Raw genomic sequence first — 42892 nt, forward strand, 5'->3', positions numbered from 1 at the left:
GGCGTCCCCGCTCCGGACGCGCCCCGCGCGGCGACCCCCGCCCCCGGCACCGCCGCCGAGCACCTCGCCCGGCTCGCCGCCGAGGTGGCGCAGGTGCCCACGCAGCCCGGCTGCTATTTGTGGAAGGACGCCTCCGGCACGATCATCTACGTGGGGAAGGCCAAGAACCTGCGCGCCCGCATGCGCCAGTACGTGACGCTCGCCGACGAGCGCGCGAAGATTCCGCTCATGATGCAGCTCGTGGAGAGCTTCGACTACATCGTGGTCGACTCCGAGCACGAGGCGCTCGTCCTGGAGCGCGAGCTCATCGGCCAGTACCGCCCGTACTTCAACGTCGACTTCAAGGACGACAAGAGCTATCCCTTCATCGCCATCACGCGCGGCGACGTCTTCCCCGCCATCAAGTACACGCGCGAGAAGCACAAGCCCGGCACGCGCTACTTCGGCCCCTACACCGACAGTCGCGCCGCGCGCGACGTCATCGACACCATCCGCAAGGTCATTCCCATCTGCAGCGCGTCGTGCGCGGAGTGGAAGCGCACGCGCCGGCTCATCGAGGCGCACGCGGGCGACGAGGACATCATCGGCCTCATCTGCGCGCAGAAGGGCAGGCCCTGCTTCGACTACCACGTGGGGCGCGGCCCGGGGGCGTGCGTGGGCGCGGTGACGCCCGAGGAGTACGCCGGCTCCGTGCGCCGCGTGGAGCGGTTCCTCTCCGGCCGGCGCGGCGAGGTCGTGGACGAGCTCAAGGCCGAGATGGCCGAGGCCGCCGCGGACCTCGACTTCGAGCGCGCGGCGCGCGTGAAGCGCCGGCTCGAGGTGATCGACGGCCTGGACGACCGCCAGCAGGTCGTCTTCCCCTCGCGCGTGGACATCGACGTCGTGGGGTTCTTCCGCGAGGAGACGATCGCCGGCTCCTGCGTGTTCGCCGTGCGCGACGGCCGCATGCAGCGCAGCTGCGAGTTCATCCTCGACAAGGGGCTCGATGTGGGCGAGGAGGAGCTCGTGTCGGGCTTCATCAAGCGCTACTACGACGAGACCTCGGACATCCCCGCCGAGGTGGACGTGGCGGTGGAGCTCGAGGACGCCGAGCTTCTGGGCGAGTGGCTCACGGGGAAGCGCGGCCGCGTGTGCCGCCTACACCGCCCGCAGCGCGGCGAGAAGCGCCACCTGCTCGAGACCTGCGAGCGCAACGCGCGCCACGCCCTCATGCGCTACATGATGCGCACCGGCTACGCGGACGACCGCGCGAACCGGGCGCTGCTGGAGCTCGAGAGCGCGCTCGCCCTGCCCGCGCCGCCGCTGCGCATCGAGTGCTTCGACATCTCCACCATCCACGGCGCCTTCACGGTGGCCTCCATGGTCGTGTTCACGAACGGCCGGGCCGATAAGAGCCAGTACCGGCGCTTCCGGGTGCGGAGCATCACGGGCGAGGCGAACGACTTCCTCTCCATGCAGGAGGTGCTCGGGCGGCGCTACGCTCCCGAGCGCATGGCGGACGAGCGCTTCGGCAGCCGCCCCGACCTGCTCGTGGTCGACGGCGGCAAGCCCCAGCTCACGGCCGCGCTCACGCAGCTCGAGGCGCTCGGGCTCGACATCCCGGTCTGCGGCCTCGCGAAGGCGGACGAGGAGGTGTTCGTCCCCTGGGACGACGCCCCCGTCGTGCTGCCGAACGGCTCGGCCTCGCTCTACCTCATCAAGCAGGTGCGCGACGAGGCGCACCGCTTCGCCATCACCTTCCACCGCGAGCTGCGCGACAAGGCCATGACCGTGTCGATCCTCGACGAGGTGGAGGGCGTCGGCCCCACGCGCAAGAAGGCCATCATGCGGCATTTCGGCTCCATGAAGCGGCTGCGCGCGGCGAGCGCGGAGGACATCGCCGCCGTGAAGGGCGTGCCCGATCAGGTGGCGCAGGCCGTGTACGACACGCTGCGCGCGTGGGAGCGCGAGCTCGCGGGGGATGCCGAGGGCGCCGCGGGCGCGGAGAACGCTGCCGCGGGCGCGGAGCCTGCGGGCACAGAACCCGCTGCCGTGAGCGCGGAGCCCACGGGCGCGGGGGAGGCCGAGGGCGCGCGGGGATAGGCCCCGTTCGCGGTATACTGGAAGCGTCGTGTCCCGCGTGCAAGGAGGCCCCCATGGCAGACGTCAACCCCCAGGCGATCACCGCCGCCGAGCTCGCCGACCGCGTGCCCGACATCGTCGTCATCACGGGGATGAGCGGCTCGGGCCGTACGCAGGCCCTGCACGTCTTCGAGGACATGGGCTACTTCTGCATCGACAACCTCCCGCCGAGCCTCGTGCTCCAGCTCGCGCAGCTCGTGGGCATCAACACGGGCGTGGGGCGCCACCTCGCCGTCACATGCGACCTGCGCAGCCAGGGGCTCTTCGACGAGCTGCTCGACACCATCCAGAGCCTCCGCGACCACGAGATGAGTTGCAAGGTGGTGTTCCTCGACGCGTCGGACGAGGTGCTCATTCGTCGCTACAGCGAGAACCGCCGCCGGCATCCGCTCGCGAAGCCGGGCGAGACCACGGCCGACGCCATCCAGCGCGAGCGCACGCAGCTCGCCGCCGTGCGCGACCACGCGGACATGATCATCGACACGAGCCGCCTGCGCGTCGCGGCGCTGCGCTCGAAGCTCCGCCTCGCCTTCTCCGAGCTCACTGACCAGCAGCTCATGGATGTCCAGGTGTTCTCGTTCGGCTTCAAGCACGGCATGCCCGTCGAGGCCGACATAATGATCGACGTCCGCTTCCTGCCGAACCCCTTCTACGACCCCGCCATGCGCCGGCTCACGGGGCTCGACGAGAAGGTCTCGAGCTTCGTGCTCGACCACCCCAACACGCAGGCGTTCTGGAGGGCGTGGTGCCAGCTGCTCGACGCCGTCATGCCCGGGTACGTGGCCGAGGGCAAGCCGCAGCTCTCGATCGCCATCGGCTGCACGGGCGGCCAGCACCGCAGCGTCGCCATCGCCGAGGCCACGGCCCGCTACCTGGAGCGCCAGCAGTACCATGTGACGACCTCGCACCGCGACCTGGCGCGCGCGAACACGACCGCGTCGGGGGAGGCCCACTAGCGCGCCGGACGGCGCGGCCAGCCCGCCGTCCGCGCCGCGCGGGGCGCGAGGAGAAAGGTGATTCGATGTCCTTTACCGCCGAGGTGCGCGACGAGCTCTCTCGCCAGCCGCCCGTCTGCGAGTTCTGCGACCTGGCGACGCTCGCCGCGCTCGCGCGCGTGTGCGGCACGCTCTCCATCGCGGGCCCGGGGCGCTACCGGCTCACCGTCGCGACCGAGACGGGCGCGGTGGCGCGCACCATGATCGGGCTCACGCACAAGGTGCTCAAGCTCAAGACCGAGTTCACCGTGCGCCGTTCCGTCCTCCACAAGGTGCGCAACTACCTCATCTCCCTGCCCGACCAGCCCGGGCTCGACAAGGCGCTCGTGCTCCTGGGCGTGCTCGACCGTCGCGGCGGCCTGGTGGGGGGCATCCCGCGTCACGTGGTCGCGCGCCCGTGCTGCCGGCTCGCCTACATCCGCGGCGCGCTCATCGCCGGCGGCTTCGTGGCCGACCCACGCGGCGACTTCCACCTGGAGATCGCGGTGCAGGGCGAGGAGCTCGCGCAGGCGATCGCCGGGCTCATCGGCGAGATCGGCATCCATGCGCGGGTAAACCGGCGCAAGCTCAGCTACGCGGTGTACGTGAAGAGCGGCGACGACGTGCGTGATTTGCTCGAGGCCGTGGGGGCGACGCGCTCGGTGCGGGCGCTCGACGACGCGCGGGCCATGAAGTCGGTGAAGAACGAGGTGAACCGCAAGGTCAACGCCGAGCTCGCGAACCAGACGCGCAGCGCCGGCGCCGCGCAGCGCCAGCTCGAGCTCATCGCCGAGGCGGAGGCGCGCGGCCTGCGGGGAAGCCTGCCGCAGGCGCTCGAGGAGTTCTGCGACCTGCGCCTCGCGCACCCCGACCTGTCCCTGCGCGACCTGGGCGAGGTGTGCGACCCGCCGCTCTCGAAGTCGGCGCTCTACCACCGGGTGCTCCGCCTCGAGAAGCTCCTCAACCAGTGAGTCATTGGGGACGGGTTCATTTGACTCATCAAGGCTGAGGAGCCATTGGGGACGGGTTCAATTGACTCATCAAGACTGAGGAGTCATTGGGGACGGGTTCGTTTGACTCATCAAGCAAGGCGAAGCCGTTTTCATTGGTCTCTTGAGTCAATCGAGCCCGTCCCCATTGACTCACATTTGCCCCCTGAGTCAAATGAACCCGTCCCCAATGACTCACTGAGTCAAATGAACCCGTCCCCAATGACTCGCCGGACCCCGCGTCTGCAAGGGATTCGTCAAAAAGTCCGTATTTACGCGAATGGGCTTCAGAAAAACAGGTATATTTGGTGAGTGGTTTGTTTGTGGGTCTGAACGGTAGGCAAGGAGCCTGCCGGACCCTACGAAAGGAGACACACATGGCAGTAAAGGTTGCGATTAATGGCTTCGGCCGCATCGGTCGTCTCGCGTTCCGCCAGATGTTCGGTCACGAGGGCTCCGAGATCGTCGCCATCAACGACCTCACCTCTCCGGACATGCTCGCGTACCTGCTGAAGTACGACTCCACGCAGGGCAACTACAGCCGCGACCACGAGGTCACTGCTGGTGAGAACTCCATCACCGTTGACGGTAAGGAGATCACCATCTACAAGGAGCCCGACGCGCGTAACCTCCCCTGGGGCGAGCTCGGCGTCGACGTCGTGCTCGAGTGCACCGGCTTCTACACCTCCAAGGAGAAGGCGCAGGCCCACATCGACGCTGGCGCCAAGAAGGTCGTCATCTCCGCTCCCGCCGGCAACGACCTGCCCACCATCGTCTACAACGTGAACCATGAGCAGCTCACGGCCGACGACAACATCATCTCCGCCGCGTCCTGCACCACCAACTGCCTCGCCCCGATGGCCAAGGGTCTGAACGACTTCGCGCCCATCGTGTCCGGCATCATGACCACCATCCACGCCTACACCGGCGACCAGATGCCGCTCGACGGCCCGCAGCGCAAGGGCAACAAGCGCCGCAGCCGCACCTGCGCGCAGAACATCGTGCCGAACTCCACCGGTGCCGCCAAGGCCATCGGCCTCGTGCTCCCCGAGCTCAACGGCAAGCTCATCGGTGCCGCCCAGCGCGTTCCCACCCCGACCGGCTCCCTCACCAACCTCTACGCCGTGGTTGACAAGGTCGTGACGGTCGACGAGGTCAACGCCGCCATGAAGGCCTACGCCGAGACCATCCCGGAGACCTTCGCCTACAACACCGACGACATCGTCTCCACCGACATCATCGGCGAGACCCACGGCTCGATCTTCGACGCCACCCAGACCATGGTCCAGGATCTGGGCAACGGCCAGAGCCTCGTCCAGGTCACCTCTTGGTACGACAACGAGAACTCCTACACCTCCCAGATGGTCCGCACCATCAAGTACTTCGAGAAGTTCGTGGCGTAAGTCCATGGCTTCCGCTGTGCTCGCATAGGGTGTAGCGTCTCAGGGCGCGGCTTCGGGCGTGAGCCCAGGTCGCGCCCTTGCTTTGCGCGGGCTCCCCGGGGCCGTCGCGGGCCGGGTCGCGCCCGGCCGCATCCCCCTATCCATCTCTTCTGAAAGGCAGGATCACATGGCTTTCAACAAGAAGACCATCCGCGACATCGATGTCGACGGCAAGCGCGTGCTCGTGCGCGTGGACTTCAACGTGCCGGTGGCCGACGGTGTCGTGGGTGACACCACCCGCATCGAGGCCGCCATCCCCACCATCAAGTACCTCGTCGACCACAACGCCAAGGTCATCCTCATGAGCCACCTCGGCCGCCCGAAGGGCGACGGCCCGGAGCCGGCGCTCTCGCTCAAGCCGGTCGCCGAGAAGCTCGCCGAGCTCTCCGGCCTCGACGTGACCTTCGTCCCCGACACCTACGGTGACGAGGCCGCCGCTGCCGCCGCCGCGCTCGAGCCCGGCCAGGTGCTCGTCCTCGAGAACGTCCGCTTCGACAAGCGCGAGAAGAAGAACGACCCCGAGATCGCCAAGAAGCTCGCCGACCTCGCCGACATCTTCGTGCTCGACGCCTTCGGCACCGCGCACCGCGCGCAGGGCTCCGTCGTGGGCCCCGCCGAGTACCTGCCCGCCGTCGCCGGCTTCCTGCTCGAGAAGGAGGTCTCGACCCTCTCCGGCCTCTTCGGCGACCCCAAGCGCCCGTTCGTGGCCATCCTCGGCGGCTCCAAGGTTTCCGATAAGATCGGCGTCATCGACCGCCTGCTCGACTCCGCCGACACCGTCATCGTGGGCGGCGGCATGGCCTACACCTTCGCCAAGGCGCAGGGCGGCAAGATCGGCAACTCCCTGTGCGAGGACGACTGGTGCGACCGCGCGCTCGAGATGCTCGACAAGGCCAAGAAGAACGGCGTGACCTTCCTGCTCCCCGTCGACAACGTCGTCGCCGACGACTTCTCGAACGACGCCAACACCAAGATCGCCAAGACCGGCGAGATCGAGGACGGCTGGCAGGGCCTCGACATCGGCCCCGAGACCGAGAAGCTCTTCGCCGATGCCATCGCCGGCGCCAAGACCGTGTTCTGGAACGGCCCGTGCGGCGTGTTCGAGATGGACACGTTCGCCCATGGCACCAAGGCGATCGCCGAGGCCATCGCGGCCAACCAGGACTGCGACTCCGTGATCGGCGGCGGCGACTCCGTGGCGGCCGTGAACAAGTTCGGCCTGGCCGACAAGATGACGTTCATTTCTACGGGCGGTGGCGCCTCGATGCAGCTCGTCGAGGGCAAGCCGCTGCCGGGAGTGGAGGCTCTCGATGACGCAGAGTAAGCGCACCCGCCTCATTGCGGGCAACTGGAAGATGAACAACGACGTGGCCGAGGCCGCCAAGCTCGCCGACGAGCTGGCCGAGGCCCTGAACGAGGTTCCCGCGGGCGTCGAGGTCGTCGTCTGCCCGCCGACCATCGACATTACGACCGTGCACGACCGCATCCAGGCCGCGCCCGTGAAGCTCGGTGCCCAGAACGTCTACTGGGAGGAGAAGGGCGCCTACACCGGCGAGTCCTCCTGCGCGATGCTGAAGTCCGCCGGCTGCACCTACTGCATCATCGGCCACTCCGAGCGCCGCGACTACTTCAAGGAGACCGACGCGGACGAGAACAAGAAGGCCAAGGCGCTCATCGCCGCCGGCATCGTCCCGATCTTCTGCTGCGGCGAGAGCCTCGAGACCCGCGAGGCGGGCGAGCACGTCGCGTTCGTGACCGGCCAGATCAAGGCCGGCCTCGAGGGTGTGGAGATCAAGAGCGGCGACGAGCTCGTCATCGCCTACGAGCCCATCTGGGCCATCGGCACCGGCAAGACCGCCACGGCCGATGACGCCCAGGAGGTCTGCGGCGCCATCCGCGCCACGCTCGTCGAGATCTTCGGCCAGGAGATCGCCGACGGCATCCGCGTGCTCTACGGCGGCTCCGCCAAGCCCGAGAACATCGCCGGCTTCCTCGCCAAGGAGGACGTGGACGGCGCGCTCGTGGGCGGCGCCTCGCTCAAGGCCGATAGCTTCTCCGCGATGGTCGAGAAGGCGGGGGAGTAGGGATGGCTGAGCGTCACCTTCCTGCGCTCCTGGTGATCATGGACGGCTTCGGCCTCGCCCCCGCGGGCGACAACAACGCCGTCTACAAGGCCAACAAGCCCTTCCTGGACGAGCTCTGGGAGAAGTACCCGCACACGACGCTCGGCGCGTCGGGCGAGGACGTGGGCCTGCCGGCCGGCCAGATGGGTAACTCCGAGGTCGGCCACCTGAACATCGGTGCCGGCCGCATCGTGTTCCAGGAGCTCAGCCGCATCAACAACGCCATCATCGATGGCTCCATCGAGGAGAACCCCACGCTCGCGCACGCCATGTCCGACGTGGCGCGCATCGGCGGGACCGTGCACCTGCTCGGCCTCGTCTCGCCCGGCGGCGTGCACTCCATGCAGCGCCACGGCGAGGTCCTCTCGGTGCTCGCGGCCATGCACGGCGTGGAGCGCATCCGCTTCCACTGCTTCATGGACGGCCGCGACGTGGACCCGCACTCCGGTGCCGGCTACCTCAAGACGCTTCAGGAGAACCTCGAGGCGCTCTCCAAGTACACGGGTGTCGATGCACGCATCGCCACCGTGTCCGGCCGCTACTGGGCCATGGACCGCGACAACCGCTGGGAGCGCGTCGAGCGCGCCTACGACGTCATCACGCTGCCGAGCGACGCGGACGTCGACCCGGTCGAGGGTGTGCTCGCCTACTACGAGCGCGACCCGCGCGGCGACGAGTTCGTCGAGCCCTTCGCCTGCCATAACGAGGGCGTGCACGACGGCGACGCCATGGTGTTCTTCAACTTCCGTCCCGACCGCGCCCGTGAGATGACGCGCGCGTTCACCCAGGACGGGTTCGACGGCTTCGAGCGCAAGGTCGCCCCGAGGCTCTCGCACTTCATCACCATGACGGAGTACGACGACACGTTCAAGAACGTCGAGGTGGCCTTCCCCAAGACCTTCCCCGAGAACGTGCTCGCCGACGTCATTGCGCAGAACGGCCTGAAGCAGCTGCACACGGCCGAGACCGAGAAGTACGCGCACGTGACGTTCTTCCTGAACGGCGGCGTGGAGGAGCCCAAGGAGGGGGAGGAGCGCGTGCTCGTTCCCTCGCCGAAGGTCGCCACGTACGACCTGCAGCCCGAGATGTCGGAGCCCGAGGTCACCGAGAAGCTGCTCGCGGCCATCGAGTCCGACGCCGCGGACTTCTACATCGTGAACTACGCGAACTGCGACATGGTGGGTCACACCGGCGTGTTCGACGCCGCGGTGAAGGCCGTCGAGGCCGTGGACGATGGTCTGTCGAAGATCATCCCCGCGATTCTCGCGAAGGGCGGTTTCGCCCTCATCACGGCCGACCATGGCAACGCGGATCACATGTACGACGTGGACGACGAGGGCGTACAGCACCCGTTCACGGCGCACACCACCAACCGCGTGCCGCTCATCGTGGTCGATCCGAAGGCGAAGCTCACCGGCATCGAGGACGGGCGCCTGTCCGACATCGCGCCCACCCTGCTCTCGCTCGCCGGCCTTGAGCCGAGCGCCGAGATGACCGGCCGCATCCTCGCTACCGAGGAGTAGCTCGCCAAGGGGTTGGTTGGGGACGTGTTCCAACCAACCCCTTTTTTCGTTTGATGGGTTGATTGGGGACGTGTTCCTTTCAACCCCTTTTTTCGCTCGCGAATCCGTTCGCGCCATTTGCCGAAACCAGGGCTCTCTGCACGCTTTGATTCCCTAAACTCTATAAGCTCCTCAACTTGCTTGATGCTTCAAGCGCCGCGTCGTCGCGAGAGAGGAGCCGTCTATGCCAAGGCCACCCAGACAGTACTCGGAGTTCGGCTTGTACCACGTGATGCTCCGAGGCAATGGCAAGCAGATCATTTTTGAAGACGATTCCGATCGGCGAACCTTCTTGAAGCTGCTCAAGGAGAAGGCGGCGGCCGGGGACGTGAAGGTCATCGCATGGTGCCTCATGGGGAACCATGTTCACCTGCTGCTCGATGACCCGAAGCATGCACTCAGCCATTTCATGCACGCGCTCGCCACGGCATACGCGCGTCGTTTCAACGAGAAGACCGGCCATGTGGGCGCCGTGTTCCAAGGCCGCTTCGCCAGCGTTCCCATAGCGAGCGATGCCCAGCTGCTCCAAGCGGTTCGCTATATTCACGAGAATCCCGTCAAGGCGGGCATGGGTTCCATTGATGCGTATCCGTGGAGCAGCTATCGAGAGTATCTGGGTGAGGCGCGCGTCGTGGATACGACCATGGTGCTCGACATGGTCGGCGGCAGGGAGGGGTTCCTGCGCTTCTGCAGCGATGGACGGTTCGGGTCGTATTGTTTCAGGACAACGAGACGCGTGTCCGATGAGGACGCCCTCGAGGTGGCGCGCTGCGCATTGCGCGGCATCGAGCCCGCGGACGTGAAGAAGCTGCCGCGGGAGCGGCGGGACGAGGCGCTGCGGTCGCTTCGCGCGGCAGGCATCACGGTGAAGGAGCTGGAGCGGCTGACGGGGGTCGGCCATAACACCATTTCGCGCGTGACGAAGTGCATGAATTCATAGCGATAGGCTGAGAATGGGTTGGAAGGAACACGTCCCCAACCAACCCATGAGGAGGGGAAGATGATGCGGATCGTGTTCTTCGACATCGACGGGACGCTCACCCGGGGCGTGACCTCGGGGGCGTACCTGGCGGGCCTGCTCGGGCACGGGCGCGCGATGGAGGAGGCAGAGGCTGCCTACGCGCGCGGCGAGATCGACAACGACGAGGTGTGCCGCATCGACGCGGCGGGGTACGCCGGACGCAGCCGGGACGAGCTGTTCGGCCTGCTCGAGGACATGCCGCTCGTCGAGGGCGTGCGCCGCGCCGTCGAGGCCGTCCACGCGGCGGGCGCGGAGGCGCACATCGCCTCGCTTGCCTGGGGCGTCGTGGGGGAGTTCCTCTGCGCGCAGTATGGGTTCGACGGCTACGTGGGGTCCGAGCTCGAGGTCGCAGACGGCGTGTGCACGGGCGGGGTGGCGCGTGCGCTCGAGAGCGAGGGCAAGTGCGTCTATGCGCGTGAGCTTTGCGCCGCCCGCGGGATCGACCCTTGCGCCTGCATCGCGGTCGGGGACAGCCGATCGGATATACCGCTCTTCGAGCTCGTGGGGACATCCGTCGCCTTCAACGCGAGCGAGGAAGCTGAGCGCGCAGCCACGCACGCCTATCGGGGCGACGACATCGCCGAAGCGATCGCGGCCGTCCTGTAGCGCGCGCCGCGCCCTGCTGCCCCGCCGCTGCGCGCCGCCCCTCGAACGCGTAGATTTCTCCACGCCCACCCTGCCTCGCGAGCGCTCGCCAAGCCGATGTGGTACCATACCGTCCGTTACACCTAACGGCTATCAGCAGGAGCTTGAATCCATGGGTCCCTTCCAGATTCTCATCTTCATCGTGTGGGCGCTCTCCACGCTCGCTCTCATCGCGCTCGTCCTCATGCACTCCGGCAAGGGCACGGGCATCTCGGACATGATCGCGAGCAGCCTGTACAACTCCAACGCCGCCACGGGCATCATGGAGCGCAACCTCGACCGCCTGACGGTCATCGTCGCCATCGTCTTCGCCGTGTGCGTCGTGCTCTGCATGTTCTTCTTCCCGCAGGGCGGCATCGTGGGCGTGGACGTCATCTAGCGTTCCGACGCGGCTACAATCGAGCGCCGGCGGGGGCTGCCCTCCGTCGGGGAAAGGGCTGCGAGATGCTTGATCGCAGAACGTTCATCGGTGGGGCGCTCGGCGCGGCTGCGCTCGTGGCGCTCTCCGCTTGCGGGCGCATCACTGCTGAGGATCCCGGCAGCGGAGATGTCGCGGCGGATCAGCCGCTCTCGGTGTGCATCGCGCCGCCCCGTTCGATCGATCCCTGCGGCGCGACCGATGCGAGCTCGCTCGCCGTGGTCTGGCAGCTCTTCGATTCCCTCACCTCCTTCGACTTCGCCACGGGCGAGCTCACCTGCCTCGCGGCGGATCGCTACGAGGTGTCCGACGACGCGCGCACGTTCACGTTCCACCTGCGGCAGGCGACGTTCCACAACGGCGATACCGTGACCTCCGCCGACTTTAAGCGCGCCTGGGAGCGCATCGTGAATCCCGCGAGTGCGGCGTCGGAGGAGACCGAGCCCTCGGGCCTTGCGAGCATGCTCTCCGTGATCGAGGGCTACGCCGAGCTGCGCGCGGGCGCCGCGCGCGAGCTCACAGGCGTGAGCTGCCCGGATGATGCCACGTTGAGCATCGCGCTGCGCACGCCCTATGCGGATTTCCCCTATGTCCTCGCGCATCCCGCGCTGGGCCCCGTGCCCGTGCTCGCCGATGAGGACCCCGAGTCGTTCGCCGCCCAGCCGGTGGGAAACGGCCCCTTCCAGATGGCGGGCTCGTGGGAGCCGGGGACGGCGCAGATCGAGCTCGCGCGCTTCGACGCCTATGCCGGCGAGCCCGCGACGCTCGCCTCGGTGCGCCTCGAGATCGCCGAGGACGTCGAGCAGGCGTTCCAACGCTTCCAGACCGACGAGGTCGACGTGTGCCGCTGTCCGGTGCGCGACGCGCATGGCGCCGCCTCGAGCCTAGGGCGCGTGGAGGACGGTAGCGTCATGACGGGCGACGACCACTTCGTATGCTGCACCGGCTTGGCGACGAGCATGCTGGCCTGCAACGTGCAGGGGCAAGCGCTCGGCAACGCCGACGTGCGCCGTGCGCTCTCACTCGCCATCGATCGCGCGTACCTCGCCGACACCCTCTACCGCGAGACGCGCCGCGCCGCCGACGGCGTGGTCTCGCCCGCCATCGCGGGCTACCGTGAGGCTGCATGGCCGTACGCGGCTTACGACACCGCCCGCGCGGAAGAGCTGCTCGACGCCGTGTATCCCGTGCTCGAGGATGATGCGCGCGGCCTCACGGTGCGCCTGCTGTACAACGCGGACGGCGGGCATCGCGAGGTCATCGAAGCGGTCGTGGAGAACCTGGCGAAGGTGGGCGTGACCTGCGAACCCGAGGATGTGGACATCGAGACGCTGCGCGAGCGCGTCGCGGCGCGGGACTTCGACCTCGTGCGCATGGATTGGGCGACGGACGCGCCCGTGATGGACGGCGTGCTGTTCCCGCTCTTCTTCTCGGGAAACGCCTCCTCCACGAACGTCTCGGGATACCATGACGAGCGCGTGGACGAGCTGCTCGCCACGGCGCGTACCACGCTCGAGGAGGCGAACCGCATCGCGCTGCTCCAGGAGGCGGACGCCGCCATCGGTCGCGATTGCCCCGTCATCCCGCTCCTGTTCCAAGGCGCGCCCTACGTGGGCTCGGAACGCATCGAGGAGCTATCCATCGCGCCGCAGGGGCGCATCGATCTCGCGCGGGCCCAGCTGGGGGAGTAGCGGCGGTAGGGGCCGGCGCCGCGCGTCTCGCGCGAGCGGGCGGGTGTGCGGGCGCGCAGGCGGCGGGCGAGTCAATTGAACCCGTCCCCAATGACTCGCTGAGTCAATTGAACCCGTCCCCAATGACTCAAGGAATTTCTCAAAATTCCCCCTTGCGCATCGGGGGTGGGTTGGGTAATATACTCCTTGCTGCTTTTGTCGGAGTGGCGGAATTGGCAGACGCGCTAGCTTGAGGTGCTAGTGTCCTAACCACGGACATGCGGGTTCAAGTCCCGCCTCCGACACCATCGAATCCTCGAAGCCTCCTCGGAGGCTTTTTTCTTATCGGGGCACCGCGCCGCAGCCGCACGCGCCCCGAGGTCCGCGCGGACGAGGGGAGTGCCATGGAGTCTTCCGGTCGTGACGAGCTGGCCGAGCTCACGCGTGTCGCGGAGCTCACGAGCGATGCCGTCGTGGCGTGCGACCTCGACGGCTCCATCTTCCATGCGAACACCCGCTTCCTCGAGCTCGTGGGCATGCCGCGCGAGCGCGTCATCGACACCGACATCAAGGACCTGCTGTTCAGCGATTCCTTCGAGCGCGCCGACGGCCACCGGCTGCCCTTCTTGCTCGACGGCAGCGACTGCACGCTCATGCTCAAGCTCTCGGACGGCTCGTTCGTCCCCGTGCTCGTGCGCGCCATCCAAGTCGCGGGTTCCGCCACGTTCCGCCGGCGCCTGCTGAAGCGCCACGCGGCGCGCGGCTCCGCCCTCCTCACCGTTCACAGCCTCGAGGAGCGCTACGCCTACGACCGCCAGATGCGGCGCATGGTCTCCGAGCTCCAGGCGGCGAATAAGCGCCTTTCGGGCACGCTCTCGGTCATCATGTCCACCGTCGGCGCCGAGAGCCTTCCCGCGCTTCTGGACACCGTCCTCAACAAGCTCGCCGACGCGCTCGACGCGGACGGCGCGGAGGTCTACTTCTCCGAGGGCGGCGGGTTCAAGCTGCGCGCCATCTCCGAGAGCCTCGTGCACGACTACGTGCCCGAATTCATCCCCTTCGGCGTCGGCGTCCCCACGTACGTGCTCCGGAAGGGCTCGTCGTGCCGTCTGTCCATCGTGCGGCCGGGGGAGGACGCGCGGGAGGATACCGGATCCATCTACGACCTCGATATGCGCAAGAGCCGCAAGCTCAGGCCCCAGTACATGCCGCCGTACAAGACGCTCATCGCCGTGCCGCTGTTCTTCGGCACGCAGCTGCTCGGCGTCATGGAGCTCGGCTGGAAGCGCCCCACCACCTCGCGCAGCTACGACGTGAACGTGATCGAGGTCGTGTGCGACTACCTGTCCATCGAGCTCATGAGCCTTGTGACGAGCATGCGCGCGAGCCGCACCGCCGAGCTCGGGCGCTCGCTCAACCACGTGCGCGACGTCGTGTACGCGATGGGCGGCGACAAGGGCATCGCGTGGGCGGAGGCGGTCGCCGAGGTGCGGCGCGTCCTCGACTGCCATGTGTGCCCCATCGTCCACGACGACGAGCGGGCGGTCTTTGCGATCGACTTCGAGGGCGGGAACCGCGTGCCGCTGCCCGGCGACATCGACCAGCTCTTCTTCTCCACCACCGCACCCGCGGCGTTCGTGGGGCAATCCGTCCGCGACCCGTTCTCCCTCGGCCAGCACGGCCCGGAGAATGAGGGCGACCTCGAGGGGACGCGCATCACGCGCATCGAGCGGCTCTCGCGCGTGGGCAGGTGGCTCGCCAGCCACGGCCTGCCCGACCAGGGCGCCTTCGTCGAGGTGCGCGGCATCGACGGCTCGTCCAACCTTGCGGCGATGAAGGGCGACGAACCCGGCCTCGTTGCGCTCGGCAGTCCGGTGCCGGCTCGGTTCCTGCTGCTGCGCGACGACTCGCAGGAGCCCATCGACGACATCGAGTTCGACTACCTGACGCGCCTTGCCCACGAGTTCGAGCTCAGGGAGCGCGAGGAGAGCGAGCACACGGAGACGACGCGCATCGCCCAGACGCTCCAGGCGGGCATGAAGAGCGCGCTCGGCGAGGTGCCGGGCATCATCGGCGACGCGCTGTATTCGTCCGCCACGCGCCAGGCACTCGTGGGCGGCGACTTCTACACGCTCATGCGCCTGCCCGACGACCGCGCCGTCATGATCTTGGGCGACGTGTCGGGCAAGGGCGTCGAGGCGGCGTCGATGTCGGCGCTCGTGAAGACCGCGCTCACGGCGTATGCATGGGAGGGGCTGAGCCCCGTGGCGATGGTGCGCGCGCTCAACGCCATGCTCATGAGCTTCTCGCGCGTGGAGACGTTCGCCACCATGTTCGTCGCCCGGCTCGATTTGCGCCGCGGCGAGGCGGCTTACTGCTCGGCGGGCCACCCGCCCTCGATGCTTTTGCGCGAGGCGCACGGCGAGGATGGCAAGGGCGCCGCGCGCGAGGCGGAGCTGCTGAGCACGCAGTCCGGCGTGGTGGGCGCCTTCGAGAGCATGGCGTACCAGGGTGGGACATTCACCTTCTCGCCCGGCGACATCCTCTTCATGTACACGGACGGCGCCATCGAGGCGAGAAACGCCGAGGGCGAGTTCTTCGGCGAGCAGCGCCTGCGCGAGATCCTGCTCGAGCGGAGCGCGGACGGCGCACGGGGACTCTGCCAGGGCGTCCTCGACGAGCTCGATGCTTTCACCGACTCCGCGCTCGAGGACGACATCGCGCTCGTGGCGCTCGAGTTCGAGTAGCCGAGGGGCGCGCGCGGCCGGTTTACGGGCGCAGACCCCTTCGCGCGGCGTACCTCCGGGCTCGGTGGCCAATTATTCCAGTTTTGTGACGCGCATCCTGCAGAAATGGGGGTGCGGTTCGCGCATCGTGCTGGTAGCGGGGTCGCTTATGCCTGTTGTGGCGATAGGTCACCCGTGTTTTCGCAGGAAGTGCGTCACAAAACTGGAAATAATGGCCATCCGTCCGATCCGAGATCGGCCTCGCGCCATCCCGCGTCCGGCTCAAGGTCGACGCACGGCTCGGCCGGGCGATTTCCGTACGCCCCCTCGCATGGCGCGTCCGCCGTCCGCGTTGATTAGAAGCGCATGCGCCGGGGAATCATGGCCGTATGCGTGAATGGAACGACATAGCGGTCATCGCCCCGCCGCGCGATATCGATATCGCGTCGGTGCCGGCGCTGCGCGACGAGATGGACACCTATATCTCGTCCGGCGCGCGCCGCATCATCGTCAACTGCGAGCACGTGACGTTCATAGATTCCACGGGACTCGCGCTGCTGCTCACGTGCGCCCGCCGCCTCATGGCGGCCGACGGCCTGCTCTCCCTCGTGAACGCCTCGCCCGCTGTGGCGCGCTTCCTGCAGATCGCGCGGCTCATCGACATCCTCCATGTGAGCGGGGCAAAGCGCCCGCCCGTCCCGGCGCTGTCGCCGGGCGAGCTTCCGCAGTGGTCGAAGAGCATGCAGGTGCAGGAGGGCGTCGAGCACCTGGGCGCGTACCGCCACCGCGTGGTGGAGCTGCTCGAGGGGCTTCCCATGACGAACGAGGACCGCTACGACACCGCGCTCGCGGCAAGCGAGGCGCTCGGCAACGCGTACGACCACGCGTGCGCCGCCGGCTGCGTGCTCAACATGCGCGCCTACCGCGACCGCGTGGTGATCGAGGTGCTCGACTGCGGGTGCGGTTTCGAGCTCCCGGACGACGAGGTGCCTGCCGAGTCCGAGGAACGCGGCCGAGGCATCCGCCTCATGCGCCTGCTCGTCGACAGCGTCGAGGTGCGCCGTCGCACCGACGCCCGCGGCACCATGACGCGTCTCGTGAAGCTCCTCGACGCGTGAGGGCGGCGACGCTCATTCTGCTGTGTATAGAGGTTTGGCGGGGATGCGCGCCCTGGCATCGCGCTGCCGCGCACACCGGTTGACTTTCGGCGTGAAACGTCAACTAGCGCTCGCTTGTTTCCACTCGTGCTTGACCGCATACTGAAGGCAATGGCCGGCCGGCTCCCGTCCATCGCATCAGAGGGGTCATCATGAACGAAACGATCAACATCGGGCGCACGATCGCGCGCGAGCGGCGGCGCATGGGCGTCACGCAAGAGGCGCTCGCGGCGCATCTGGGCGTCTCGAAGGCGGCGGTCTCAAAATGGGAGCTCGGTCAGAGCCTGCCCGATGTGAGCCTGCTGCCCCGCATCGCCGCGTATTTCTCACTCACGCTGGACGAGCTCTTCGACTGGCGGGACGCGCTCACGGAGGAGGAATCCGCCGCGCTCTACGTCGAGGTCTATGCGCTGGGGGAGCGGGATCTGCGCGCTGCGCACGAGCGGCTGCGCGCGCTCGCGGCGGAGCACTATTCGGATGCGAACCTGCTCCTCATGCTGGCGTCGCTCCTCACGATGTGGGCGGCGGGCATGGCGACGCCGTTCACACCGGCGCAAGGGGAGGGCGAAGCCGAGGCCGAACCCATGGCGCTCATCGACGAGACCCTGACGCTGCTCGACCGGGTGCTCGAGGTTGCGACGGATCCCTCGACGATCTTTCTCGCGCAGCAGCAGAAGGCCGCGACGCTCTTCCAGGCGGGGCGCTACGGGGATGCCGCGGCGCTCCTGGAGCCGCTCGTGCACCGGCAGGACGCGGGCGCCCCGACGATGCTCCTCGCCTCCGCGTACCGCAAGCTCGGCCGTGGGGGCGAGGCGCGCGGGCTGCTGCAGGCGGAGCGGCTGCGCGCGGCGAACTTCGTGCTCTCGTCGCTCGCGCAGGAGGTCGCGACGCGGGACGACGCGGCGTTCGCGCATGCTGCCGGCAGCGCGGCGGAGGCGGTCTTCGAGGCGCTCGACATGGGCATGGTGAACCCGGCGTACGTGTCGACGATGGCCTTCGAGGTGGCCGAGGCGCTGCGGCGGGCGGGGGAACAGGAAGCTGCGCTTGCGGCGCTCGCCCATGCCGTGGAGGCCGCGGAGAGCGTCTCGGCGCGGCCGGATGCGTCGGGTTCCCCGCTCTGGGATTGCGTTGCCGAGCGATTCGACCCCGCCCGCTCCGGCGCGGCGTGGGCGGAGCATAAGGAGCGTCAGGCGGACGAGCTGCGCCGCGGCGTGCGCCGCATGGCCGCCGAGCTCACCCTCGCGCCCGCGTGGGGCGCGTTTGCCGGAGACGATGCCCGCTACCAGGAGATCGCCGGGGCGGCCGAGCGCCTACGGGATGAGGGGTAGGAGGCGGCGCAGCAGGAGAGCGTGCGCCATCGAGGGGCGGACCGATGGGGGAGGTTCTGCCATGTCCCCGGTGAGCCTCGTTACAGCACGGCGAGGACGTGCTTCCAGCCCGCGCGTTCCTCGGGGTGCGCGGCGACGCGCACCTTGAGGGTGGCGAGCATGTCCGGGTTGCGGCGGAACACGTCGATGTCGTTGGCCTTGCGGAGGCACCTGACGTGGTCGTCGATTTCCTCGGGGCTGTGGAACGCGCGCTCATCGGTCGGGTCGTACCAGTAGCCGAGGCGCTCCCTAGCGGTCGCCGGGCGCGCGTAGCCCAGCCAGTTCGAGCGCTCGACCTTTTCTCTGTCAAGGACTACCATGATCGGCTCCCTGCCTTGCTCGATTCCAGGGTCAAGGGAGAGCGTAGCGCGATGCGAAGCGTTTCGTTGAGTCGTCGCTAGTAGCGGTATCTCAGCACGGGAAGGGGCATCGGAGTATAGTAATTCATTTTGCTTCGATGCGAACGAACTCTGCATCAATGGGGCGGCGCTGGGGGCTCAGCGTGTATGAAACGCCTCCTTGGTAGCTCGATGCTTCCAAACCGCATAGACGGCCAGCGCGATGAGGGGGTAGGCGGCAACGAGGACGATCGCGGTGTTAGCGAGGGCGTTTCCAAACGTTGGCACCATCCTCAAGCTGTCGGCGATGAGCAACGGGAGAAACGGCGCAAAGACGTATTTGATAACGAGCCAGAATACCTTGATGAGCATGAGAACTATCATGAACGGGAGGCTCCCCCAAACTTCCCAATGCGTCTCGGTAGTATCGGGCGTCTCGTTCCCGTGCGTTGTTCGAAGGCTCCAAAGATAGATGATGTGATACCACGGCACCGCGAGCGCCCAAAACAAGAAGAACATGGCGATGAACATGCCTGGCTGAAGCGCATTGCCAGCGTCTGCTTCCGTCGCCTGCTGCAAGAGAAGCATCAGTAGCACCCATGCGCCCGCCCATACCGCCGCCGTTGCCATGGCTGCGAGTAGCAGGACGAACCAAGGAGGCCGCGTCGCGCTCACGCTCACGGATTTCATGAAGAGGTTGGGGAAGAAGTTTTTCAGGTGTGCCATCGCTTACCTCAACACCCTCAATTGATCGAACGCCGACATCGCTGTGCGTCGTCTTTCAGCGCTTCCGTTAATCGTTGAGTCCATTATTGGAGAGGAGCGCTTCCAGCTTTTGGATGCTCTCGTGTAAGCCTTTCACCTTTCCGATCTGCCGAACAAGGCAGAAAGGACCGATGAGAAAAGGGACGACGACGCCTAAGATGAGCAACGTGACCATGACGGCCGTGCCGCCCCAGATGAACCAGCGTGAGTTCTTGATCGCGCGCGCCATGGCCATCACGCCTGCAGGCGCACACGCCGCGAACAAACATAAGCCGACGAAAAGCACGCATTCGAAAACGATGCCGATGCTGAGCTCGATTCCGGTCAGCTGATTGGAGAGAGATTCGATGAGGGATGGAATCACCCCTGCGTATACGAACAGCACAGCCGTTGCCCCGCCGCACCAGGCTCCAAGCTTGAGCATGGTATCCCTCGTGTTTTTCTCGCTTACGTATGTTCTTTGGAGCGCGATGAGGCGCTCCTGCGCGCAGCGATAATCCGTCTCAGAGTATTGCCCTTGGTGAAGCTCCCAGGAGTTTACCGGTACCCCCATCGCACATTCCTTTCTGCGGCTGATTCGGACACGCGCGTGACGACAAGCCAGCTGGACGGTAGCGAGAGCCTAATCGGTCGCCTCGTCACGCGCCTGTTCCGTCGCGTAGAACGTGGAGCTGCTGATGGCGGCGGCATTTCCGCTATGCGGATCCTCTCCCGCAAAGACAAGCATCCGGGTGTCCCCGCTGCCCTCCATTTCAAGCGGAACGCTCGTGTAAGCTGCAGAAAGGACGATTGTTCCGCTGTCGGTTTCGCTCCAATCCCCATTAACGGAATACTTGCCGTTAAAGAGCCATGTTCCGTCCTCATCGATTTCCAGTGTTGACTCGTTGCCGCCGTCATCAACCCCGTACCACATGCCTACGGGTCCTTGCGTACCGCTCTGGCAGCCGCCCAAGGTGATAAGCACTGCGAAAACCACTGCGATCCCGCCGAAGAATCTTTTGATTGCGTTTCCCATGATTCCTCCTTACCGAACGACCGACGGATTCATTCTATCTCAAATTGTCACTTATATAGGGGTGACCTAAATAGGGTGAAGCAAAACCATGGTACCCAGGGAGGGGAGGGTACCGATGACGTTGCTCAACGCCCAGATGAGAATCGGGCTTCGCATCAAGGAGCTGCGCGCGGCGCTCGGTATGAGCCAGGAGGCGTTTGCGCACTCCATCGGTATGTCGCGCACCTACTTCGCCGAGGTCGAGATTGGCAAGCGAAACATCTCCATCGAGAACATCGATAAGATTGCGCGCGGGCTCGGTGTCTCGCTCCGGGATTTCTTCGATTCCGAGCTGTTTTCCGGGTAGTTCAGAAGGGCCAGCGCTTGCCTGCAAACATCCGTGCGTGAACGACACGTGAAGCGCCTGCATGGCGAAGTGTCGTTGTCATAGTGGGGCAGAATCGGGGCAGCTTTGGGGCACATACAAAACAGGCCAGAGACCGTAGCCTCCGACCTGTATCATTTGTGGTGGGCGTTACAAGATTTGAACTTGTGACCTCTTCCGTGTCAGGGAAGCGCTCTCCCCCTGAGCTAAACGCCCGTTCAGGGTGCGCCATCAGCGCAAGGGATAATATACCGAAGCCCGCCCGCCATGTAAAGCGGGAGTTTGAAAAAACTTGAATCCGCGTTCCCGCGCGGCGTGCACCGGCCACCCGCGCTACGCCATCCAAGCGCCTACGCGCCGTACGCCAGGTGCGCCTCGTCGATCCCGCGGAGCGTCCCCTCCAGGTAGCGTCGCGCCCACCATTGCGCCGCGGGGAGGTTCTGGTCGAGGTAGTTGCCGCACTCCGCCGCGGCGGCGCCGGGGATCTCGCCCTCGAAGCCGCAGACGAACTCGAAGAGCCGCGTCACGAGCGGCGCGATCTCGCGCGACGACACCTCGCCGAACACCACGAGGTAGAAGCCCGTGCGGCAGCCCATGGGGCCGAAGTAGACCACGCGGCTCGCCCACTCGGGGTCGTTGCGCAAAAACGTCGCGCCCAGGTGCTCGATGGTGTGCACCTCGGCGGTGTTCATCACGGGCTCGCGGTTGGGCGCGGTGAGGCGCAGGTCGAACGTCGTCACCACGGCGCCCGTGGCGGGGTCGCGGTCGACGCGCGAGACGTAGACGCCCGGCTCGAGCGTGAGGTGGTCGACGGTGAAGCTCGCTATCTTCTCCATGGTGCGTCCTTTCGGGTCACGAGGTGCGTTCGTGCAAAGCCTGTCTAAAGCCTGTCCCTAAACATAGCAAAATGTATCGTTTTGAACCCGTCCCTAAATGACTCATTGGGTGCGGGGGCGCTTGTCGCGGTCGAGGTTGATGTTCTCGAACGTATCGCTGATGAAGTCGTCGCCGAAGTGCCGGTCGATGTACTCCTCGAAGACGTTCTGCGGCGGGATGCCCTCCTGGCGCTTGCCCGCGCGGTAGAAGCACATGACCGTGATGCAGACGTCGAGCGCGATGAAGGCCGTGAGGAGCCCCGCCACCACCGCCTGCCGGCGTGTCGTGGGCTCGCCGATGCGGAAGAGCATCTCCGGCATGATGAGCTTGCACCACGCGAGCCCCAGCACGCCCCACATGATCAGGAAGCGCCACGCCACCCACTGCGTGATGTGGTCGGGGAAGTGCAGGTACGACCACGACCACGCGTGCATGACCGTCTCCATGCCCCAGCCGGCGATCTGCTCGAGGATGCCGCCGATGCCCGCCGAGATGACGAAGATCATCCAGGTGGGCTGGTTGCGCAGCGGCCAGAGCACCGCGGTGAGCAGCACTGCGCCAAACCCGTAGAGCGGCGAGAACGGCCCCCACACGAGGCCCACACGGCTCTCCACGACGCCGTAGAGGGCGTACATGTAGACCGTCTCGAGGATGAGCCCGAGCACCGAGGCGACGAGGAAGATGATGATGTATTGGTAGAACCCCGGGGCGTGGTCGTTCAGGAAGTCCTCGCGCAGCGCGCGCCGGGCCTCATGGATGACGCGCTGCTGCGCGGACGAGATCTTGGGACGGAGCTTGGTGCGGCCGAACGCGGAGCTCTCGGTCCATACCGCGTCGTCGTACACACCGGCGTCGATGCGGCCTTGCCGCAGCATCCGCTTGAAGGTCCTACCCGCGCCGCGCGCGTCGAGATAGCGTTGGGCGAGGTAGGAGATGCCGCGGACGATGAGGAAGAGCGCGACGATGAGCACGACGATGCGAAACACACGGTCTCCTTACGGACGTGGGCGGCCACGGAAGTTCGTTCTCGTACGAATTGCTTGCCGACCATTGTACCCGCTCGGGATGATGTTCAGGAAAAGCCCTCGTAACGGGCGCATCCAAAAAAAGTTGAAATTTATGCTTGCAAGACGGGGGGAACTTGCGTATAGTACTTTCTCGCAAGCGGACATGGCTCAGTTGGTAGAGCACAACCTTGCCAAGGTTGGGGTCGCGGGTTCGAGCCCCGTTGTCCGCTCCATTGTATGAGACGGGCCGGATGTTTTCATTCGGCCTTTTTCATCGGCGACGTGGCCAAGTGGTAAGGCAGAGGCCTGCAAAGCCTTTACCCCCAGTTCGAATCTGGGCGTCGCCTCCATAACAGCGCAGCCGGTGGCGGGTCGATCCGCTGCCGGCTTTTTGCTTGCGCGTGTTTCCCGCGGGCATCACCGCTCTAAAAAAATAAATACTCTTTCAAAGCCTGGTTTTAGCGTCTCTAATCTTCCTAAACTGAAGGCATTGATTACATCGAGTGTCGCAGGAAGGAGACGAAATGGGTCAGAGGGCAACGAGGTACTACCGCATCATCCTGGACGGCTTCGAGCACGAGGAACAGGCCATCGTCATGCGCATGGATTTTCCCGGCAGCATGTTCGGCACCGACCGCTTCGATTACCGCTCCGACGGGTGGGTCGACGACGGGGACCTGTACTTCTCGGTGTTCCTCCGCGGCAATGACGACTACGAGGAGATTTCGGAGGACGAGGCGCGTGCGCTCATCGCCCGCGGCCGCGAGATAGCGCGCGGGCTGTAGGGGCGCGTTCGCGGGGCGGGCGCGCCTGCCTTGATGCGCGTCGCCGTCCCGGGGTGCGCCCGGTGAGAAGCGCGGGGCTCGGGCTCCGCACGACGGACTTCGGAGGTACATGATGCACAAGACGATGGCACGGCTTTCAACGATGGCACTCATCGCGGGGATGGCGGCACCGAGCGCCTTGGCGCCGGCGACCGCGTTCGCCTGCACGGGGGCGGCAGGCGGCACGTGGGAGGGCGAGCCGTCCCGCACCGCCGGGGCGGCGACGGCGTTCTCCGAGGCGACGCAACGCCTCATCGCCGCCGCGAGCGGGCAGGCGGCGATGACCGCCGAGGAGGCGGCAGGCCTTCTCGCGCAGGTGCAGGCGGCAGCCGACGCCGCCCTGCAGGCGGCCGACGCATCCCGGGCGAACGTGGGCGCGACCAAGCAGGCTGCGGCCGACGCGTCCTCGGCGCTCTCGACCGCCCAGCAGCGGTCGTCCCAGTCGCTCGCCGATGAGACCCAGGCGCTCGTCAACGCGCTCGCCGCGGCGCGCGATGCCGCCCAGGAGGCGCAGCGTCAGCAAAAGGAGGCGGAAGGGCAGCTCGACGACCTGACGGGGCAGCTCGACGCCGCCAAGCAGGATGCCGAGGACAAGCAGGGGGCGCTCGACGACGCGCAGGAGAAGCTCGACGAGGCGCAGAGGGCGCTCGATGACCTCGGCGAGAACCCGACCGCCGACGAGCAGGCCGCCTACGACGCGGCGAAGCAGGCCTACGATGATGCCGTGGCGGACAAGGCGGCCAAGCAGCAGGCGGCGGACGAGGCGAAAGCCACCCTCGATGGGCTGCAGGCGCAGCTCGACGAGGCGCGCCGGCAGCGTTCCTCCGCCGAGGACGCGCTTGCGCAAAAGCAGCAGGCCTTGGCCGAGGCCGAAGGGGAGCTCGACGCCGCGCGGGGCGCGTATGCCTCGACCGTCGAGCAGGTGAAGGCGGGCATCCTCGGCGACGCCGGGGAGCGGCTCGATGCCGCCCAGGCCGTATACGACTCCGCGAAGGCGGCCTACGACGAGGCGTGCGCCGCCGCGGACGACCCCTCGGTCGTCGACCGCTCGGCGCTCACCGACGCCGAAGAGGAGCTTGATGCGGCACGTGCGAGCTATGACGAGGCCGTCGCGTCCGCCGAGAAGATCGCGCGGGACGAGGCGCAGTCCAAGGTCGATGCCGCCCAGAGCGCCTACGATGCCGCGCGGGCTGACTACGACGCCTGCCAGCAGGCCATCGACGGCGCTTCGGCGCGCATCGCTCAGCTCGACACCGAGATGGCCGCGGAGAACGCGCGCCTCGACGAGGCGAAGGCCGCCGCGGATGCAGCGGACGGCGTGGTGGACGCGGCCGAACGGGAGCTCGGGGATGCCCAGGCCGCGCTTGATGAGGTTGCCGCCGTCCAGAAGGCGTGGGACGAGCGGCACGATGCGCTGCAGACCGCGCTCGACGAGGCGACCGCGGCCGTTGAGAAGGCGACAGCCGACAAGGACGAGGCCGATGCGCAGGTCACCAAGCTGGGCGAGCAGGTCGCGGACGTCCAGAAGCGCATCGACGACCTCAAGGCGCAGCTCGGCCAGGAGACGACGCGCGCGGTCGAGACCATCTACGATTTCTACGACTACATCCTGCAGCAGAACCCCGGTGATGAGGGCGCACAGGCGGCGAAGGACGCCTTCGACGGCAAAATCGACTTCCGCCGGAACCACGATGTGAACGAGCTGCAGTCCTACACCCATATGGGCGAGGCGAACGACGCGACCCTCATCGAGAACGTCTACAACGCCCTCGACATCATCGAGCAGTGCAACGAGCTGCGCGCGCGAAGCGGTCTCGAGCCGCTCAAGGTGTCGAACTTCGCCATGGCGGTTTCGATCCTCAACGCGAACTGGACGGCCAACTGGGGTGGCGGCCTCGCGCACGCATCGACCGAGGGCTATGCGTCGTACTGGGGCGGCAGGGGGAGCGAGAACGCGAACCGCGGATACGCGCCCGACCGCGCGTTCAGCGGATGGTATTACCAGGAGCTCGCGAACTACGTGGCGCTGCACGGCGCCGAGGCGACCGAGCAAGCGTACGGCCTCAAGGACGGCGTCGACTACACCGTGGGCGCCGATGGAACCGTGACCGTCACCACCCCGACCGGAGTGACATACACCGGCAGCGCGGACGGCCAGACGGGGCATTTCGAGGGCATCCTGGACAGCGGGGTCTCGCTTACGGGCGCCGGCTACAACGGAAACAAATTCGCCGTCCAGCAATTCGGGGCGAGGGAGTATGTGAGCTGCGACGGCTACGGCAACCTCAGCGCCCGATCCTACACGGTCGAGGAGTACCGAGCGCTGCTCGATGAGGCGGTCAAGAACGGCATCACGGTCGAGACGCCGGAAGGGGAGGGCCTCAAGGGGCAGATCGCGGCGCTCGAGGCCGAGCTCGCCGAGCTGAACGCGCAGCTCGGAGACGCCCGGGCGACCCAGGCCGAGGCGTCCTCCGCGCTCGCCACGGCACAGGGAGCGCAGGCCGCCGCACAGCAGGAGCTCGATGCGATGGACGAGCGCCCGACCTCCGAGCGCCTGCAGCAGGCGGTCGACGAGGCGCAGCGGGCGCTCGACGCGGCGAAGGATGCGCAGCAGACGGCGGGAGCGCGGTATGAGAGCGTCAAGGGCTCGGTCGACGCCGCCCTCAAGGAGCTGGGAGCGCAGAAGGATGCGGCCAGCACGGCCCTCGCCGACGCGCAGGCGAGGCTGAGCGGCCTCGCCAGCGACCGTGACACGGCTCAGGCCGAGCTCACGGGCGCGAACGCGCTCCTCGCCTCCCTCAACGGGGCGGCCTTGGGGTACCACGCCGCGCTGGACGGGCGCGACGTGGCGGCGCGGTCGCTCGCCGACGCGCAGGGCGCCCTCGATACCCTCGCTGCCGAGGTCGAGCGGCTCGGTGGCGAAGTGGCCGACGCCACCGCCGACCACGAGGCGAAGCAGGGTGCCGCCGACGCCGCCGGCGCGACCGCCGAGCAAGAGCAAGCCGTCGCGCGCACGAAGGCTGCGCTCGATGCCGCCGAGCAGCAGTTCGGTGCGCTCACGGCCGCGCGGGATACCGCCCGGGACGGCGCGGCCGCGGCTCAAGGCGAGCTCGCTGCCGCCCAGGGGAGGCTCGACGCCCTCATCGAGGACGAGGCCGGCCTCGAGCGTCGCATCGCCGCGCTGGCGGATGTCGCGGCCGAGAACGGTGCCCGCGCCGCCGCGTGGGAGCGGCTGCTCGCGGCGCAGGAGCCCGGGGACATCGTCCTGAACGGCATCGATGACGGCGTGCTCGGCGACACGGGGGCAGAGGCCGCCGTCGCCGCGCAGGCGGCCGGTGCCCACGACCGCCACGCCGCGACGCTCGACGAGATCGCCCGGGCGCAGGCAGCGCTCGACGCGGCTCGGGGGGCGTATGACGCCGCTGTCGCCGACGACGCGGCGACGCAGCGGGAGCTCGTGGAGAAGCTCGCCGACCTCGCGATGGCGCAGGATGCCCACGACCGCCTCATCGCGCGGTTCGCGCCCGGGGATGGGGGCGCACCGGAGGCGGGTGCCGGCACCGTCCGGCAGGCGTCGATGGAGATGGCTGCGCCCGCAGGAGGGATGCCCCAGACCGGGGACGCGTCGCAGCTCGCCGCGCTCGGCTTCGCGGGCGCGGGCGTCGCGGTGCTCGCTGCGGGTGCCGTGGCGTCCCGCAAGCGCCGCGAGGCGTGAGCGCCGCCGCGCAGGCGATGACCCTAGAACAAGCGGGAACCCCGGCTGCCTCGTCGCGACCGGGGTTCCCCGTCTCTTATATCTGCGCGCGCAGCCGCCCGCCGCCGGGCACGCCCGCGCTAGCGTCCCACCTCGGTCTTGCCGATCATGATGTTCAAGATTTCCACGTCCGTGGGCTTCATGCCCACGCGGCCCACGTAGCCCATGCTCGCGATGGTCTCCTCGATGGTCTCCTGCACGAGGCCCTCGCCCGCGCGGAAGCTCCGGCCGGCCATCGCCATGTCGTGCCCGAGGATGGCCGCGTCCACCGCCGCCGAGATCTTCGCCGCGCAGCTCGACTTCGCGCCGTCGCACACGATGCCGCCCACGTTGCCCAGGGTGTTCACGATCGTGGCGCCCACCTGCTCGGGTGTGCCGCCGCTCATCCATGTGATGGCCGCGCCCGCGCCGCAGGCCGCGCACACCGCGCCGCAGAACGCCGAGAGCGCGCCGATGTAGCTCTTCACATGGATCGCGACGAGGTCGGAGAGGGCGAGCGCGCGCAGCAGCCGGTCGCCCTCCACCCCGAGGCGCTCGGCGTACTCCAGGACGGGCAGGCAGGCGGTGATGCCCTGGTTGCCCGAGCCGCACACGATCACGACGGGCATCGCGCAGCCGCTCATGCGCGCGTCCGACCCGGCCGCGGCGCGGGCGCGGGCGCGGCAGGGGGTGTCGGCCTCGCGGCTGTCGAGCAGGGTGCGGCCCACCTCGGCGCCCCAGGCGTGCTCGAGCCCCTCGCGCGAGATGGCGTCGTTCAGGGAGAGCTGGCGCTCGAGGGCGTCGCGCGCCGCCTCGATGCTCCCGTGCTCGGCGAACTCGATGATGGCCTCGAGGCTGAGGGCGGAGAGCACCTGGTCGTGCGCGTCCCGGGCGTCGCTCGCGACTGCCTCGGGCGAGTCGTAGGCGCCGTCGAGCTTCACGCCATCGAGCGCGCGGTAGACGACGTTCGTGTGGTGCTCGGCGATGATGACGTCCGCGACGTGGCCGGAGGCGTGGGCGCGCACGCGGATATAGAGGTTCGGCACGTCGACGGCGAGGGAAACGTCCGCGTAGCCCGCGCGCGCGAGCAGCTCGCGGGTGCGCGCCCGATCCGTATCGTCGACGTCCTCGAGCACCTCGAGCGCGCTCGCGGCGTTTCCGCCCACGGCGCCGAGGGTCGCGGCCGCCTCGAGCCCGGCGAGGCCGCCGGAGTTGGGCACGGTGACGCTCTTGACGTTCTTGATGATATTGCCGGAGCAATCGAGCTCGAGGCGCTCGGGCTCGCAGCCGAGGGTCTCGCGCGCCAGCGCGGCGGCATAGGCGACGGCGATGGGCTCCGTGCACCCGAGGGCGCAGACGAGCTCGCGGTTGAGGATGTCGCAGAATGTGCGGTCGCGTTCGGCGGGGGAGAGGGGTTCGGCCATCGTGTACTCCTTGGGATGCGATCGGCGGACAGAATGCCCCTCCATCATTGCAGCCCGCCCGCACGCCGTCAACGAGGCCCGCCCGCCTCCCGTTCGGCGCGCGCGTAGAACCGTTCCTCCACCTCATCGAAGTTCCGGGCGAAATCCTCCATGGACCCGCACCAGGTGGCGCGCGGCGGCGTGCCGCGGCCCACGTAGGCGGTCTGGATGCCGCAGTCGGGGAAGGGGATGTCGCGCTTGGGGTCGTTGCCCACCATGAGGACCTCATGCGGCTCGAGCCCGAGCTCCTCGAGGGATTCGAGGTAGTAGCGCGCGTCCGGCTTGCAGCGCGTGGAGTTCTCCATGGTGGTCACGAGCTCGAAGGGCATATCGAGCATGCCACCCCAGGCCATGCGGCACTCGATGCAGGCGCGGCTGAAGCTCGGGTTCGTGAGGAGCGCGATGCGCAAGCCCCGGCCCACGACCTCCTCGACCGCCTTGTGCGCGCCCGGACGCGGCCGCGCGGCGATGACCCCGTCGTTTCTGCGGGGAAGCACCTCGCGCTCATAGTATTCGAAGGCGTCGGCGATGACGGGATCGCCAAGCGGGATGCCCAGGCGGCGCTCGATCTCATCGTCGACGTAGGCGCGGTTCGTGCGCGCGTCGTCCTCGTCGCGGGCGTTGGCGTTCAGGTCGTGGAGCACGCCGCCCAAGCCGGCGAGGGCGGAAAGCGGGCTCTTGCGCCCGATGTCGGCGAGCAGCCGTGCCTCGTCGCGGGCGAAGACGGCGATGAAGGCGGTCAGGTTGATGCTGAGCAACGTATCGTCCATGTCGAAGGCCACCGCTTTGAGCATGTCGCTCTCCTCCTCCGTGCGCGCTGTCCGGCCGTGAACCTCGTTCTACCCAAAATGCTATAAAAACCGGTGTGAAACCTAGCGAAAAAACAGGTTACGCACGGAAAAAATCGCACGACATGCTTGAAAACGCGGGCGTTTCAACGTAACCTATTACTTCGTGAATCGATACGGTTCACGTTCGTATCTATCGGCCCCCGAGTGTACCAACGGTGGCGTGAGCGGATCTTCCGCATATGCGCGCATCAGCCGGTTCGAGCAATCGGGGCCCCGTACTTCGAAAGGGGTCCACCTTTGAGTGAGATTCAGAACCCGTCCATCTTCTCGCTGGATGACGACATCACCCCGGAGGAGATGAACAGCCTGTATGACGATTCGGTGATCGACTTCAACGAGGGCGACATCGTCAACGGCACCGTGGTCAAGATCGGGAAGGACGAGGTCCTCGTCGATATCGGATTCAAGTCCGAGGGCGTCATCCCGGTCCGTGAGCTGTCCATCCGCAAGGACGCCGACCCGGCGAGCATCGTCGAGATCGGCGACCCGATCGAAGCTCTCGTGCTCCAGAAGGAGGACAAGGAGGGTCGCCTCGTGCTCTCCAAGAAGCGTGCCGAGTACGAGCGCGCCTGGAACCGCATCGAGGAGAAGTTCCACTCCGGCGAGAACGTCGAGGGCGAGGTCATCGAGGTCGTCAAGGGCGGTCTCATCCTCGACATCGGCCTGCGCGGCTTCCTGCCCGCCTCCCTCGTCGACCTGCGCCGCGTGAAGGACCTCACGCAGTACCTGCACACCTCCATCGAGGCGCGCGTCATCGAGATGGATCGCAACCGCAACAACGTCGTGCTCTCCCGCCGCGTGGTGCTCGAGGAGTCCCGCAAGGCCGAGCGCCAGGAGATCCTCTCCAAGCTCAAGCCCGGCATGCGTCTGCGCGGCACCGTGTCCTCGATCGTCGACTTCGGCGCCTTCGTCGACCTCGGCGGCATCGACGGCCTCGTGCACATCTCCGAGCTCTCCTGGAACCACGTCAACCATCCCTCCGAGGTCGTCAAGGTCGGCCAGGAGATCGAGGTCGAGGTGCTCGACGTCGACCTCAACCGCGAGCGCATCTCCCTCGGCCTCAAGCAGACCACCGAGGATCCGTGGCACGCGCTCGTCAAGAAGTACCCGGTGGGTGCCATCGTCGAGGGTACCGTCACGAAGCTCGTGCCGTTCGGCGCGTTCGTCGACCTCGGTGAGGGCATCGAGGGCCTCGTGCACATCTCCGAGATGGCCAACAAGCACGTCGACCAGCCCAGCCAGGTCACCCATGTGGGCGCCAAGGTGCAGGTCAAGGTCATGGAGATCGAGCTCGATCGTCGCCGCATCTCGCTGTCGATGAAGTCCGCCGCCGAGACCCTCGGCGTGGAGATCGAGGTCGCCCCGCTCGACAAGCCCGAGGAGAAGGCCGAGGACGCCGAGTAGCGTCCGGGTCTGATCCCGTACATTGAGAGCCGAGCGCCCTGGTGCCGTGAGCATCAGGGCGCTTTTTTGTGCAGGAACGCTGTGGGAAGGGATGTGCGCGCATGGCGCAGGGAAGTGAGGGGCGCTTCGACCGTCCGGTCGTGCTGTTCGATTTCGATGGGACGCTCGCCGATACCGGCCCCGCGGTGAAGCGGGCGGCCGAGTACACGCTCCGGACGCATGGCTTCAGCCTCGATGCGGTGGGCGATTTGCAGCTGCTCATCGGGCCGCCGATCGTCGACGGCTTCATGGAGGTCGCGCACCTGACGCGGGAGGAGGCCGAAGGACTCGTCGAGACCTACCGCGCGGCCTTCGCGCAGATGACGCGGCCGGAGGACTACCCGGTTTTCCCGGGGATGGCGGAGCTCGTGGAGGCGCTCTCCGCCGCGGGGCGCACCGTGGGCGTCGCGACCTCGCGTTTGCAGGATTCAGCGGAGCAGATGATCTCGTCGCTGCCCCTGCCGCCCTTCGACGCCATCGTGGGGCGCATCGACGGCGTGCGCCACACCAAGGAGGCGTGCGTGCGGGCGTGCCTGGAGCGCCTCGGCGCCGCCCCCGGCGATGCCGTGCTCGTGGGCGACCGGCGTTTCGATGTCGAGGGGGCGCATGCGGTGGGGCTGCCGTGCATCGGCGTCTACCGCGACGAGGATGCCCGCGCTGAACTCGAGCGCGCGGGCGCGGATGCCCTGTGCACGGACGCCGCCGGGCTCGCCGCGCTGCTCGGCTGTGCGCTTACGGCGTAAGATAGGGAAGGAACGTTCGTTCAGGGAAACCGGAGGGACTGCGATGGATGCAGAGCTGACGGCGCGCGTCGACGCCTATATCGACGAGGTCTGGGAGAACGTGGTGGCGGACATCACCGAGCTGGTGAGCCATCCGTCCGTCGCGGACAGCGCGAAGGGGTCCGAGGGCGCGCCCTTCGGCCCGGAGGTGCGGGACGCCCTCGATTGCGGCCTCGCCATCGCGCGCCGCCTGGGGTACGAGACCGGCGAGGACGCGGGCTACCTCGGCTGGGGCGACATCCCCGGCGAGCAGGCGACGCAGGTCGCCACGATCGCGCACGTCGACGTCGTGCCGGCAGGCCCTGGCTGGGCGACCGACCCATTCCAGGTCGAGCGCCGCGAGGGCTGGCTGCTCGGCCGCGGCGTGAGCGACGACAAGGGCCCCGCGGTTCTCTCGCTGTACGCGGGCGCGTTCTTTCCGCACGAGGGCATCACCCCGCGCTACACCTTCCGCGCGCTGCTGGGCTGCGACGAGGAGGTGGGCATGACCGACGTCCACCACTACCTCGCCGGCCATGCCGCGCCCGCCTTCCTGTTCACGCCGGACGCCTCCTTCCCCGTGTGCAACGCCGAGAAGGGCTGCTTCAACGCGCGCTTCTCGAGCGCTGCCATCGAGGACGGGGTGATCCGCTCCTGGACCGCCGCGGAGGTGTCGAACGCGATCCCGGGCGAGTCCATCGTGGAGCTCTCGGTTGATGCTGAGGTGCTCGCGGTGCCCGCCGAGCTCGCCGACCGGCTCACCGTCGAGGCCGTCCGTCCCGGCGGCGCCCGCATCACGGCGCACGGCGTCGGCGGCCACGCCTCGACGCCCGAGGGGACGGTCAACGCCCTCAAGCTCGTTGTCTCCTTCCTGCGCGCGAACTCCGATCTGCTGAGCCCTGCAGAGCGCGATTTCGTCGAGCTCCTTGCCGTGCTCTCGGCCGATGCCTACGGCGAGGCAGCCGGCGTGGCCACCGCGAGCGAGGCGTTCGGCCCCCTCACCTCCAATGCCGGCAAGATCGTCATGCACGACGGCGTCATCACGCTCTCCCTCGACATCCGCTACCCCGACAGCACGACCTCCGAGGAGCTCGAGCAGCGCCTGGGCGCCCTCGCCGCGGAGCGGGGCGCGTCGTTCGAGGTGGCGTCCGTGAAGCCGCCGTTCTCCGTCTCCGCCGACCACCCGGCCGTGCAGGCGCTCCTCGACGTGTACCGCGAGGTCACCGGCGAGGAGGCCGAGCCGTTCTCGATGGGCGGCGGCACGTACGCGCGGAACTTCCCCTGCGCGGTCTCGTTCGGGCCGGAGGGCGACACCTCGGGCTTCCCGGAGTGGGTCGGCCCCATGCACGGCGCGAACGAGGGTGCGAACGAGGCTGAGCTGCGCCGGGCGCTCAAGATCTACATCCTCGCGCTCGTCCGGCTCATGGAACTCGACTTGTAGGACGTTGGGGGCGCGGCGCGGCGGCGGCGATGTGCTCGGGCGCCGTACCGCGCGTCGCGAGGGGAATCGCAGATGGATCAGATCGTGTACATCGCCATCATCGCGGCGGCGATGGTCTTCGGATGGTACCTGGCGCGCAAGCGGCAGGCGGAGCGGCAGGAGCAGGCGCGCGGCGGGGATACGGCGGCCACCGCCCGCAAGCGGAAGCCCCGCCCGCGCAAGAAGCGGTAGCGCGCACGCAGGAGCCCGCCGGCACATGCGACCTCGGTCGCGGTGCCGGCGGGTTCCGTTGCGTGAAGTATGGAGGTCGTGCCGCGTCCGGGGCGCGCTACCCCTCGAGCGCCTCCGATGCCTCGAGCCAGGAGGTCTCGAGCTCGTCGAGGTCGGCGCGCGCCTGCGAGATCTTCTCCTGCTGCGCCTCGAGCGCGAGGTAATCGGTCGGGGCGATATCGGCCATCTCGGCTTCGAGCCCCTCGATGCGCGAGCGCTGCGTGGCGATGCGCCGCTCGAGGGAGGCGACCTCCTTGCGCAGGCGCTGGCGCTCGGCGTTGGAGAGCTTGGGCGCGTCATCGGGAGCCTGCGCGGGCCCTGTGCCCTCCGCACCCTGAGCGCTGTTGCCGGGTGCGCCCGCATGCCGCTTGCCGCCCTCGTCCGCGTCCCGCGCGGCGGACTCCACGAGCCGCAGGTACTCGTCCACGCCGCCCGGCACGTGCCGCAGGTGCCCGTCGATGAGCGCGAACTGCTGGTCGGTGACGCGCTCCATGAGGTAGCGGTCGTGCGTCACGAGGATGAGCGTGCCCGGCCAGCCGTCGAGCAGGTCCTCCACGATGGCGAGCATGTCCGTGTCGAGGTCGTTGCCCGGCTCGTCGAGGATGAGCACGTTGGGCTCGTCGAGGATCGTGAGCAGGAGCATGAGGCGCCGCCGCTGGCCGCCGGACAGGTCGGCGATGCGGCTCCAGAGCTGCTGGGTGGTGAAGCCGAGGCGCTCGAGGAGCTTCTCGGGGCTCGTCTCCTTGCCGTCGATGACGTAGCGCTGCTTGTAGTGGGCGAGCACCTCGCGGATCGTGTCGTTCAGGTGGGGCGCGAGCTCGTCGAGCTGCTGCGAGAGCATGCCGAAGCGCGCCGTCTTGCCGATCTTCACGCGCCCCGCGCGCGGCTCGAGCTTGCCGCGCACCACATCGAGCAGGGTGGACTTGCCCGCGCCGTTCTCGCCGAGGAGGCCGAAGCGGTCGCCCGCGCCGATGAGCCAGGTCACGTCCTCGAGGACGGCGGGAGCAGGGGTGCCGGTGCCATCGGTGCCGGACGCGGTGTCGTCGTAGCCCGCCGTCACGTCGAGCACGTCGATGACCTGCTTGCCCAGACGCGCCACCGCGAGGCGCTTGAGCTCGAGCTCGTTGCGCAGGGGCGGCACGTCGGCGATGAGCTCGCGGGCGGCCTCGACGCGGAACTTCGGCTTCGTGCTGCGCGCCTGCGCCCCGCGCGAGAGCCAGGCGAGCTCCTTGCGCGCCATGTTGCGCCGCCGCTCCTCGGTCACCTGCGCCAGGCGGTCGCGCTCGACGCGCTGCAGGATGTAGGCGGAGTAGCCGCCCTCGAAGGGGTCGACCGTGCCGTCGTGCACCTCCCACATGGAGGTGCAGACCTCGTCGAGGAACCAGCGGTCGTGCGTGACCATGAGCAGCGCGCCCGCGCCGGCCTGCCAGCGGTTCTGCATGTGGTGCGCGAGCCAGTTGATGGTGCGCATGTCGAGGTGGTTCGTGGGCTCGTCGAGCATGAGCACGTCGTAGTCGCCGATGAGCAGCCGGGCGAGGTCGACGCGGCGGCGCTGCCCGCCCGAGAGCGCGCCCACGGCGCCGTCCCAGGGCACGTCGTGGATGAGGCCGGCGAGCACGTCGCGCACGCGCGGCGAGGAGGCCCACTCGTATTCGGGGGCATCGCCCACGACGGCGTGGCGCACGGTCTCGGCGTCGTCGAGCGCGTCGCGCTGGCCGAGCAGGCCGATGCGCAGGCCGCGCCGGTGCGTCACGCGGCCCTCATCCGGCTCGAGCGCGCCGGCCAAGAGGTTCAGAAGCGTGGATTTCCCATCGCCGTTGCGACCGACGATGCCGATGCGGTCGCCCTCGTTCACCCCGAGGGTCACGTGCGCGAGCACGCGCTTGGTGGGGAACTCGAGCGAGATGTCGTCGCAGCCGAGCAGGATCGCCATAACGTCCCTTCAAGATATGGATGATAGGTCGGTTTCGGAACCCATCTTAGCACCATGCGCCTGCGCCCCGCGCGGCGCCCGCATGCGGCTGTGCCCATCCCTCGGGGCGGGGCGGGGTCGCGCGCCCTAGCGCTCGCGCTCCTGCTTGAGGTTCGGGATGATGCGCTTCCAGATCCACCAGACCGCGACGATGACGACGATGCCGATGATGACGTACTTCACGATGTCGGACACCCACTCGGCCTGTTCGGTCACCGTCTCCCAGGCGCTGCCCGCCGCCGCGCCGAGCGAGCACAGCACGGTGTTCCACACCGCCGAGCCCAGCAGGGTGTAGAGGGCGAAGCGCACCATGTTCATGCGCGCCACGCCGGCGGGGATGGAGATGAGGCTGCGGACGATGGGCACGAAGCGGCAGATGAACACCGAGATCTGGCCGCGGCGGTCGAACCAGTCGATGGCCTTGGAGATGTCGTCGCCCTTGAAGCCCAGAAGGCGCATGGGGCGCGTCTCGAAGAAGCGCATGAGGCGGTCGCGGTTGAGCACCCAGCCGATGCCGTAGAGAATGAAGGCGCCGAGCACCGAGCCCATGGTCGCGGCGATGATGACGCCCGGGAGCGTCAAGTCCGTCGAGGTGGTGAAGAAACCGCCGAGCGGCAGGATGAGCTCGCTCGGGATGGGCGGGAAGACGTTCTCGATGAAGATGAGCGCGCCCACGGCGAAGTAGCCGAACTGGTCGATGAAGTTGAAGAAGAGCTCTTCCATGGATGTCCCCTCATGCAAGCGGCCCCGGGGCGGGGCCGTCGTTACGCTGGGGGAAAGTGTAGCCCATGCGCGCCGCGGTGGCGCGTTTTCCACGGTACCTACGTATGCGGCGGGGCGGGTGGCTGCGCGGTCGGGGCGCCTGCGCGCGTGGGGAAACGCGCATCCGGGGGTGTTACCGCTCGGACGCCTCGGGTGCTTTGGACGCCTTGGGCGCGGGGAGCCAGCGGACAGCCATGAAGCGCGCGAACGGCCGCTCGAAGCCGCGCCAAGCGCAGATCGCCGTGACGCCGCCGGACAGGGCGAGGATGATCGCCGTGCCCACGAGGGGGTCGAGGAGGACGGGCAGGTGGTAGAAGGGCGTCTGGAACGTGAGCCAGGCGCGGATGAGGCGGTGGAGCACGTAGATCTGGAGGGTGCGCTCGCCGAGGCGCGTGAGCGCGCCGCGCGCCGCCGGAACGAGCTTGAGAGCAGCGAGCGAGCAGACGACGGCGCATGCGATCGCGGTGAGCTTCGCGATCATGCCCGGCAGCACGCCGTGGGTGTAGGGGTTGTCGCCGTACACCATGGGGAAGAACCAGTCGAAGGCATGGGCGTCCACCGCGCGCGCGACGGCGAGGCCCGCGAACGCCGCGACCGCCGCCCAGGGCCAGCGGCTTCGCGCGATGCGCTCGACGCGGCTCGTGGCGCAGTAGTACCCCAGCGCGAAGGAGGGAAGGAAGGCGATGGAGCGGCTGATGGCGAGGAAGCCGTCGGACAGGTCGATGCAGCCCCCGATAAGCGCGACGGCCAGGCTTATCGCCACACCCGCCGGCGCGGGGACGCGCGCGAGTGCGGGCGTGGCCAGGTACCACCACACCATGCCGATGAGGTACCACGGCGCGGAGGTGAAGCGCAGGATGCGCGCCGGCACGAGCAGCCCGCTGATCGCCAGGTAGGCGACCTGGTAGGCGAGTCCCAGCAGCGCGAACGAGACCATGCGGTTCACGTTGAGCCGCCCGTCCCTGTAGGCGCCCTTGGCGAAGAGCCCCGACATGAACACGAAGAGCGGCATGTGGAAGAGGTAGATGAGGTCGAACAGGTAGCTCAGGACCGGGTTGTCGTTATGGATGGGATGCATGAAGTGCCCCGCCACCACGAGGATGATGAGCAGCCCCTTCACGTTGTCGAAGCGCGCGATGCGCCCGCGTGCCTCCGCCACGGCGCCTCCCCCCGTTGCCGATGCCATGGGTCGCGCGCCTCGCCCTCGCGGGGACGGCGGGCGCCCGACCCATGGTATCACGCGGCGCGGCGCGGCTACCGCTTCGAGACCTGCATCGCGCGCATGGCGTTCAGGATCGCGATCATGGCCACGCCCACGTCACCGAACACGGCGAGCCACATGTTGGCGATGCCGAAGGCGGCGAGCACGAGGATCACGACCTTCACGCCGATGGCGAACACGATGTTCTGCCAGACGATGCGCATGGTCTTGCGGGCGATGCGCATGGCGCTCGCGATCTTCGAGGGCTTGTCGTCCATGAGCACCACGTCGGCGGCCTCGATGGCGGCGTCCGATCCCATCGCGCCCATGGCGATGCCCACGTCCGCGCGCATGAGCACGGGCGCGTCGTTGATGCCGTCGCCCACGAAGGCGAGCTTGCCGTCGCCGCGCTCGAGGCTGAGCAGGTGCTCGACGGCCGCGACCTTGTCGGCGGGCAGGAGCTGCGCGCGCACCTCGTCGATGCCGAGCTGCGTCCCCACGGCCTCGGCAACGTCGCGCCGGTCGCCGGTGAGCATGACGCAGCGCTTCACGCCCGCCTCGTGCAGGTCGCGGATGGTCTGGGCGGCGTCGTCTTTCACCACGTCGGCGATGACGATGTGCCCGACGTATTCGCCGTCGACCGAGACGTGCAGGATCGTTCCGGTGAGGTCGCAGTCGTGCCACGAGTTGCCGTGCTCGCTCATGAGCTTGTCGTTGCCCACGAGCACCACGCGCTCATCGACGGTCGCCGAGACGCCGTGGCCGGATTCCTCGTGCACGTCGGCGATGCGCGCCTGGTCGATGTCGCCTGAGTAGGCGGCGCGCACGGAGACGGCGATGGGGTGGTTGCTGAACGCCTCGGCATAGGCGGCGTTGCTGAGCACGTAGTCGGGGTCGATGCCCGCCTCGGGGTGGACGGCGACGACATTGAACGTGCCCGAGGTGAGGGTGCCCGTCTTGTCGAAGACCACGGTGTCGACCTTGGAGAGAAGCTCCAGGTAGTTCGAGCCCTTGACGAGGACGCCGAGCTTGGACGCCCCGCCGATGCCGCCGAAGAAGCTGAGCGGCACGGAGATGACGAGCGCGCACGGGCAGCTCACCACGAGGAAGGTGAGGCCGCGCAGCAGCCAGTCGGACCAGGCGCCCATGCCCGCGAGCGGCGGGATCACGGCGAGGAGCACGGCCGAGATCGTGACGACCGGCGTGTACACGCGGGCGAAGCGCGTGATGAAGTTCTCGGTGCGCGCCTTCTTCTCGCTCGCGTTCTCCACGAGCTCGAGGATGCGGCTCACCGTGGACGCGCCGAAGGGCTTCGTGGTGCGGATGCGCAGCACGCCCGTCATGTTGATGCAGCCGGAGATGACCTCCGCCCCGGGCTCCACGTGGCGCGGGATGCTCTCGCCCGTGAGGGCGGCGGTGTCGAGCTGCGAGGCGCCCTCGGTCACGACGCCGTCGATGGGCACGCGCTCGCCGGGCTTGACGACGATGATGCTGCCCACCGCGACCTCGTCCGGGTCGACCTCCTCGAGCTCGCCGTCGCGCTCGATGTTGGCATAGTCGGGCGCGATGTCCATCATCTCGCTGATGGATTTGCGGCTCTTGCCCACGGCGTAGCTCTGGAAGAGCTCGCCCACCTGGTAGAAGAGCATGACGGCGCAACCCTCGGCCGCTTGGGGCTCGGTCTCGGGGAAGAGGATGGTGGCGAAGGCGCCGATGGTGGCGACGGTCATGAGGAAGGCCTCGTCGAACGCCTGCCCGCGGCGGATGTTGCGCCATGCCTTGATGAGCACGTCGTAGCCGGCGATGAGGTAGGGCACGAGGTAGAGGGCGAACGCGACATACGGGCTGTACGCCCCGAACGCCCGCGCGAGCACGCCCGTCTTCTCGGCAACCAGGATGACGGCGAAGAGGCCAATTGCGAGGAGGATGCGGTTGCGCCACGCGCGCTGTTTCTTGTTCATGTAAAAACACCCCAGGGGTTTTTCAACGTTGCCTATTTGAGCATATGTTCATGTGTTCGACAGGAGGCTGCTCCGCGCTCCGACGAGGCGAGGCGGTTAGCGCAGGATCTCACAGTCGGGCTCGAGGTCGGCGGTGAGCTTCACCACGCGGTCGAGCACCTCGTCGAAGTCGGCGTCGTCGGCCGTGGTGAGGGTGAGCTTCTGGGTCAGGAAGTTCACGCGCGCCTTCTCCACGCCGGGGAGCTTGCTGATGGCGTCCTCGAGCTTCTGGGCGCAGACGGCGCAATCGATCTCATCGAGTTTGAATGACTTGCGCATGGCGGGTTCCTTTCTTCGCAGCGTGCGGTGCCGCGCGGCTTATTCGCAGATATGGCTCATGCCCTGGGCGAGCATGGTGTGGACGTGGTCGTCGGCGAGCGAGTAGATGAGGCTGCGCCCGTCGCGATCGAAGCGCACGAGGCGCGCCTGCTTCAGGATGCGGAGCTGATGGCTCACGGCGCTCTGCGTGGCGCCGATGGTCTCGGCGATGTCGCCCACGGAGCGCGGCGTGTCGAAGAGCGCGTACAGGATCTTGATGCGCGTCGTGTCGCTGAACACCTTGAAGAGGTCGGCGAGGTCGAGCAGCAGCTCCTCGTCGGGCATGCAGGGCTCGTCGCCGGGTACCGCGGTCGCGGTGGTGTCGGTCATGCTCGCTCCTTTCAACATATGTGCATACGTTCAGATGTTGTTATCTATGATTATATGAACGCATATTCATATGTCAAGGAAAAAGGGGATCGATTTTGGCGCCGGGCGCGCTCGTTTTCCCGTGCAGGGGCGCGTCCACCACGAGAACAGCGCCCCTGAAGCATGTTCGAGCCTCGATACTGAGTGGGATTGGGCGCTCGCCGAGTAGACCGCGCATGCAGCCGATGCCCACCTGCGGTTTTCCGCGCCATTCAGGCTGGCTACGTGCCGGGTTCGAAATCCCACACAGTATCGAGGCTCGAGCACGCGCGCGGGGGAGGGCGAGCACACCGAAACCGCCCCGATCCCAAGGGAACCGGGGCAGCGACGGAAGCAACTCGGATTTACGGGCGATCCTGTGGACCCTGCCTACGTGTTCGGCCCCTGGACGAACCAGAGCAGGTCGGACGCGAACGGGTCGGGGCAGAAATCGAGCCGGATGCAGGCTACGGCGCCCGGGGAGAAGCTCAGCTCCGCCCCGCAGAGGCGCTCGGCGACGCGCTCCATGAACGGGATGTGCCCCACGGCGATGACGCACGGCGCGTCGCTCGCGCGGAGCTCATCGAGAAACGCCTCCTCGTCTTGCTCGAAGAGGCAGGGGAGCGGCGTGACCGGGCGCTCGCCGATCGCCGCGACCACCGCCTCCGACGTCTGCCGGGCGCGGAGCGCGGGGCTCGTCCAGATCACGGCCGCGGCGCGCTCCTCGGCGCCGAGGAGCGAGAACGAGCGGGCGAACCCGTCCGGTGCGGCAAGCGCCGCCTGCCCGTCGGGCGTGAGGGAGCGGTCGGCATCCGCCATGCCGGGCTGCGCCCGCTCGGCGCGACCATGGCGGACGAGGATGAGCATGCGATCCATGAGGTACTCCAATCCCTCGGGTTACCAGCTCCATACCGTTGTGATACCCAGCTTGGGGCTCAGCTGAACTCGACGACGGCGTACGGTTTGCCGTCCGGGGCGTCGAGGACGACGACGGTGCGCCCGTCCTCCTGCGCGTACCGGGGATAGATGGTGTCGCCGAGCACCGCCGAGCGCCGGTAGTCCACGCGCACGCACGCGGGCACGATGTCGCTCGGCAGCACCTCGAGGGCGATCTGCACGTATTGGCCGTTGTTGACGTGCTCGTTCGTGTCGATCTGGTGGCGGAGCACCGTGAGCGGAGTGCCGGGCGCGAGGGCATCGGGCACGCGCACGCGCCGCGTCTCCTCGGGCATGGGAAGCGGTTCGTGGGTGCCGTAGCAGGCGGTGTCCTCCGCGGTCGGGCGGATGGGCCGGCCGCTTGCAAGGTCGATGAGCGCCCACGTGGAGCGCGCCTTCGCGATGAGGGAGCCCGCCTCGTCGCGCAGGAAGAAGAAGCGCGTGGCCGAGAGGCTCTTGAACGAGCTCGCGAACGTCCCCGCCGTGACGCGCTCCGCGAGGCGGGGGTAGCGCTCGATGACGATCTGCCAATGGGTGAGCACCCAGGCGCGCTGGTGCTCCTTGAGCCACAGCATGCCCATGCCGAGCTCCTCCGACTGGAAGGTGCTGCAATCCTGAAAGTAGTCGATGAGGGCGGGGAGGGTGAGCTGGCCGCGATGGTCCACCTCGCTGTAGCGGATGCGCGCGTCGAATTCGAAGATCGCGCTCGTGCCCGGTGCTTCCATGGCCATGCGATGCCCTCCAAAGGTTCGAGATGGGTCGGGGTGCTTCGTATGTGAGGATAGCACGGTGCGGCGGGCGGTGGGCGCGGTGGGGTTTCGTCGCGAGCCGCTCCCGGGCGGCACCCACGCCCTCGTCCGCCCCGTCCGGCGCCTACGCCCGGGGCGAGAACATGTTCTTGCGCGCGAACTCCGCCTGCACGGTGCGGAGCATGAGGTCGGCGTCGGCGAGGCCCAGGTGCCGCTCCTTCTCGTCCTGGGCGAGCGTCCCGCGGCGCCGCGCCCAGTTCTCCAGGCTCGCGGGCGCGCTCTCGCGCGGGAGCGCGGCGACCTCGCCGTCGAGCCTGCGGCAGATGTCGCGCGAGTCGATGACCGCGATCTGGCCGGCGCGGCGCGCCTCGGCGTAGCCGTTGAGGTGCAGGCGGAACCACGAATCCTCGAACGCGGCGTTATGCGCCATGATGGGGTAGCGCTTCATGAGGTCGAGCAGGCCGGCCTGGGCCTCCGTATCGGTGCGGAAGGGCGTCTTGCCCTCGAGGTCGTCCCAGGTGATGCCGTGGATGCGCGTGAGCGGGACGCCTGTGGTGCGGTACGGCTCCTCGGGCAGGCCGTAGAAGCGCTCACCGCCCGCGAACGGCTTAGAATCCGCGGCGAGCTCCATGAGCTCGAGGCCCATATTGATGATGTAGCCGCGCTCCGGGGCGGTGCCGGTGGTCTCAATATCGATGCCGATGACCACCCCGCGCACCGGCGCGCTCACGTAGGCGACGGCGAGCGCATCGCGGTCGCCCGCGACCTCGCGCTCCACCTCGGAGGCGGGGCGCTGCTGCATGGTCGCGATGCCCCGGCAAAGGTCCGCCTCCGAGAGGTTCCGCGCGAGCGCCACGGAGTTCAGGTTACGCAGCTTCTCCTCGCCGATCTGGTCGCACAGGGCGCGGTTGCGGTCGGCGAGCTCGCGCACGATGTCGAAGGGGAAGCCGGGATCCTCGTCGCTGGAGAACGCGTCGAGCAGCGCCCGCAGCGCCTCCTCGTTGCGCTGCCGCTCGGACTGGAGCGCGGCGTCGCCCCCGAAGAGGAGCGGCATCGAGGGCTGCATCGTGTAATCGAGGGCCTGCTCAACGTTCACGGCCATCACCTTCCGTGCGAGTAAAGTTTGCTTAGCTAAACTATCGTGCGTACAATAGCAGATTCCGAGGAGGCGAAACGGCGCCGCCGCGAGGGGTATGAACCCTTGGAGGAGCCGGAGCGCCGCGCGCCCGCGCCCACGGGG

The 42892-nt window shown here is 67.8% G+C and carries 38 protein-coding genes and 4 tRNA genes; 24 read left to right on the top strand and 18 right to left on the bottom strand.

Translation table 11 applies throughout. The features are described 5' to 3' along the window. From uvrC to BN423_RS00305, 15 genes are all read left to right on the top strand, one after another. Positions 1 to 2082, top strand: a 2082-nt coding sequence (gene uvrC, locus BN423_RS00235; protein ID WP_019238273.1) for an excinuclease ABC subunit UvrC, incomplete at its 5' end; no start/stop codon positions are given. Positions 2083 to 2135: 53 nt separating this feature from the next. After that, on the top strand, positions 2136 to 3077 hold the full coding sequence (rapZ, locus tag BN423_RS00240; protein ID WP_019238274.1) for an RNase adapter RapZ: 942 nt from the start codon (positions 2136 to 2138) through the stop codon (positions 3075 to 3077). A 65-nt stretch (positions 3078 to 3142) separates the two neighbouring features. After that, positions 3143 to 4066, top strand: a complete 924-nt coding sequence (whiA, locus tag BN423_RS00245; protein ID WP_019238275.1) for a DNA-binding protein WhiA — start codon at positions 3143 to 3145, stop codon at positions 4064 to 4066. Positions 4067 to 4461: 395 nt separating this feature from the next. After that, positions 4462 to 5487 carry a type I glyceraldehyde-3-phosphate dehydrogenase gene (gene gap, locus BN423_RS00250; protein ID WP_019238276.1) on the top strand — a complete coding sequence of 342 codons (1026 nt, stop codon included), beginning with the start codon at positions 4462 to 4464 and terminating at the stop codon, positions 5485 to 5487. 166 nt (positions 5488 to 5653) lie between these two features. Continuing rightward, a complete protein-coding gene (locus BN423_RS00255; protein WP_019238277.1) occupies positions 5654 to 6850 on the top strand; it encodes a phosphoglycerate kinase in 1197 nt (398 codons plus the stop codon). Continuing rightward, positions 6837 to 7610, top strand: coding sequence for a triose-phosphate isomerase (tpiA, locus tag BN423_RS00260; RefSeq protein WP_019238278.1), 774 nt, complete (start codon positions 6837 to 6839; stop codon positions 7608 to 7610). The genes BN423_RS00255 and tpiA overlap by 14 nt, the downstream gene beginning before the upstream one ends. A 2-nt stretch (positions 7611 to 7612) precedes the next feature. Then, positions 7613 to 9172 carry a 2,3-bisphosphoglycerate-independent phosphoglycerate mutase gene (gene gpmI, locus BN423_RS00265; RefSeq protein ID WP_019238279.1) on the top strand — a complete coding sequence of 520 codons (1560 nt, stop codon included), beginning with the start codon at positions 7613 to 7615 and terminating at the stop codon, positions 9170 to 9172. Positions 9173 to 9395: 223 nt separating this feature from the next. Then, positions 9396 to 10151 carry a transposase gene (locus tag BN423_RS00270; RefSeq protein ID WP_019238280.1) on the top strand — a complete coding sequence of 252 codons (756 nt, stop codon included), beginning with the start codon at positions 9396 to 9398 and terminating at the stop codon, positions 10149 to 10151. Between the two features lie 60 nt (positions 10152 to 10211). Then, positions 10212 to 10838: an HAD family hydrolase gene (locus tag BN423_RS00275; RefSeq protein ID WP_019238281.1), complete on the top strand. Its 627-nt coding sequence runs from the start codon at positions 10212 to 10214 to the stop codon at positions 10836 to 10838. 151 nt (positions 10839 to 10989) lie between these two features. Further along, the gene (secG, locus tag BN423_RS00280; protein WP_019238282.1) at positions 10990 to 11256 is read left to right on the top strand and encodes a preprotein translocase subunit SecG; all 267 of its coding nucleotides are present in this window, start codon (positions 10990 to 10992) and stop codon (positions 11254 to 11256) included. A gap of 65 nt (positions 11257 to 11321) precedes the next feature. Further along, positions 11322 to 12986, top strand: a complete 1665-nt coding sequence (locus BN423_RS00285) for an ABC transporter substrate-binding protein (RefSeq protein ID WP_019238283.1) — start codon at positions 11322 to 11324, stop codon at positions 12984 to 12986. A 197-nt stretch (positions 12987 to 13183) separates the two neighbouring features. Next, positions 13184 to 13273 (top strand) — tRNA-Leu (locus BN423_RS00290). A gap of 96 nt (positions 13274 to 13369) precedes the next feature. Next, positions 13370 to 15712 carry a SpoIIE family protein phosphatase gene (locus BN423_RS00295; protein WP_019238284.1) on the top strand — a complete coding sequence of 781 codons (2343 nt, stop codon included), beginning with the start codon at positions 13370 to 13372 and terminating at the stop codon, positions 15710 to 15712. Between the two features lie 368 nt (positions 15713 to 16080). Next, a complete protein-coding gene (locus BN423_RS00300; protein ID WP_019238285.1) occupies positions 16081 to 16809 on the top strand; it encodes an anti-sigma factor antagonist in 729 nt (242 codons plus the stop codon). A 191-nt stretch (positions 16810 to 17000) separates the two neighbouring features. Next, on the top strand, positions 17001 to 18176 hold the full coding sequence (locus BN423_RS00305) for a helix-turn-helix domain-containing protein (protein WP_019238286.1): 1176 nt from the start codon (positions 17001 to 17003) through the stop codon (positions 18174 to 18176). Positions 18177 to 18256: 80 nt separating this feature from the next. Here the strand turns inward: BN423_RS00305 and BN423_RS00310 are convergent, their stop codons facing one another. The 4 genes from BN423_RS00310 to BN423_RS00325 form a co-directional block, all read right to left on the bottom strand. Next, positions 18257 to 18535, bottom strand: coding sequence for a hypothetical protein (locus BN423_RS00310; protein ID WP_019238287.1), 279 nt, complete (start codon positions 18533 to 18535; stop codon positions 18257 to 18259). A gap of 177 nt (positions 18536 to 18712) precedes the next feature. Then, a complete protein-coding gene (locus BN423_RS00315) occupies positions 18713 to 19279 on the bottom strand; it encodes a hypothetical protein (protein ID WP_019238288.1) in 567 nt (188 codons plus the stop codon). A gap of 67 nt (positions 19280 to 19346) precedes the next feature. Beyond that, positions 19347 to 19742, bottom strand: a complete 396-nt coding sequence (locus BN423_RS00320) for a hypothetical protein (RefSeq protein WP_232385447.1) — start codon at positions 19740 to 19742, stop codon at positions 19347 to 19349. Between the two features lie 198 nt (positions 19743 to 19940). Further along, the gene (locus BN423_RS00325) at positions 19941 to 20333 is read right to left on the bottom strand and encodes a hypothetical protein (RefSeq protein ID WP_019238290.1); all 393 of its coding nucleotides are present in this window, start codon (positions 20331 to 20333) and stop codon (positions 19941 to 19943) included. Positions 20334 to 20448: 115 nt separating this feature from the next. On the opposite strand from BN423_RS00325, the gene BN423_RS00330 reads away from it, so the two are divergent. Then, positions 20449 to 20679, top strand: coding sequence for a helix-turn-helix domain-containing protein (locus BN423_RS00330; protein WP_019238291.1), 231 nt, complete (start codon positions 20449 to 20451; stop codon positions 20677 to 20679). A 159-nt stretch (positions 20680 to 20838) separates the two neighbouring features. Here the strand turns inward: BN423_RS00330 and BN423_RS00335 are convergent. The 3 genes from BN423_RS00335 to BN423_RS00345 all read right to left on the bottom strand — a co-directional run bounded on the left by BN423_RS00335 (position 20839) and on the right by BN423_RS00345 (position 22559). Next, a tRNA-Val gene (locus BN423_RS00335) sits at positions 20839 to 20913 on the bottom strand. Positions 20914 to 21047: 134 nt separating this feature from the next. After that, on the bottom strand, positions 21048 to 21533 hold the full coding sequence (locus BN423_RS00340) for an S-ribosylhomocysteine lyase (protein WP_019238292.1): 486 nt from the start codon (positions 21531 to 21533) through the stop codon (positions 21048 to 21050). A 102-nt stretch (positions 21534 to 21635) separates the two neighbouring features. Beyond that, positions 21636 to 22559: a putative ABC transporter permease gene (locus BN423_RS00345; protein WP_019238293.1), complete on the bottom strand. Its 924-nt coding sequence runs from the start codon at positions 22557 to 22559 to the stop codon at positions 21636 to 21638. Between the two features lie 178 nt (positions 22560 to 22737). Between BN423_RS00345 and BN423_RS00350 the strand changes: the two genes are divergently transcribed. The 4 genes from BN423_RS00350 (at position 22738) to BN423_RS00365 (ending at position 27119) form a co-directional block, all read left to right on the top strand. Continuing rightward, positions 22738 to 22813: transfer RNA gene (locus BN423_RS00350), tRNA-Gly, on the top strand. A gap of 43 nt (positions 22814 to 22856) precedes the next feature. Continuing rightward, positions 22857 to 22930, top strand: a tRNA-Cys gene (locus tag BN423_RS00355). Positions 22931 to 23104: 174 nt separating this feature from the next. Beyond that, positions 23105 to 23365, top strand: a complete 261-nt coding sequence (locus BN423_RS00360; protein WP_019238294.1) for a hypothetical protein — start codon at positions 23105 to 23107, stop codon at positions 23363 to 23365. A gap of 109 nt (positions 23366 to 23474) precedes the next feature. Continuing rightward, positions 23475 to 27119: a CAP domain-containing protein gene (locus tag BN423_RS00365; RefSeq protein ID WP_019247097.1), complete on the top strand. Its 3645-nt coding sequence runs from the start codon at positions 23475 to 23477 to the stop codon at positions 27117 to 27119. A 119-nt stretch (positions 27120 to 27238) separates the two neighbouring features. Here BN423_RS00365 and BN423_RS00370 read toward each other — a convergent pair whose 3' ends face one another. Both BN423_RS00370 and BN423_RS00375 read right to left on the bottom strand, forming a co-directional pair. Continuing rightward, on the bottom strand, positions 27239 to 28561 hold the full coding sequence (locus BN423_RS00370; protein ID WP_019238296.1) for an L-cysteine desulfidase family protein: 1323 nt from the start codon (positions 28559 to 28561) through the stop codon (positions 27239 to 27241). 68 nt (positions 28562 to 28629) lie between these two features. Beyond that, positions 28630 to 29394, bottom strand: a complete 765-nt coding sequence (locus BN423_RS00375; RefSeq protein WP_019238297.1) for an HAD family hydrolase — start codon at positions 29392 to 29394, stop codon at positions 28630 to 28632. A 294-nt stretch (positions 29395 to 29688) separates the two neighbouring features. Here BN423_RS00375 and rpsA point away from each other — a divergent pair, with 294 nt between their 5' ends. From rpsA to BN423_RS11635, 4 genes are all read left to right on the top strand, one after another. Continuing rightward, complete coding sequence (gene rpsA / locus BN423_RS00380) at positions 29689 to 30855, top strand: 30S ribosomal protein S1 (protein WP_019238298.1); 1167 nt, start codon at positions 29689 to 29691, stop codon at positions 30853 to 30855. 101 nt (positions 30856 to 30956) lie between these two features. After that, positions 30957 to 31637, top strand: a complete 681-nt coding sequence (locus tag BN423_RS00385) for an HAD hydrolase-like protein (RefSeq protein ID WP_019238299.1) — start codon at positions 30957 to 30959, stop codon at positions 31635 to 31637. Positions 31638 to 31680: 43 nt separating this feature from the next. After that, positions 31681 to 33096, top strand: coding sequence for a Sapep family Mn(2+)-dependent dipeptidase (locus BN423_RS00390; RefSeq protein ID WP_019238300.1), 1416 nt, complete (start codon positions 31681 to 31683; stop codon positions 33094 to 33096). Positions 33097 to 33168: 72 nt separating this feature from the next. After that, positions 33169 to 33327, top strand: coding sequence for a hypothetical protein (locus BN423_RS11635; protein ID WP_019238301.1), 159 nt, complete (start codon positions 33169 to 33171; stop codon positions 33325 to 33327). 97 nt (positions 33328 to 33424) lie between these two features. On the opposite strand, the gene BN423_RS00400 is transcribed toward BN423_RS11635, so the two are convergent. The 9 genes from BN423_RS00400 to BN423_RS00440 form a co-directional block, all read right to left on the bottom strand. Further along, complete coding sequence (locus BN423_RS00400; protein WP_019238302.1) at positions 33425 to 35299, bottom strand: ABC-F family ATP-binding cassette domain-containing protein; 1875 nt, start codon at positions 35297 to 35299, stop codon at positions 33425 to 33427. 126 nt (positions 35300 to 35425) lie between these two features. Further along, a complete protein-coding gene (locus BN423_RS00405) occupies positions 35426 to 36061 on the bottom strand; it encodes a DedA family protein (RefSeq protein WP_019238303.1) in 636 nt (211 codons plus the stop codon). A 172-nt stretch (positions 36062 to 36233) separates the two neighbouring features. Then, a complete protein-coding gene (locus BN423_RS00410) occupies positions 36234 to 37259 on the bottom strand; it encodes an acyltransferase family protein (RefSeq protein ID WP_019247094.1) in 1026 nt (341 codons plus the stop codon). A gap of 95 nt (positions 37260 to 37354) precedes the next feature. Beyond that, positions 37355 to 39262, bottom strand: coding sequence for a heavy metal translocating P-type ATPase (locus BN423_RS00415; protein WP_019238305.1), 1908 nt, complete (start codon positions 39260 to 39262; stop codon positions 37355 to 37357). Between the two features lie 96 nt (positions 39263 to 39358). Then, on the bottom strand, positions 39359 to 39580 hold the full coding sequence (locus BN423_RS00420) for a cation transporter (RefSeq protein ID WP_019238306.1): 222 nt from the start codon (positions 39578 to 39580) through the stop codon (positions 39359 to 39361). A 39-nt stretch (positions 39581 to 39619) separates the two neighbouring features. Next, positions 39620 to 39949: an ArsR/SmtB family transcription factor gene (locus BN423_RS00425; protein WP_019238307.1), complete on the bottom strand. Its 330-nt coding sequence runs from the start codon at positions 39947 to 39949 to the stop codon at positions 39620 to 39622. A 408-nt stretch (positions 39950 to 40357) separates the two neighbouring features. Then, positions 40358 to 40843 carry a SixA phosphatase family protein gene (locus BN423_RS00430; protein ID WP_232385448.1) on the bottom strand — a complete coding sequence of 162 codons (486 nt, stop codon included), beginning with the start codon at positions 40841 to 40843 and terminating at the stop codon, positions 40358 to 40360. A 59-nt stretch (positions 40844 to 40902) separates the two neighbouring features. Beyond that, entirely contained in the window at positions 40903 to 41634 is a 732-nt protein-coding gene (locus BN423_RS00435) for an acyl-[acyl-carrier-protein] thioesterase (RefSeq protein WP_019238309.1), read from the bottom strand. A gap of 142 nt (positions 41635 to 41776) precedes the next feature. After that, positions 41777 to 42754: a 3'-5' exonuclease gene (locus BN423_RS00440; RefSeq protein WP_019238310.1), complete on the bottom strand. Its 978-nt coding sequence runs from the start codon at positions 42752 to 42754 to the stop codon at positions 41777 to 41779. Between the last annotated feature and the right edge of the window lie 138 nt (positions 42755 to 42892).

It is taken from the genome of Enorma timonensis, assembly GCF_000321165.1.
Taxonomy (GTDB): domain Bacteria; phylum Actinomycetota; class Coriobacteriia; order Coriobacteriales; family Coriobacteriaceae; genus Enorma.

Excerpts from the sequence above, each read along its gene's own strand:
- BN423_RS00365 (WP_019247097.1), top strand. The coding sequence starts at position 23,475 with ATGATGCACAAGACGATGGCACGGCTTTCAACGATGGCACTCATCGCG.
- BN423_RS00255 (WP_019238277.1), top strand. The coding sequence starts at position 5,654 with ATGGCTTTCAACAAGAAGACCATCCGCGACATCGATGTCGACGGCAAG.
- BN423_RS00430 (WP_232385448.1), bottom strand. The coding sequence starts at position 40,843 with ATGGATCGCATGCTCATCCTCGTCCGCCATGGTCGCGCCGAGCGGGCG.
- whiA (WP_019238275.1), top strand. The coding sequence starts at position 3,143 with ATGTCCTTTACCGCCGAGGTGCGCGACGAGCTCTCTCGCCAGCCGCCC.
- BN423_RS00295 (WP_019238284.1), top strand. The coding sequence starts at position 13,370 with ATGGAGTCTTCCGGTCGTGACGAGCTGGCCGAGCTCACGCGTGTCGCG.
- BN423_RS11635 (WP_019238301.1), top strand. The coding sequence starts at position 33,169 with ATGGATCAGATCGTGTACATCGCCATCATCGCGGCGGCGATGGTCTTC.
- BN423_RS00425 (WP_019238307.1), bottom strand. The coding sequence starts at position 39,949 with ATGACCGACACCACCGCGACCGCGGTACCCGGCGACGAGCCCTGCATG.
- BN423_RS00270 (WP_019238280.1), top strand. The coding sequence starts at position 9,396 with ATGCCAAGGCCACCCAGACAGTACTCGGAGTTCGGCTTGTACCACGTG.
- BN423_RS00305 (WP_019238286.1), top strand. The coding sequence starts at position 17,001 with ATGAACGAAACGATCAACATCGGGCGCACGATCGCGCGCGAGCGGCGG.
- BN423_RS00405 (WP_019238303.1), bottom strand. The coding sequence starts at position 36,061 with ATGGAAGAGCTCTTCTTCAACTTCATCGACCAGTTCGGCTACTTCGCC.
- rapZ (WP_019238274.1), top strand. The coding sequence starts at position 2,136 with ATGGCAGACGTCAACCCCCAGGCGATCACCGCCGCCGAGCTCGCCGAC.
- BN423_RS00325 (WP_019238290.1), bottom strand. The coding sequence starts at position 20,333 with ATGGGAAACGCAATCAAAAGATTCTTCGGCGGGATCGCAGTGGTTTTC.
- BN423_RS00310 (WP_019238287.1), bottom strand. The coding sequence starts at position 18,535 with ATGGTAGTCCTTGACAGAGAAAAGGTCGAGCGCTCGAACTGGCTGGGC.
- BN423_RS00360 (WP_019238294.1), top strand. The coding sequence starts at position 23,105 with ATGGGTCAGAGGGCAACGAGGTACTACCGCATCATCCTGGACGGCTTC.
- tpiA (WP_019238278.1), top strand. The coding sequence starts at position 6,837 with ATGACGCAGAGTAAGCGCACCCGCCTCATTGCGGGCAACTGGAAGATG.
- BN423_RS00340 (WP_019238292.1), bottom strand. The coding sequence starts at position 21,533 with ATGGAGAAGATAGCGAGCTTCACCGTCGACCACCTCACGCTCGAGCCG.
- BN423_RS00370 (WP_019238296.1), bottom strand. The coding sequence starts at position 28,561 with ATGGCCGAACCCCTCTCCCCCGCCGAACGCGACCGCACATTCTGCGAC.
- BN423_RS00300 (WP_019238285.1), top strand. The coding sequence starts at position 16,081 with ATGCGTGAATGGAACGACATAGCGGTCATCGCCCCGCCGCGCGATATC.
- BN423_RS00440 (WP_019238310.1), bottom strand. The coding sequence starts at position 42,754 with ATGGCCGTGAACGTTGAGCAGGCCCTCGATTACACGATGCAGCCCTCG.
- BN423_RS00330 (WP_019238291.1), top strand. The coding sequence starts at position 20,449 with ATGACGTTGCTCAACGCCCAGATGAGAATCGGGCTTCGCATCAAGGAG.
- BN423_RS00390 (WP_019238300.1), top strand. The coding sequence starts at position 31,681 with ATGGATGCAGAGCTGACGGCGCGCGTCGACGCCTATATCGACGAGGTC.
- gpmI (WP_019238279.1), top strand. The coding sequence starts at position 7,613 with ATGGCTGAGCGTCACCTTCCTGCGCTCCTGGTGATCATGGACGGCTTC.
- BN423_RS00375 (WP_019238297.1), bottom strand. The coding sequence starts at position 29,394 with ATGCTCAAAGCGGTGGCCTTCGACATGGACGATACGTTGCTCAGCATC.
- BN423_RS00400 (WP_019238302.1), bottom strand. The coding sequence starts at position 35,299 with ATGGCGATCCTGCTCGGCTGCGACGACATCTCGCTCGAGTTCCCCACC.
- BN423_RS00315 (WP_019238288.1), bottom strand. The coding sequence starts at position 19,279 with ATGGCACACCTGAAAAACTTCTTCCCCAACCTCTTCATGAAATCCGTG.
- gap (WP_019238276.1), top strand. The coding sequence starts at position 4,462 with ATGGCAGTAAAGGTTGCGATTAATGGCTTCGGCCGCATCGGTCGTCTC.
- BN423_RS00435 (WP_019238309.1), bottom strand. The coding sequence starts at position 41,634 with ATGGCCATGGAAGCACCGGGCACGAGCGCGATCTTCGAATTCGACGCG.
- BN423_RS00285 (WP_019238283.1), top strand. The coding sequence starts at position 11,322 with ATGCTTGATCGCAGAACGTTCATCGGTGGGGCGCTCGGCGCGGCTGCG.
- BN423_RS00275 (WP_019238281.1), top strand. The coding sequence starts at position 10,212 with ATGATGCGGATCGTGTTCTTCGACATCGACGGGACGCTCACCCGGGGC.
- BN423_RS00385 (WP_019238299.1), top strand. The coding sequence starts at position 30,957 with ATGGCGCAGGGAAGTGAGGGGCGCTTCGACCGTCCGGTCGTGCTGTTC.
- secG (WP_019238282.1), top strand. The coding sequence starts at position 10,990 with ATGGGTCCCTTCCAGATTCTCATCTTCATCGTGTGGGCGCTCTCCACG.
- BN423_RS00420 (WP_019238306.1), bottom strand. The coding sequence starts at position 39,580 with ATGCGCAAGTCATTCAAACTCGATGAGATCGATTGCGCCGTCTGCGCC.
- BN423_RS00320 (WP_232385447.1), bottom strand. The coding sequence starts at position 19,742 with ATGCTCAAGCTTGGAGCCTGGTGCGGCGGGGCAACGGCTGTGCTGTTC.
- BN423_RS00415 (WP_019238305.1), bottom strand. The coding sequence starts at position 39,262 with ATGAACAAGAAACAGCGCGCGTGGCGCAACCGCATCCTCCTCGCAATT.